Origin of the sequence: Pedobacter ghigonis (assembly GCF_903166585.1) — a bacterium.
In the GTDB taxonomy this organism is placed as follows: Bacteria; Bacteroidota; Bacteroidia; order Sphingobacteriales; family Sphingobacteriaceae; genus Pedobacter; species Pedobacter ghigonis.
The window spans coordinates 57,672-115,342 of sequence record NZ_CAESCM010000016.1 but is presented as its reverse complement, the minus strand read 5'-3'; the positions used below and the strand labels follow the sequence as shown (position 1 = coordinate 115,342).

The window sequence follows — 57,671 nt, the reverse complement described above, 5'->3', positions numbered from 1 at the left end:
GGATTTACCGATAGTATAACGCCTTTTTCGAGCGCATAACGGTGCCAACGCCAGTCTAAATCTAAACGTAAAGGGTTAGCATTGATTTCGATAACCACTTTGTTGGCCGCACAGGCATCGATAATTTTTTTATAATCAATCGGATATCCGGCCCTGCTCAGTAGTAACCGGCCTGTTGGGTGACCTAAAATAGTTGTATAAGGGTTTTCGATTGCTTTTAACAAGCGGGCGGTTGCCTTGGCTTCGTCCATGCGTAAATTGCTGTGTATTGAGGCTACAACAAAATCGAAAGTTTTTAAAATTTCATCCGGGTAATCTAAAGAACCATCGCTCAGGATATCGCTCTCAATACCTTTAAAAATTTTAAAAGGTGCCAGTTTTTTATTCAGTTCATCAATTTCCTGGTGTTGTGCAAAAACACGCTGTTCGTTTAAGCCCTTTGCATAAACGGCAGTTTTAGAGTGATCACAAATACCCAGATACTGCAGGTTTAGGTTATCTTTACAATAAACCGCCATTTGCTCCAGCGTATGTACGCCATCGCTCCAGGTAGAGTGGTTGTGCAAGCTGCCTTTTAAATCTTCGTACTGAATTAATGTTGGAAGCTGATTGGTTTTAGCCAGCTCAATTTCGTCGAAATCTTCACGCAGTTCGGGTACAATAAACGATAAGCCAGCTTTGCTGTAAATTTCTTCTTCGTTAGCAAATGGCCCTTCGCCAGCTAATTTTAAAACCTTTTCTACATGTTCGGCATTACCGGTTAATTTAAACCATTGTAAATAGAAAACTGATTTTTCCACTACATGGATTTTTATCCTGAAACCTGCTTCAGTAGTGCAAACGAAAGCATTTTTAGTTTCGATTAGGGTAAGTTGCTCAAAAGCTGGCAGGTTAAGTTTAACTGCCTCCAGATCATCTGCGCCGATTACAATTTCAAGTTCATCGATAATTTCGCAGGCGCGACGGTATTGACCGGCAAAGCCTAAAAGCGAGTCTTTATCTGTTCTTGCCAACCATTCTGATAGTTGTGTAAGCAGGGTTTGGGCAAATCCCTCCACCTGGGCATATAAAAACCGTCCGTTGGCTGCCAGTTTAAACTCAATGGCATTTTTAATTTCTTCCTGGGTTTTTAAGCCAAAACCTTTGGCTTCAATTAAGCGGTTTTCGTTGCAGGCATAATACAATTCACCAATGGTTTCGATGCCGAGGTCGCGCCAAATGATGAGGATCTTTTTCGGGCCAATGCCTTTAATGCCCAGCATTTCTACCACGCCCTCCGGCGTTTGCTGCACAATTTCATTCAACTCCCGCAGTTCGCCGGTTTCGAGCAATTCGATTATTTTGGAAGCCAGTCCTTTACCAATCCCGTCAATTTTATCAATTTCTGCAATGGGCTTATCTTTTAAGGCAAAGGGTAGTTTATCTACCTTGAAGTAAGCATTTGCTATAGATTTGATCTTGAAAGGATTCTCTTCATGCAGTTCCATTAACTGCGATAAAAGGCGTAAAGTACGGGCGATGGTTTTATTTTCCATAAGCTGTAAAATTAGAAAATAATGCCTCAAATTACGATCAAGCTACGCTAATTTTATAAACACAATTTAGCCCGGGTATTGTTTAATAGGGATGAAATTGATGAAAATTGCCCTTTTGGGCTTAAGTATAAGCGTAGTAGGCTGCCAATCGGCCAAGCGTAAACAGGCAGTTCATAACGATTCGCTCACCAATGTTTCTACGGTGGCGGGGCAAACTACCGATCAGCGGTTCCTGGTTGTGGCTGGCCATTCGGTTGGCGAAATTGCAATAGGAGCAGATATGGAACAGGTTAGCCAAAAACTGGGTAAGGCCGATGCCGGCGACGCGGCCATGGGGAAAGCTTGGGGAATTTGGTACGGAAACGATTCGACCGGTGGGCAAAGAAATGAAATTGCCGTCTACTCATCCTATCGAGATACCAGCATGCGCGTAAAAGATGTGAAACAAATCAGGGTTACTTCTGATAAATTTAAAACTGCTGATGGTTTTTCGCTGGGTACCACCCTAACTGCATTGCAATCAAAATTCCCTGATTTAAAGCAAGTTAGTCGCTACGTGGACACACAAAAAGATACCGTATTGGTTTACGATTCGAAAAAAAGCGGAATTAGTTTCGAGTTTTTAAAAGACAGAAGTATAGCCTTAACTGTTCATCCGGAAAATGTTGCTGTTAATGCAACTTATCTTACGTTGCATCCCGAATGGAAAAGCGTAGAATGATGGAAGATGTAGGATGGAAGAGGGAAGATGGGGGATGGAAGTGTGATGGTTTGTTAGATTATAGTTGATAGCCATTTTAGCATGAGCCATCAACTATTAACCTTTTTAAACCTTAGTCCATTTTACATTCCCCATCTTTAAATTATTATTTTATCACCGCTTCAAATGGCATCCTGGCCTGGATACCCGAACTTGCGATTACCTTTTTCATCTGCTGATAAAGGAAGTAGTTTTCACCAAGTTCTTGTTTGGTATAGTAAGTTTTAACTTTGTCGGTTCCTTCATCCATTAACGATTTCCATGGATCAATAACCTCAGGGTACTCTACAACCTTATAATCTTTAAGCTTAGCTTTTTTTGCTGCAGCTTTAATGGCATCGTTAAAGCTACCAATTCTATCAGCCAAACCAATTTGAACGGCATCTGTACCGATCCAAACATGGCCACCGCCAATGCTATCGATATAAGCCTTGCTTTTCTTACGGCCATCGGCAACCCGACTCACAAAACCACTGTAAATCCGGTTCAGCTCATTTTGGATAATAAAGCGTTCTCCTGCAGTCATTGGTCGGTTTGTAGCCATAATGTCGGCATATTTACCAGTTTTAACGCCATCAAAAGTAATCCCCAGTTTGTTGGTCATTAAGTTCTGGAAATTCGGAATGATACCAAACACACCAATAGAACCTGTAATGGTATTGGGTTGTACAAAAATGCTATCGGCAGCACAACCAATATAGTAACCACCCGATGCGGCAACATCGCCAAAGGATGCAATAACCGGTTTTTCTTTTTTGGTCAGTACAATTTCTCTCCAGATTACATCAGAAGCCAGGGCGCTGCCTCCCGGCGAGTTTACACGTATTACAACGGCTTTAATGTCATCATCTAAACGTGCTTTTCTAATGGCTCTCGAAATGCGTTCAGAACCAATCTGGTTGTCAGAGCCCTCGCCACCGTTAATTTCACCATTGGCATAAATTACAGCTACTTTATCTTTGCCTGTGTCTGTATCGGTATTGTTTTTAGCATAATCATTAATGGTAACCGTACGGATGTTTTCGCCGCGGGTACGTCCCGATAAGCCCTTTAACTCCTCTAAAATCTGATCTTTGTATTTTAAGGCATCGACCATTTTAAAATTAACTGCATCCTGAGGTTGTTGTACCTTATAATTATCGGCAATGCTGTAAAGGCTATCTTTCGGAATGTTTCTGCTTTGGGCAATGTCGGTTAAAAAAGTATTGTACAGGCCGCCTACATAAGCAGTAACCTGTTTGCGGTTGTAATCGCTCATTTTATCCAAAATAAACGGCTCTACTGCACTTTTATAGTTTCCAACTCGGATTACCTGCATTTCTACCCCAACTTTTTCTAAAGTTCCCTTAAAGAAAGTAAGTTCTGAGCTAAAGCCTTTAAATTCTAAAGCACCTTCTGGGTTTAAATATACCTTATCGGCCACCGAAGCCAGATAATAGGCACCCTGTGTATATACTTCGCTATATGCAATAATCTTTTTATGCGATTTTTTGAAATCGATCAGTGCATTTCTTACCTCACGAAGGGTGGCATAACCGGCATTCGGACTGCTTACATTCAGGTAAATACATTTAATGTTATCGTCGGTTTTGGCCCTTTGTACCGATTTTAGGAAATCGTTTAAACCAATGCCATCTTTTTCTTCGCCGCCAACAATAGGCAAATTGCCGAAAGGATTTTTAGGGGTACGTTCGGTAATGGTCTGATCTAAATTTAAGAACAGTACCGAATTGTTGGATACAATAACTGTTTTATCGTTATCGATTGATGAAATTACACCCACAACAATTACGAAGCAGATAATAAATATAATTACCATCGATAAGAAAAAGCCCAACATAGAGGCAAATAAATACTTAAAGAATTCTCTCATTTAAATGTTTTAGTTTTGTGCTGTAAAGATATAAAAATACATGATGCTTAATAAGGCTTTAGAGTGCAGCACGGCTTATTTGTTACTGGGCGGAAATTTGGGTAACAGAGAGGCAAATTTACAACTTGCAGTGGCACTTTTGAACGAAAAGGTAGGAGAGGTGGTATCGGTTTCTGGCCTGTACGAAACTGCTGCCTGGGGCAAAACAGATCAGCCTGCTTTTTTAAATCAGGCCGTGGCATTACGAACCAGTTTAACGGCTCTGGAGGTTTTAACGCAGGCATTGGCTATAGAACAGGATTTGGGGCGTGTTAGAAAAGATAAATGGGGCGAACGCCTGATTGATATCGATCTGATTCTTTTCGGCGATGAAATTATCGATATTCCAGATAAGCTTCAGGTGCCTCACCCACACATGCAAAACCGCAGGTTTGTGATGGAACCCCTTGCCGAAATTGCGCCGGAAGTAGTGCACCCTATACTCGGACAAACTATGTTAAGTATCAGTAAGCACATTAACGATCCCCTAACAGTTAAAAGGTTGTGACAACTTATTTATAATGGAGCAAAAACGCAGTTTAGATTTTTCGTACCTGATTGAAATGGTGGGTGATGAACCCGAATCATTAATTGAGATTTTTGATACTTTTTTAAGGCAAATGCCTAGATACATGACTGAACTGGACAATGCCTTAACTAATCAAAACTGGGATAAGCTGGTTAGCTGTGCACACAAAATTAAGCCAATATTTGGTTATGTTGGCTGTAACGATGTTAAAAAGCTTGTTTTGAAGTTAGAGCAAAACGCTAAAAATAAAACAGCTTTAGAAAACATAGCAGGCATTATCGGAGCGCTAAAAGAAGAAAGTGCCGATATCAATAAACTGATAGAAGCCGAAAAAATAAGACTGATTGCAAAAATGCGGAACAGCTGATTATTTATTAGCTAAAGTAGGTTTATCTTTAAAGTAGAATAGCGATAAAACAATATAGAGTACCAGTACAAAAGGAATTGCTGCAAATTTTAAGAAAGCAATTAATACTGTTGATAATATTAAAAAGATAAATTTGATTTTGTTTTTAGCCCAGCTCAGGTCGCTGAATTTTAAAGAAAATATCCTGATTTCACTTACCAATAGCAAACTGGTTATGGCTGTAATGGCAATCAGCAATATGCTCGAATAAATTACCTGCGGATAATCAGCAGAAATATAAGGTAACGAGCAGATAAACAAGGTATTCATTGGGGTGTTTAAACCAATAAAATCTTCAGTTTGGCGGGCATCGTTGTTAAACTTAGCCAGTCGCAATGCTGAAAAAATGGTAATTATGAAACCCAGATAGGGCAGGTATTCAGAAGGGTAATCGCTTAATTTTAACAACTGAAACATAATTACACCAGGTAAAAAGCCAAAACTAACCATATCGGCTAACGAATCGAGGTCTTTGCCAATTGCCGATTTAACGTTTAACAAGCGGGCCACCATGCCATCAAAAAAGTCGAAAATCCCCGAGAAAACAACGAAGTAAGCTGCGGTTTGTAAATCGCCTTTAAATGCAAAAACGATTCCAATGCAGCCCGAAAAAAGGTTAGCACAGGTAATCGCATTAGGGATATGCCTTTTCATAGGATGGAAGATGTAATATGGTAGATGGTATATGGAAAGTTACCTTATCCATTTACCATCTTACATTTTACCTTTTTTAGCTGTTCATCGAAATTAAGAATTCTTCGTTGCTTTTTGTACCTTTTATTTGAGATTGAACAAATTCCATGGCTTCCTGGCTGTTCATATCGGCAAGGTGGTTGCGTAAAATCCAAACACGTTGCAGGGTATCCCTGTCGTGTAATAAATCGTCGCGACGTGTGCTCGATGCAGTAATATCAATTGCAGGAAAAATACGTTTGTTAGATAATTTACGATCCAACTGAAGTTCCATATTACCAGTTCCTTTAAATTCTTCGAAGATCACCTCGTCCATTTTAGAACCTGTATCTGTTAAAGCTGTAGCCAAAATGGTTAAAGAACCTCCGTTTTCGATGTTACGTGCAGCACCGAAGAAACGTTTTGGTTTGTGTAAAGCATTCGCATCAACACCACCCGATAAAATTTTACCTGATGCCGGAGCAGTAGTATTATAAGCCCTTGCCAAACGTGTAATCGAATCTAACAGAATTACCACATCATGACCACTTTCTACCAAACGTTTCGATTTTTCCAATACAATATTGGCAATTTTAACGTGGCGTTCTGCCGGCTCATCAAATGTAGAAGCAATTACTTCTGCTCTTACACTTCGCGCCATATCAGTTACCTCTTCCGGACGTTCATCAATTAAAAGGATAATTAAATAAACTTCAGGGTGGTTTTTGGCAATTGCATTCGCAACCTCTTTCAATAAATTGGTTTTACCCGTTTTAGGCTGTGCTACAATTAAACCACGCTGACCTTTACCAATCGGGGTAAATAAATCCATAATACGGGTCGAGTAGTTATTCGTATCCGTAAACAGATTTAATCTTTCGGTTGGGAAAAGTGGCGTTAAGTAATCAAAAGGAACACGGTCACGCACATCGGCAGGGATTCTGCCATTAATGGTTTCTACGCGCACCAACGGGAAATATTTTTCGCCTTCTTTTGGCGGGCGGATGCTACCTTTTACAGTATCGCCGGTTTTTAAGCCAAAAAGTTTAATTTGCGATTGTGATACATAAATATCATCAGGAGAGGTAAGATAGTTGTAATCTGCCGAGCGCAGGAAACCGTAACCATCGGGCATAATTTCCAATACACCTTCGTTTGTAATTACGTTATCGAAATCCAGATTAGAGTAACTGTTTTCGTTTTTGTGGTGGCTACCTCCTCCTGGTTGTTTTTGAGGGCGGTTTTCATCACGTTGTTGTTTCTCTTGCTTTTCTTGTTTCTCTTTTGGCTCGTGCTTTGCCTTTGGAGCAACCGGAAGTACTTCTGCACTTTCTTCAATTAAAGCTGAAATTGGTTTAACACTTTCTTCTGCTTCAAAAATACGGTCAGGCTGACGTTCTGGTTGGTGCTGAGGCTCATCAAAAAGGGTTACAGATTCTCTTTTTCTGCTTACCGGAGCTACTGCAGCTTCCTCTTTAGGCAACCTTGCTCTCTTTTTTACCGGTTTTTCGGGGGTAACTGCTGCTGCTTCGGCGGCCGCGGCAGCAATTTTTGGTGCTTTTTCTGCTTTGGCAGCTTTAGCTTTTGGTGCAGGGCTTGCCGCTACCGGTTCGCTTTCACTATAAGGGTCGCCTCCAGCTGATTTAGCGGCGTTTATAATTTCTTGTTGGTGTAAAAGTACTTCAACAAGGTCTATTTTTCTAAGGGAGTCGGCACCTTCAATGCCATAGGTTTTTGCCAGCTCACGCAATTCTGTTGTGAGCTTATCATTTAATTCTGTTTTGCTGAACATTCTAAATATATATGTTTCAAGAAATTTTTCATTTGCTTATAACGCACATACGCCGTTATAAAATCTATGCAGGCCTAAAAATATTTCTGTTAAGGTAAGCCAAACTGTTTCATTGTATATAAATTCTTATGGCTATAAAACCGAATTGAGCTTATTTTAGAAAATACTCAAATTGTTTTATATTGTTTATAAGCTGAATAAAAAGCAAAATTTGCTTCTAAAAAATGGTAACAAAAAATAAATCTTGATAAATTTTTCTGGGATATTCAGATAAACGGTTGAGAAATTATGTTGCAATTGTATGTATTTGAAACGTAATCTGCAAGCAAAAGTTTAAAATGTTTAAAAAAATAATTCATGCAGGTATAATTTTGTTGTCCGGAAAACTTAAAAATCTTCATATTTGCAGCAAATAAGCCCATATATGACCAAGCAACAACTTTTCGAGCAAATTCAAAAAAAACGTTCATTTTTGTGTGTAGGATTAGATTCAGCCCTGGATAAGATCCCTAAACACCTGTTAAAATATGAAAATCCGATTTTAGAATTCAATAAGCAGATTATAGATGCAACCCAGGATTTATGTGTGGCCTACAAACCCAATACTGCCTTTTACGAGTGTTACGGTAAAAAAGGATGGGAAACCTTGATCGAAACCTGGAAATATATCCCTAAAGATACTTTCTCTATTGCGGATGCCAAACGAGGCGATATTGGAAATACCTCGGCCATGTACGCTGAAACATTTTTTAATGCAGCATCGTCTGAAATGAGTTTCGATTCGGTTACAGTTGCACCTTATATGGGAAGCGATTCGGTAACTCCTTTTTTAAAATTCGAAAATAAATGGGTTATTCTTTTGGCCTTAACTTCGAACACCGGTCATGCCGATTTTCAATTGCAGGAAATTGGTGAAGACAGACTTTTCGAAAAAGTACTTAAAACATCACAACAGTGGGCTACCGACGAGCAAATGATGTATGTTGTAGGGGCAACCCGCGGTGCAGCATTTGGCGATGTACGTAAACTGGCACCTAACCATTTTCTTTTGGTACCCGGTGTTGGTGCGCAGGGTGGCGATTTAAATGAAGTATGTAAATATGGCTTAAATGCACAGTGTGGTTTGCTGATTAACTCATCGAGAGGAATTATATATGCCAGCCAAGGCGAAGACTTTGCCGAAAGAGCCAGAGAAGAAGCCTTGAAACTGCAAAAAGAAATGGAGCAGATATTGGTTAAGGCTGGATTAGTATAAAGGATATATACAATTGAAAACTTTAGCGATAGTTGATGTTAAAGTTTTCAATTGTAGTTAAAGTTCTTATATTTAATAGCTTATACTTAACCTATGAGTAACCGTTTTGCCAATATGGATTTTAAATTATTGCTTGAGCACATAAAAAACTTATCTGCTGCTGAAAAAAAAGAGCTGATCAGGGTTTTAAATCAGAGCCAGCTTCCAATAGTTAATGAAGAAGATGTTGCTTATGTAAAAACGCCTAAAAAAAACACCTCTTTTGAGGAGAAGTGGGATGAAAGTTTATCTGCTTCCGAATTTAAAAAGGCAGCCATTAAACACATTGATACGTTGCCTTGGAAATAGTTGTACGCTTCCATCCTTCGGTTTTACTTTACCTTAATGAACTGGTAGATACGCTTTTTTATGAAAACTATTTCAGTATTCACGATAGTGCGGTAGATTATGTTACCCGATTGATTGATATTGTTGAGAACCAAATCGGGAAGAAACAACATTACAGCGTTCCACAAGCCTTTGTTCATTATGGAACCTGGATTATTCACATTAATATAAGTAAGAAAACAACGTGGTACTTTGTATTCGAAAAAAGCGAGAACCGTTATCTGGTTACATACGTTTTTAATAACTATGCTAAAGAAGCCCAAAATTTAAACTTATAAGTTAGTTATAGCAAAATAAATTCATTACCTTCCATAATGAATTTTCCAGAGGATTTTCTTCATTACGTATGGCAGTTCAGGTCGTTTGATTATAACGAACTGCAAACCTGCGATGGCGAAAAACTCGAAATTATCCATCCTGGGTTGCTCAACAGAAATGCAGGTCCGGATTTTAGCCATACCAAAATTAAGATTGGCGATACCCTCTGGGCAGGAAGTGTCGAAATCCACCTCAAATCTTCCGATTGGTTAAAACACAACCACCAGTTCGATCGCAGCTATGAAAATGTAATTCTCCATGTAGTTTATGAGCATGATACAGAGATTAAACGTATAGATGGTACGCTATTGCCGGTACTGGAACTTAAGAAACGGATTGCAGCCAGTTTAATCCGTAAATACGAAAACCTTTTTTTAACGCTCACCGATTTTCCCTGTGTGACGCAGATTGGGCATGTAGACCGGTTAATTGTCGATTCATTTTTATCCCGAACCCTGGTGGCGCGCTTTGAAGAAAAAACGCAGGCTGTTAATGAAACTTTAAGCGAATTGAAAGGTGATTGGGACGAAACATTTTATCGCTTTATGGCCCGTAATTTTGGCTTTAAGGTAAATGCTTTGCCCTTTGAGTTACTGGCCAAGGCCGTTCCACAGCATATTTATGCCAAACACAAAGATAATCCCTTGCAAATTGAGGCTTTGGTTTTTGGTGCTGCCGGATTTTTGAAAGACCAGTTTACCGAAACCTATCCGCAGAAATTAAGGGCCGAGTTTGAGTTTCTGCAAAAGAAATACAATATCAAACCGCTCGAGGTATCCATCTGGAAGTTTATGCGGATGCGGCCACAGAATTTTCCAACTATCAGGCTGGCACAATTTGCAGCCTTAATTATAAAATCCAACCACCTTTTTTCTAAAATTATCGAAATTAAAAAGGTAGCTGAGTTACATACTTTATTTGATGCATTGCCGGTAAACGATTACTGGAAAACGCATTACCATTTTAAAAAGGAAACCGATGGGGTAAAAACACAAATTGGCAAAACATCTGTAGATAATATTTTGTTAAATACCGTAGCCTTGTTTCTGTTTGCCTATGGTAAATACACCGATACCCAATTTTACCAAAGCAGGGCAATTAAATTATTGGAAAGTTTGCCCGCCGAAGAAAACGCCGTAACCTGGAAATTTTTAGCAGCCGGAGTTCAAATTGAAAGCGCATTTGCCTCGCAAGGTATTTTACAATTGAAAAAACAATATTGCGACCAGAAAAAATGTTTAACTTGTGGTATTGGTATTAAGATTTTAAAACAAGCTTAAACAAAAAGATTTACCCTAACCGTTTTGTAATTATGGAATTTCCGCACGAATTAAAAGAACTTTATCCCGATCAGATTATAGAAGTTAGGGGCAATGCTGATGCCTTAACGGTTATTCTGGATAAAGACGTTGACCTGCATAAATTTAAAGCCGAATTGGTTAAGAAATTTTCAGGACTGGAAGAACAGCAGATTCTTTTCATCAAACATGAAGATAAGCAGGACTTCGAAAAGCTGATTTTGGAATAATTCGAAACTGATTTTGCATGTTTAACCAATTATTATTTATAAATTAGAATAAGAAAACCAATGTTATAGCGTTGGTTATTTATTATTTTATCTGTTGATACAATAATTAAAGCGTGTTAAAATAAGCTTAAAATGTTTCAAAGAATTATAACCTATTTTGAGCAGCAGAGTTTTGGTGTTTCTACTTATCTGGCTAATAAGCTACACATGAGCACCGCAAAAGTCCGCCTGTTTTTTATTTACTCGTCTTTTTTGGCTGTAGGTTTCCCTATACTATTTTATTTTCTGGCTGCCGTGGTTTTGGATATTAGAACCTATATGAAGCGCATGAGGCTTAGGGTTTGGGAGTAGTTCAGTTCACAGTTGACAGTTCACAGTTTTCAGTTTCCAATACGAAGTTTGTAGTTTGCAATTTATAGTTAACAATTCTCAATTGTAGGTAACTGATAACTGAAAATTGAAAACTACCTAATCATCGTCTCTCAAAATTTCAGCAATTTCGTTAAAACCTTTTTCTGCAGCTAAATCGGCAGGTAATTTTCCGCCTTCCATACGCAACGAAACTTCTGCGCCGTGCTCCAGCAATAAAATAATCAACTCAATATTACCCAATTGTGCTGCGCTGTGTAAAGGCGCCAAACCAGCTTTCTGGCAAACGTTAGGGTAGGCCCCCGCTTCTAAAAGCATTTTGGTAATGTTAAAATTGTTTGCCGCAACAGCCGAGTGGATCGGGAAAACGTTGAACCCGTTTTTCGAAGCTAAATTTACATCAGCACCTTTCAATACTAAAAAGCGCGCTAAATCTTCGTGCCCGAAATAGCAGGCCAGGCCCAGCGGCGTAAAACCATCATCAGAGAACTCGTTAACACTCTCAGGTTTTTGGAAAATCAATAGGGTAGCGGCATCAAATTTACCAACGGCGCAGGCCTCGAACAGGGTAAGCTGATCAACAAACTCTGCAATTAAATCGGCAATCTCCTGCTTTTTATAATAACAGGCCAATAATAATGGCGAAATGTGGTGCGATGTATCGGTAACGGCCAATCGGGGATTTTGTACCAAAATTTCCTTTACCGCATTTAAGTTGCCGGCTTCAATTTGTTCTTCTAGCTGCGCTATACCCATAGTATTGTATGAAAATCGACTTAAATTAACAAAAATTAAGAAATTGTAAACTTTAATGCCTAAATATATATAGTGTAGGGCAGATTAGCAAAAATCAAAATCTGCAAATGCTGCAATAGGGCTATTGGCCAAAAAATGCCAGCTATTATGAATATGGGCGTTATCCTAATTCCGATAAAGTCGGGATTCATCTGGTTATAAAAAATCCCGTCTCACCTCTCCAGGTCAAACGGGATAAAACCTAAAACAAAATCCGTTTCATTTATGATAAAACGTAACAACTTGCGTGTTGTTGAAATAATAGACTGTATTTTTTGTTTAAGGTTTAATAGCCCAATGAATATTTTTATTTAATTTAATGGGGAATAGAAAACTCGTATCAGTTATTTTATATTTGTTGATCAAAAATATATTTAGGATAGAAAATGTCGGCAAGGGGTAATCAGTTTAAAACCAATACATTCAGAGATAAAGGTGCTGAAAATGCATCGGGCAGAGGGGCATCAAACCGCCAGCCAAAAGAAAAAAGGGAATTTCTGCCCCGTTTCGACCTGTCGGATGGCCGTGCAGTAAAGATTCTGGGCTTGTTCTTTGTAATCCTTTCCCTTTATTTTTTAATTGCCTTTACTTCTTATTTATTTACCTGGCAAGATGACCAGAGTTACGTAATAGATGCGAATGGCGGCTGGGGAAATTTGTTTAAAACAAGCGAAGAACTGAAAAATGCTGGCGTAACTACCCCGGTTGTACAAAACTGGCTGGGTAAATTTGGTGCCTTATTATCGCACCAGTTTATTTACGAGTGGTTTGGTATTGCTTCATTCTTATTTGTACTTGCCTTTTTTATTATTGGCTACCGCTTATTGTTTAAAGTAAAAATCCTTTCTATCTCAAAAACATTAGGCTATAGCTTTTTCTTTTTGTTATTTATTTCACTCACCTTAGGTTTTGCACATAGTTTCTGGTCAGAATCGCCGCATTACCTCGAAGGTGAATTTGGTTTCTGGACCAACAAATTACTAGCTGCCCAAATTGGTGCAGCAGGTGTTGCCGGTTTAATTGCCTTTGCCGGTTTAACCATTTTAATTATTGCCTATAACATCGATTTTAAATTCCCTGAACGTAAAGAAAAAGAAGTATATCTCGATACGGAAGTGCCCGATTTTGTAAACGAAGTGAGAACACAGCATGCCGGCAGGGAAAATGTTTATGAAGAGCCTTCAGAGCCAATCGAATTTCCGGTGCGCGATAAGCCTGTTGGCAATGAGCGTAAGCCACAAAATGTAACTTTACAACCTAGCCGTTTCGAAGAAAAAGAACCCGAAGAAGAAGCAACCCCACCTGTAGTTTTATCGCCTTTGGCTACCAATTTACCATTGGCAACCACTGCGGCTTCGGCCCTGCCATTGGTAGTAGAGCCACCGGTAAACGACGAAAAAGAACCCGCTTTTACCATCGAGAAAACTGAAGAAGAAATTAAATCGGATGATCTGGTAGAGCAGTTTGGTAATTACGATGAAAAACTCGATTTATCGGGCTACAAATACCCAACGGTTGATTTATTGGAAAACTATGGCACCAACAAAATTTCGGTAAATGCCGAGGAACTGGAAGCCAATAAAAATAAAATTGTAGAAACCCTTAACCATTACAATATCGAAATCGATAAGATTAAGGCTACAATTGGTCCAACGGTTACGCTTTACGAAATTATTCCGGCGCCGGGTGTAAGGATTTCGAAAATCAAAAACCTGGAAGATGATATCGCCCTTTCGCTTGCTGCTTTGGGGATTCGTATTATTGCGCCAATGCCAGGTAAAGGTACCATTGGTATCGAAGTACCCAACCAGCACCCCGAAATGGTGCCGATGCGCAGCATTTTAAATACCGAGAAATGGGTGCAAAATACCATGGATTTACCAATTGCTTTGGGTAAAACCATCAGCAACGAAGTTTTTATTGCCGATTTGGCCAAAATGCCGCACTTGCTGGTAGCAGGGGCAACGGGGCAAGGTAAATCGGTAGGTATTAACTCCATCCTGGTTTCGCTATTGTTTAAAAAACACCCGGCACAGTTAAAATTTGTATTGGTCGATCCGAAAAAGGTAGAGTTAACGCTATTTAATCGTATTGAAAGACACTTTTTGGCTAAACTACCGGGCGAGGCCGATGCCATTATTACCGATACTAAAAAAGTGGTAAACACTTTAAATTCGCTTTGTATTGAGATGGATCAGCGTTACGATTTGTTGAAAGATGCACAGGTGAGAAATTTAAAAGAGTACAACGATAAGTTTATCAAACGCAAGCTGAATCCGAATAATGGTCACCGTTTCTTACCATTTATTGTTTTGGTAGTAGATGAGTTTGCCGATTTAATGATGACGGCTGGTAAAGAGGTAGAAGCGCCGATTGCACGTTTGGCACAGCTGGCCCGTGCCATTGGTATTCACCTGGTGCTGGCTACGCAGCGTCCATCGGTAAATATTATTACCGGTACCATTAAAGCCAACTTCCCGGCAAGGTTAGCCTTTAGGGTTTTGTCAAAAATCGATTCGCGTACCATTCTGGATAGTGGTGGAGCCGATCAGCTGATTGGTCGCGGGGATATGCTTTTATCTACCGGTAGCGACTTAATCAGGCTACAGTGTGCTTTCGTTGATACACCTGAGGTAGATCGTATTTCAGAATATATAGGTAACCAGCGCGGTTATTCAGATGCTTACCAGTTGCCGGAATATATTGATGAGGCAGGCGAGGGGAGCAAAGCAGATTTCGATCCAAATGAGCGCGATAAGTTCTTCGAAGATGCAGCAAGGCTGATTGTAATGCACCAGCAGGGCTCAACTTCATTAATTCAGCGTAAACTGAAGTTAGGTTACAACCGTGCCGGCCGCATTATCGACCAGTTGGAAGCTGCCGGAATTGTTGGCCCGTTTGAAGGAAGTAAGGCCCGTGAAGTTTTATATCCCGACGAATATTCTTTGGAACAATTCTTGAATAGTATGGATGACAAAGATTAGATTAAACCAATACCAAAAAATCTACTCTAACGTTACAAAAGAAAATTAAAAAAGAAAAGATGAAGAAATTAATTTCAGCATTAATGGTTGTAGTTGCTTTTACAACATCAACTTATGCTCAAACTGATGCGAAAGCTAAAGCAATTTTAGCAGAAGTAAGCAAGAAATACAAGTCGTACAATGTAGTTAAAACAGATTTTACTTTTACACTGGATAATCCAAAAGCTAAAGTAAAAGAAACACAGCAAGGTACTTTATATGTTAAAGCCAATTCTAATAAGTATAAAGTGGCTATGACGAACCAGGAGTTGTTTAGCGATGGCAAAAGCCAGTGGACTTACCTTAAAAAAGATAAAGAAGTACAGGTAAGCAACGTAGATAACAGCGGCGATGCCATTAATCCGGCTAAAATTTTTACCGTTTACGAAAAAGGATTTAAATACGTGTACACAGGTGAGGAAAAGGCAGGTGCCAAAACTTACCAGATGATTGATTTAACACCTGTAGATGCTAAAAAAGCAATTTTTAAAGTGCGTTTAAGCATCGATAAAGCGGCTAAACAAATTGCCAATGTGGTATTGTTCGATAAAAACGGAAACAAATACACTTACAATGTGAAAACTTTTTCGCCAAATGTAAATGTACCGGAAACTACTTTCGCTTTCGACGCTAAAAAATACCCTGGTGTTGAAGTGGTAGACTTAAGATAATTGTTAATTCCGCAAATGCGGGATGAAACCTGGAAGGTTCAGCTGGCAACAGCTGAACCTTTTTTATGTCCGTCAACATAGAGGATTAATTTATTTCATAAAAATCATTTTAGTGGCAGTCCCTTCGGAGTCGTCATTGCGAAGTGCAACGAACTCGAGAACCACGCAGTGATCAGCGAAGCTAAATCTGTCTAAATAGATCTCTCCATTTCGCTGCGCTTCAGTCGATAGCTATCGGATCGAGATGACGGATCTTCTATGGGTGGGAAAGCGCATTACTTCAGTTTCAGCTAACGGTCGTTGTAAGATTGCTTTCCCGATTAAGCGGGAAAGGCTGTCGTTCCTCCTCGCAATGACGATAATTCTATGAGTTTATGTCAATGGTAACGGCTCAAAGGACCTTCACTATTCTCTTATCTAACACACTCCCACAATTAACCAATTAACCAGTTAAAACAGTTAATCTTTTATTTAGCACAGTTAACCCTTAATACTAGTCAAAACAATTAACCATTTATTCGCTGCAAAATATTCTTATTGTTTACTTTTGTTCCAATGTCATTACCACTTACCAACCATACTTTAGAAAAACTGGAAACCCTTCTTTTAGTGATGGGCTATAAGGTGCGTTACGAAAAGGGAAATTTTAAAACTGGTTCGTGCCTGCTCGAACACAATAAAGTAATTGTGGTAAACAAGTTCTCCAACCTCGAAGGTAAAATTGCTGCCCTGGTTACACTGGTAAAACAAACCAATGCCGACGAAAACCTGCTCGACGAAAAGCAACGCCAGTTTTACCTCTCGTTGCAACAAACCGAATTGTTTTAACGAATAGCCTGTACATAAGTTCGAATGTAAAAATATTATTCATTTGTTTAGTATATATAAATTTTGTTTACTTATTTGATTTCTAATCCTTAGTTTTGGTATTCATCAGAACAAGAAAAAATGAATCTCTTTAAACACACATTTTTAGCCGTTTTATTAATTGCTACGGTTGGCAGGGCTACTGCGCAACAAGCACAGCGTGTAGTTATTATTGGTTTTGATGGCTTTAGCGCCGAAGGTTTTAAGGCCATTAAACATCCCAATATCGATAAGCTTTTTGCCGATGGGGTGGTTTCGGTAACTACAAGGCCGGTAATGCCATCGGTAACCTTACCCAACTGGACCAGCCATTTAACAGGCTCAGGGCCCGAAGAGCATGGCGTAACCAATAACAGCTGGACGGTAGCCAAGCATGAACTGGAACCGATCGATAAAGATGCAGAAGGCTATTATCCTTCTATATTTAAGGTATTGAAAGAGCAGGTGCCCAATGTTAAAACAGCCTATTACTGGAACTGGCTGGAGCTGATTAACTCGATGAACAAAAAATATCTGGACGAATCGGCTTTTGAAGAAAAAGATGCCTATACGCAAAACTATGAGAAGGCCATTAATTTTATGGATGCGAACAGAAAAGACCCTACGCTGGTTTTCCTGTACAGTGTGCACACCGATCATGCCGGCCATGGTTTCGGCTGGATGGGTCCTGAATATGTTGCTGCGGTTGAAAAGGCCGATGTTGCGGTAGGTGATTTAATTAAGGCATTGCAGGAGAAAGACTTGTTTAAGAACATTCATTTTTTACTCATTACCGATCATGGCGGTATAAATAAAGGCCATGGCGGTACAAGCATGCGCGAAATGCAGGTGCCATGGGCTGCAGTAGGACCTAAAATAAAGAAATTGGGTTTAACAGATTTTTACAACAGCAATAAAAATACAGCGCTGGTTGTGGCCAGGTTGTTTAATGTTAAAGAAGATAAACTGCCAAAATCGTGGACAGGTGTTGCACCAAAAGTGATATTTAAATAAAAAGCTTTAAATTGCAGCAAAATAGCCCGTTCACTTTTATAACTGCAATTTGAAGATCACATTTTTAGGCACAGGTACATCTCAAGGCGTTCCCGTAATCGCTTGTAAATGCGACGTTTGTCGTTCTACAGATAAACGGGATAACCGTTTAAGAACATCTATTTTAATAGAAACGGCCGATAAAACCATAGTAGTAGATAGTGGCCCTGATTTTCGTTACCAGCTTTTACGCGAAAAAGTTGAAAACCTCGATGCAGTTTTATTTACGCACGAACATAAAGACCACATTGCGGGTTTAGACGATATCAGGCCCTTCAATTATTTATTGCACAAGATTATTGATGTGTATGCTACCGAAAGGGTGCAAACCGCATTAAAAAGGGAGTTTTATTACATCTTTGCCGAAAAAAAATACCATGGCCTGCCGCAGATTAACCTGCACACAGTAACCAATGGCGAAGATTTTAAGATAGGAGAGACCACCGTTACGCCTTTTGAAGTAATGCACCATTTGCTGCCCATTAGCGGTTACCGCATAGGCGACTTTACCTACATTACCGATGCTAAAACGGTTTCGGAAGAAAGCTTTGCGAAAATTAAAGGCACGAAAACATTAGTAATTAACGCTTTGCAAAACGAGGCACATATTTCGCACTTTACATTGGCCGAGGCGAGGGCTTTTGCAGAGAAAGTGGGCGCAGAGATCACTTACCTTACGCACATTAGCCATAACCTGGGCAAACATGCCGATGTGGAAAAAGACTTGCCCGATTCGATCCGTTTGGCGTATGATAGACTAAAAATAGAATTGTAAATCATTGTTTCGAAAATCCAAAATTAAATTATATTTGCAGCACAAACCTAGGTGGCGATCCCGATAGCTATCGGGATGGTAGACGAGATATTTAAATTCGGAAATGATTTAATAGTATAAACCCAGGTGGCGAAATTGGTAGACGCACCATCTTGAGGGGGTGGCGCTGGCAACGGCGTGGCAGTTCGAATCTGCTTCTGGGTACGCTTTTTGATGAAAAACCCCTGTAAATTAAATAGTTACAGGGGTTTGCTATTTGCTTACATACCGTTTTACATACTATACAACGATCCATTAACAATCATGTACAGAAAAATTCAAAGAAAACTACTAGAATTATTTTGTGTGATCTCGGTCGTAGCTATAATTCTAATTAACTTTGTTTGGGCTGATATTCCAGAGAAGATTGATAACAGATTTGAAATAGGTTCCTTGCTGAATAATTTAGCTTTAGCTTATCTATCTAGCTACATATTTTACCTGGTTGTCGTTGTTAGCAAAGAAAGGTTGGCGAAACGGAGTGTTTATTCATTTGTTTATTCAAATACCCAAAAGTTAGTTGAAAGTGGATTTGAAGTTTTCGAAATTATTCAAAGAGCTTAAAAGGGTGATAAGCTATCATTTGAGGTTCGCACTTTAACTTTTGATAATTTTGATTTACTATCTAGAAAAGTTAAGATTAATTCGACATCAAACACATTTTTTATTAGTAATGGGGGCTTATATCCGGGTATCACAGGAAAGCTAGTATATGATGCTGGGTTTGTAATGGTAAATAAAATTATTGATGAAATTTTAATTTTTAACTTTTATCTAGACCCCGCTTTTATAGCGATCTTGGCGAAAGTAAAAATGCATCCCTTTCAAACCACTGTAAAACAATTAAATAATATTGCGAATATGGGAACATTCAATTTTTATAAGGATCATATATACAGTTACTTACTATTGTTCCGGGAAATTGAGAAATATAACAATGAATTCAATTTCAAATATATCCGGTTGAGTAGATTTGAATAAACCACTCATATAAATATGAAGGGCTCCTGTTCTCGTGCAGTATTCCTTATGTTAGTGTGTGTTTTGGCTTACTAATAACCAGTCCGCAATGTTTTACCAGTATAGGAATTTGAAGATTATCTTCCATTTTCGCTCCCTCTCAACTTTGGATTGCTTTCCGGGTGTTCACACTGCTCCCCGCAATAATAGAAACCTTTTCAACCAGGTGAATTGATTTTATTTAGTCGAACCTTAGATGTTGATGTGGAAAGGTTTGTTTGTCCGCATTGTGAAACTTAAACTGAACTGGGTGAGGCTTTACATAATTAATGTACGCCACGAACGGATCATGCAAGAAGGGAATAACTACAAAATACTGGCCTTCAAGGTTTATCTCTTTTTGCACCCTTTCCATTGAACATTTAGACCGAAAAAGCTGGCCACTATGCGCGAAAACAGGTGGATACTATTGCCGAAATCCCCACTCCAACGGTTAAAAATGAAAATGCTGTGCTTGCAGTTGGACCCTCAGCGAGAGAAATAAAAAATACGGTTACAAAAACAGATAATAGTTTTTTCGCACGTCTAATGCGGATGTTTAAAAATTAGTCTGGTCTCAGTTGGTGCAAGCTTTTGAGATTTGGGTAAGTGAGAGCTTGAATAAATATTCTAATTGTTGGCCGGAATTAATCTATTGATTTAAAAAAGGCACAAGTCTGGCTACTACATAAACCCAGGTAGCCAAAACTTGCGGCAGTTTTGTTTTTTAGGTTGAAATATTAATTCAACACGGTTTCTACAATTTTATTCAAAAGGTTTTGTCTCATTTTCGAATCTCTTTTATTGATGAGGATAATTAAACCCCAATTTTTAACCCTGTTGTAAGCTATAATAGACGATTGACCCATAGAATCTCCTGTTTTTAAGTAAATGGTGTTTTTATCATCGGTTATAATGTTGGTTCCTAAACCCATTTCTCTTTTTTCGTCTTTGTAGTAAATTTTTTCGGTTAATAATGCAGCTGCCGAGATTGTGTTTCCTGCTGTTAAAACCGCTTTCAGGTAGCTTATCATATCAGTGGCGTTAGCTTTTATTAAGCCAGCAGGTGCAGTAATATTCCATTTAAAAAATTCCTGAGCACCCCCATCAGGGTTGTAACCTGTTGTGATGTTTTTTACATCAAAATCCTTTGTTAAGGTATTGTTCATTTTGGCGGGCTTTAATATTTTTTTCCTGATGATTTCGTCATAGCTTTTATGGTATACTTCTTCTAAAATTTGTCCCAGTAAAGTATAACCTATGGTCGAATAACGGTATTTACCATAGTCAATAAGCGCGCTGCAATTATTAATTATCGCACTCAATGAATCGGCTGTGATGCTGTTTACAGGCTGTTGCGGGTTTAAAGCTATTAATTTGCCGAAATCGATATCAGGTAAACCCGATTGATGCGAAGCCAGATCAGATATTTTGATTTTATGCTGCAGGTTTTGCTGTAAAACATACTGCTTAGGCAGGTAGCTATCGATATAATCATTGAGCTTCAATTTATTTTCAATAGCTGCCTGGGCAATCATATTTGAAGTTAATATTTTAGTAACAGAAGCAATTTCGAAGATCGAATTTCGATCAATATCAGTAGCGCTTTCTTTGCTCAGTTTACCATACGCTGTAAAAGATACTTTGCCATTGTTAATCAATCCAACACTAATGCCAATGGCCGGATTTTGTTCATAATTGCTTTTTATAATTGAATCGACTTGTTTAGCAACATCTTGTGCAAAAGTTGAATTGCCGATGAATAATAATGCTGCGAAAAATTTAAATGAAGTTTTCATTGTACCGTATTTTAGGTTAAAAATTTATTTCGTTACAAATATGTGGAGCAGGTTAAAACTGTGCGACCGAGTAAATGCAATCGAACGCTTTTGTTTTAAAAAAATGGTACGAATGGTTTAATCAATAAGTACGAGTAATTACAAACGGTTGTTTTAGAGGTTTTTGCGGTAGTTGGTTGGGGTGTATCCGGTATGCTTTTTAAAAGCCGTATTAAAAGAAGATTTTGAATTAAAACCAACTTCATAAAGGATTTCAAGAACGGTAAGTTTTGTTTTTGATGGATCTTTTAAAATTACCATTGCATTTTCGATCCGGTAAGTATTTACAAAATCATAAAAATGTTGTCCCAGCTGATGATTGATCAGTACTGATAATTCACGAACCGGAACATTGATTTCTTTAGCAATATCCTGAATGGTTAAAGCCGGATCGAGAAAGGGCTTTTCATCACTCATGTATTGCTTTAGCTTTAAAATATCTTCATTTAAAGCCTCGGGCGCCAGCAATTGCTGTTCTAAAACCAGATCCGATACCAGTTTTAATTTCGAATCGATTTTTCTAAATAAATCAGGATGATTTAAGGCTTTGAATAAATACCAGCAAATCATAAACAGGTTAAATACTGATATTCCAATCTTTATCCATTCAGAAATGTAGGGATAATCGGAAAACTTAAGCGCGTTTTTTAAAATGGCAATTAAATATAAAAAGCTGAGTACGCTTGTAAACTGAAATACCCAATGATAAGCATTAATACTGGCACCTGCATAATTTTCGAGATAGAGCTTTTTCGCTTTTTTTAGCAGCATAAAAATAGCTGCCAGATAGATTACGATTTGAAAGAGGAGCAGCACATGATTGAACTGAAGTTCGATCATATTTCGGCGGTGGGCAATAAAGTTGATTTTAGCAGCAGTATCTACCATATAAAAACGAGGTAGTAAAGTTGTGTTAACTACTAAAAACGGGATTAGATGAAGTAGATATTTGGGTTTAAGCTTAAAATCTGCATAACAAACAGATAAAACGTACAGATAAAAAACAGGAAGCTGTAAAAAGGCAAGTGTAGTTCTGAATATTCCCAGATTTGAAGGGCCATCAGTAAATAAAGGATGGCTAATATCTACTGCATTTAATAATAAAAAAGCAGCAAACAATACATTGCTTATTTTGTGTTTGGTTTTAACCGTAAGCACAAAAAATGTAAGCAATACCGAAACAAACAACGAAATGGTGGTTACAATAATTAATAAATTGATGTTATCCATTAATTATTTTCTTTGTTCATCATTTTTTATGAATTTTTAAGCTTCCGGGTAATGTTGCGCAACATGTTAAGCTTTACTATTATTATCCCTTTTGCCCTTGCGGCGAATTTAGCTAAATTTTTTGCAAAATAAATGCTACCTGAATTCCTTGCTATACGCCTAAAAGCTGGCAATTGTTTGGGCTGTGTTTAAGCAGTGTGATAAGATCATTTACGTTATTTGGTGCAAAGCCGGCTCATTGCGTAATATAAATAATGGGATAACCCTACCTGCTTGCGGCCTGGCACCTGTAATGGGGGAGTGTTAGTTACGATAACGAGCAGGACAGTTTCCAAAGCGTTTGGTTTTTACCAAACGCTTTGGAATGCTATGTTTAAGGATGTATAATGGCCCAGCCTTGTTGCTGACGGATGATGAGCTCTCCGTTTCCACTGGGAACAAAAGAAATAAAATCAAAGAGTTCGTCTTTTGAAATGTTTCGCTCCCTCAGCGTGTTTTCGCACTCTGCCAGTATTACGCCTGCCTTTTGCAACGCCAGCAGCTGCTGCTCGTATGCCGACCCTTTCTTAAATGCGGCTACGCCACCACCATGTACAACCAGTTCGAGCTCCAGTTTTCCTTTTAAACGTGGGTCTTCTAGTGCATTCGAAATATTCTTTAGTGTACCTATTATTTTTTTGTCATCATCAGTGTTGAGCTGATAAACCGCTTTATAATGTTTGGCTGTGGCCACTGCACCGTGGAAGCTTTTGGGGTCGGTTTGCTTTTGCTGGGCAGATAAATTTAAGCTTAAAAAGCTGAATACCACTATCGGGAGTAATTGGTAATTTTTCATGTTGTTGTTTATAAATTTTTAAGATGGGCATTTTTAATGGGATTAAAAGGGCCGTATTTATGTTGTACTTCAGTAAATTGATCGGTATAGGGCCCAAAGGGAAAGTCTATTGGCTTTTTCGAATTATCCGACCAGTCGCTGTGCTGATCTTTATGTGGCCGCGACTGGCTGTTTACGAAGGCCGCCAGGTCCCACGATTCTTCATCGTTGAGCAGCTGGTTTTTATAACTGGCTCCATAAGGCATATTATTTTTAATGTAACCCGCAAAATTTGAAAGCCTGTAAAGACCGGCTGCATCATTGTAACTATCTGGTCCCCATAAAGGCGGATAGGTGAATGTTTTTTTGTCTGCAGCGGGCAGACCTTCGCCATTGCGGCCGTGGCAGGAAACGCATTTAGCCTGATAGATTAATTTTCCTTTTAAGGGATCTGCTGCACGCATCATAAAAGTGAGTTTTTGGATACCACTACCCTGAGGCGAAATTCCTTTTTTCACATCACTTCCCAAAAAACTGATATAGGCAATCATGGCTTTCAGCTCCCTGCTTGTACTATCGGGCGCTGTACCATTCAGGCTTCTCTCAAAGCAATCTGAAATGCGTTTAACTATGGTTTCTTTTGTGCCCGACCTGGCCCTGAATTTGGGATAGGTAGAAAATACAGCTGCGTAATTGTTTCCAAATGGTTTAGTTCCCGCATCCAGGTGGCAGTTTTGACAGTTCATGCGGTTGCTGTGCTTACCTACTGTACCTTCGGGCCCGAGATATTTGGCTGTGTTGGCAATCAGTTCCCGGCCATAACTCACCAGTTCTTTCTCCTGCGGATCGTTAATGGCAGCTACATCAGGCGACTTCCAGATTGGCACCGGTTGGCTATCCTGCTTTTTTTCTTTCCGGTTAGTATTTCTTTCAATCAAAAACGAAGCATGTTGGTTTGTCCTTGTTAAAACTAAAGCTATAACAAGGCCTAAAAGTATCACCGTAAGGATGCTAACCGTAATTAAAATTTTGCTGATCTTTCGTGGTAATTCTTCCATTCGCTGCTAGCCGATATGATTGGGATACAAAATAATGGCTAATCTCTGCATCTTCGGTTAAAATTCCAATTTCTTATCTGCAATTACATTATTGGCTGTTTGTTTTCTTGGTTACCCGTAGAACTCCTGCTGAAGACTGCGGACAGTTCGGTGTCAGGCTTCTCTAAGAGAATCGCCATTTCGGGTGGATTGCAGCGCAGTCGGGAACAACGTAGTGTACATTTAAGCTACCATGCATCATGTCAACACTTTATTTACAAAATTTACAATATTATTTACAATCCAAATTCGTTGCGCCGATGCATATCAAGGTAGATTCGCTTTATCAATTCTAATCGGATCAATAAATAAAAAAATATGAAATACCTACACGTATATGTTTTGTGCTTAATGTTTGTTTTGCTCAGTTCCTGTGGACGAGATAAAACAGAGGCATCGGAGGATAGCACTAAGCCAACAGCGGCCAGTGCCGAAGTTAAAGACATAGGGCCTAACATCATGGTGCGCAACATCAAAAAGGGTAGTAATGGCACCATTTTAATTGCTGGCCCCAACAACTTATTGTATGGTGATGTTTTCAGATACGATGCCCGCCAGCCCGAAGGGAAGGAGAAATCTTTTATTAACCTTAGTAGTAAAATAGGTTCGCACCGGTTCTGGGATGTGCTGGAAGACCGAAAGGGAAATATCTGGTTCGCCACTACCGATTCGGGCGTTTATTACTACAACAATTCGGCTCCGCTCGGTGCAGGCGCTAAATCCATTCAGCATTTTACTACCAAAGATGGACTTGCTGATAACCGGGTGATGACTGTTTATGAAGATAAGGCCGGCAATATTTGGTTCGGCACCGGAGCTGGAATAAGTCGTTACGATGCCAGCCTGCAGAAAGCGCAGGGGAAATCATTTCAAAATTTTAAATCTCCAAACGTCCCGCTTTTTTATAAAGACGCGCGTTTGAATAATGATATTACCACAATCCTGGAAGATAAAACAGGGAAATTGTGGGTGGGCACAAGGGGCGATGCCTTTGTTTACGACGGGAAAAAGTTTACCACTTTAACGCATAACGGCCAGCCCTTTCTCGATGTTTGGAGTATCATAGAAGATAAAAAAGGCAATATCTGGCTCAGCGGTTTCAATGGTTTTAATGTAAGCCAAACCGGTGGCCTCTGGCGTTACGATCCAGCTACATCGCCCACCACAGGCGGCGGTACTTTTACCAAGGTATCGCAAAGAGCTGCCTATGCTATAATTCAGGATAGAAAAGGAAACATCTGGACTACGGGTGCTGTAAATCCTGCTAACTCGAGTGTGCAGGCGCTTTCGCGCTACGATGCAAATAGCTTGTATAGTAAGCAGCCCAGGGTAACCGAAATCATGTCGGGCAAGGCTTTCTTCGGGCTGTTGGAAGCTAACGATGGAAATATTTGGTTTGGAGATGCTACCGGCGTGTATCGTTACGATACGAGCCTGCCGGATGGACAGGGAAAAAACATCACCGACTTTTATAATAAAGGGGGTAAGAAAAAGTACAGCATCGATACGAAACAAAGTGCTATTGTATGGCAAGGATCGATGTATTTGGGTGGATGGGAAGGCACTAAGTTAATTAGTGATGGCTCCTGTACAGGCAAGGTAGATATCTTAAAAGGAGAATTGTCGATCGAAAACAGTCTGTTGACAGGCGGCGCTGTTGAGGTGGATATGAATACCATCGAGCAGATATTTGAAGATGAAGGCCCACACAATAAATTGCCTGATTTTTTTGATGTTAAAAAATTCCCTGTTTCTACCTTTGCCATTACGAAGGTTGAAAACGGTAAGCATGAAAATATAAAAGTTACAGGTAAGCTCAACATCGAAGGTATTACCAAGACCGTTACTTTTCCTGCCCAAATGCATTTTAAAGATGGTATGGACGGAACTGTAGAGGTAAATGGCGCATTGATCCTCGACCGGACAGATTGGGATATTTATTACAGATCGGAAAAGCGCTTTGATGAGTCCGGCGATTTAACCATTTCGAACGACGTTAAATTCTTTATCAAAATCGTAGCGAAAAAATAATAACCTAAAAACGCTTAACGCCAAGACTCAATCAATCGTCGGGATTGCTTCGGGCTAAGCAAAAGCCTTAACAAGAAATTGTTAAGGCTTTATTTTTTATCGACATTGCTAAATTGACAATGAAAACCTGCCGTTTATTTTCATGTTGATAAAGTAGCTATATGAGTTGGCCTTGAATACATTATTGATATCCAGTTGTTGTTTCTAATTATCCCAACGGTTGGATAAGCTTTTATGCCTATAGTTTTAAAAGTAAGCTTTTTAAATAAGGGCAGAAATAGTTACATTAGTAATAACCTGTAGTTTTACTAACGTTCAACAATAAACATTCGAGGTGAAATTAAAAGTCCAGGCCGATAAATGTTAAATATTCGCTCATCTATAGCCAAAATATCAAGGGTCATACCAACAGGAGGAAGTCTTCCGGTTGTAGTGATGGCAGATAACCTCGAGGATTATGTTTGCAAATATGATTTTGGTACGAAGTTGATTAACGAATACCTTGGACATCAGTTTCTACAACTATGGGAAATCGGGGTCTTTTCAGCTGCATTCGTAAATATTAAACGTGATCATGTACCTGCAGAAATCTTAAACGGTAGGATTCAGGGCCACCTTTTTGATAAGCCATGCTTTGGCTTGCAATATGAAAACAATGCCTTGAGTGTTAACGACATCATTATTGGTAGTTCGGGAGACCGCTATGAGCTGGATAAATTTGAAGACAGGTTTAGCCTTATGGATATTGGCCTTTTTGATTTATGGCTGGCTAATGATGACCGCAATCAGAACAACTCAAATTTGCTGTTATTGGAAAACAGATTGGTGCCAATAGATCATTCCAATTTGTTTGATGGCGACGGTTTGGGGAGAGAACTCTCGCCTTTAACCTGGGAAGACAGTATAATACATTCGGATATTGCGAAAGTGCTCCTGAACAGTAAATTAAAACGCGAAGCCAGGCATCAGCAGTTATTGGAACAATTTCCTATCTTTGTAAGCAGATGCAGGCAGGCGCTCCCTGATCTCATCGCAGGTATACCCAATCAATGGTGCAATGATAAAGCTTTACTTCGAGAACAGATAACTTCTAGTGTGATGGACAACCAGAAATGGTTGGATCAAACTATTTCTTCATTTTCCGAACTAATTCATAACTTTAATCGTTAAGCAATCAATGAAAACTTTTTATTCCATATTATACTGTACAATTCGTCCTAATTTGGATGAAAAGGTAAGTATTGGCCTTTTTATGGGAAATAGTGATGAATGCAGGTTTCAGTATTCATTAGAAAAGCTTCATGTTATTAAGGATCTTTTCTCTGATGCAGCCTTTAATACAATCAAGTTTAGCCTCAAATCACTCTCAAGTTTATCTTTAGAATGTGCATCAGATGCCATGGGCGCATTTAAAGGGCATAAGGTTTTAAGTGGTGATTATTTTGATTACCTCTCACGTTATTCTCAGAACCTGATCACTTATTCAAAGCCTGTTGAAATTGATGTAGAGGTTGATAATACAATATTCGATACGCTTTTCGAAAAATTTATATTTAATCTCCCTAAGAACATTCTCCATAAAACCAGGCCAATGGAGCAGGTAAAACGCATATTAAGTAAATCTATTGCCGATCACGTTAATTTTGATGTAGAGCTAAGCGGAGCTGATATTCCTGGGCTTATTGTGCCCGCTAAGTTGTGGTTTATCGGTAAAAACGATGTACAGGTAACCGGTGAGACAAAGGATTTTAATGGTCTTCCTCATATCATTCAACAGCAGGTAAATGCGCACCTGTATCTGATCGAGAAAATCAGAGATACCGCTGCCGGGAAGAACGGGCATTTCTTTTTTATTGCCGATGAACCAGGTAAAAACTTACCAGAAAATCATAAACTCTGGAAAGCTGTAAAAGAATCTAAGTTGCTTGATGTGGTACCTACTGGTGAGATCGGAAAGGTGGAGGAGTATATGAAAGTGCATGGTGTAGCTCCGTTATTTACACAAGAACCTGTATAAGCATATTATTAAAGCTGCTGCAAGGCTTTTTTCACCGTTTCCTTATTCGGCTTAGAAATGGGGATTTTTTCTCCGGAGCTTAACAGCAGGACCCCGCCATCTTCTTTTAGCCAGCTTTTTACATACCTGGGGTTAACCAAATGACTCTGGTGTGTTCTTAAAAAACCATTCGGACGCAATAAATCTGCATATTCTTTAAGCGATTTAGAAACCAGTATTTTTTCATTGCCCGCAAGGAAGAAGTGGGTGTAGGTATTATCTGCTTCGCAACGTACAATTTCTGATAAGGTAACATACCTGATTTCGCTTTGCATTTGCAGGGCAATTTTGCTCAGGTTAGTTTCGGGTTTTTTGAGTTGTTGCAACAAAAAATCGAGTTGCGCAGCAGTTTGTGTGGCCAGTTTGCGGTCGGCTTTAATTACCGCATCTTTCAATTCTTCAATATCAACAGGCTTTAAAAGATAATCGAGCGCTGCAAATTTTACCGCCTGTATGCCGTATTGATCGTAAGCAGTAACAAAAATAACTTCGAAATTACGCGTTGGGAGCTGTTTTAATACCTCAAAGCCAGTTTCATCGCCCATTTGAATATCCAGAAACACTAAATCGGGCAAATATTTTTGAATCGCATTAACCCCATCGCTTACATTTTGTGCCGTTGCAATTATGGTAACCTGCGGGCAGTGCTTTTGAAGCAATGCCTGCAGGTTTTCTAAGTTCGAAATTTCGTCGTCTATTAATACTGCTCTCATCATACTGTAGTGAATGTTGTTAAGGTAAGGGTTTTTAACCACACCTGCCCGGCCGTTCAGGCGGGGATGGACACAGATAAACACGGGTTTTGATGCGTCCTTTTTAGCTGTGGTTAAATTATTTTTGTTATCCCTGATGGTTTAAATTAAGCGCATGGTATTAGAGCCAGTCGCTTAGTGTTAAACTTATTTCAGTGCCGTTCTGGCTTGATTGTATGGCCAGGGTAAAGCGATTTTCTTTATAAATATCATTTAGGAGGGCTATTCTGTTATTACTAAGTTGAAGCCCTAAGCCATTGTTCTTTTTACTGGTATCAAATCCATTTCCATTATCGTTAACGGTTAATACCAGATCGTTCTTTTGCCGGGCAAAAGTGATGGTAATTTTTCCATCCGCCGCTCTTTTCGATATGCCATGTTTTACCGCATTTTCTACAAAAGGTTGCAGCAGCATGGCCGGTATTTCGGTAATGTCTAAATCGGGGCTTTCGCTATGCTTAATTTCGTACTTAAAGCCAAAGCGCAATTGCTCCATTTGCAGGTAATCGTTCAGCAAAGTTTTCTCTTGCGATAGGCTGACCAGCTCTTTATCATCCAGAACGTTGCGGGTTAAGCGGGCAAATTTAGCCAGGTATTGGTTGGCATTATCAATGTCGTTTTTGTTCATTAAGTTTTGAATACCAGAGAGCGCATTAAACATAAAATGCGGATTTAATTGCGAACGGATGGAGTTAAGCTGCAGTTTTGCGGTGTTTGTTTGCTGCTCATTTTCTAAAAGCTTTTTTTTGTTCCGTTTTTTAATGTAGTAGAGGATAACAAGAAAGACCAATCCGATTGAAAGGGCTACCACAACAGCGTATATTAAGAGTTCCTGTTTGCTGTAGTTCTCCTGATCTAAAGTGATGGCAAGAGTATATCTGACTGTATATTTTTCCATTTCCTTTGGCGACATGTTAAAACGGGAAAATGATGAGGGCTGAATGATAATTTCATAATCACCCGATTTTTTGAAAATATTTTTGTCGATTTTCAGGTACGGTGAAAATTCATTTGTTTCAGTTACGTAGCCGCCATATTGCCAGGCTGTTGATTCGAAAATGATTTTATTGCTTTGCTTGTCTTTAATTGAGGTATAGTAGAGATAATCAATATCAGATTTGTCTTTAACAATGGTTAGCTCATCGTCTTTTTCGGTGAAAGTAAGCTTTGTTCTTTCCTTGGGGTCGATTGTTGGGCTATAGCTAACCCCATTGTCAGTTGCGAAGCGCTTTAAGAAAGCTTTGATCTTTGCCTTTGGAATTGGCTTGCCGTAAAGAACTGATTTTTCAATATCTAGCGGTTTTTCGGTGCTGTAAACTAATACAGTAATGATTTTGCCTTTTACAGGAAAAACACCGAGTGTGGTAGACCGAAATATTTCTTCATCCCCTCCGGCATGGGTATCTTCTAGCTGTGCTTCGTTAATTGGTTGATTTACCAGCAATGGTTTATTATCGGATATTATGGAGTACCGGAAGTGTTGTATTTGGATATGCTTTCTAAAATTAATCGAGATACTTACCTGGTTTACTTCGGGTATATAACTAAAGTAAGTATTCGGTTGATTGGGAAATACATTGGCGTAATAGACATTTTTGGCCGAACTGTCTACAGACATGAGCAGTCTTCCACCGGCGGGGTATATGCGATTAGCGTTAATACCTTTTTGCGCATTTACCGTAGATAGTGCGATGATAAAACTGAGAAAAGCAAGTGTTATTTTTTTCATAATGTTAAGTTGATTTTCATCAAACTTGGGGCAATAATAGCAAAACTAAAACCATAAAACAGGAAACATCGTGTTTGAAATAGCAGGGGCCTTGTTTTGTGCAGTATTTGGAAAGGCTGCAGCAAAGCCCGCCTGTTGAAGCAGACGGATATAAAAAAAGCGCCTTGAACTTTTAGAAACAAGGCGCTGATGAGGCTATAACTTAGGCTGTTTATTGTGCCGAAACAGTTTCTGCTTCGAAAACATTTCCAAAATGCCTGAAAGTTTCGTTGGCTGCCTGTACCGCTTCGTTTTGCTGTTCGGTACCTGAGGCCGATTGGTTTAATACTTCGATAAAACGGCCCCACATCATGCCGGTTGCTTCGCCATAACCCGAGAAGAAAGAAACACCTTCGGTAATGCCACCTTTTGCCAGCATTTGAACAATAATGCTGCCACCCATAATCGAACCTTCGAGTACGTATAAGGCTCCAAGCGCCTGCACTGTGTTTTCGATTTGCGGAACGGTTGTAACAGGTAAGTTTTCCAGATCGCCGCCCAGGGCTAAAATATCGGCTTTAATGTGGTTCGAATTTCTTCTGTCGGCATAATCGGGTAATACCGGTGCGGTTATAAAAGGTTTAATACTGGCTTCGATATGGCTAAAGTAGGCATAAAAATGTCTCAGCAAATCGGCATAATCGGCATTGCTGCGGATAGATTTTAGTTTTAAAATTACTTTTTTCTCTAAGTTCTGGTGTTCGGCTTTGGTAGCCTCTTTAATTATTGTACTTAACATGTGCTTTAAATTTATGTTTTGAATTGATTTTTTTTGATTTTAATCCCGGTATAAACGATAGGTGAGGCCGAGCAAAAATACCCTTCCCGGTTGCCCGGGCATAAGCCGGTCGGTATAGTTGAGTATATTATCGGCAGTAAGCCTGATACTGAAATGTTGTTTCATCAGTTTCTTTTCTACAGCAGCATTAAAAAGGAAAAAACCATTTACAAAAGTATCATAACGATCAATAAACTGGTTGCCGTTTCGGTCGCCAAATGGATATTTACCCCTGTAATTTACGCGCAGGTTAATGCTGGCATCCCATGGGCGGTAATTGTAAAAGGCTTTTACGTTAAGCATATGCCACGATCGGTTTTCGATGCCCCAGTAATCGGCGGTGCCCGGTGGGTACGATTTGCCTGTAGCCGGATCGTGGATATTCTGGTTGTAAGGATAATGCCCGGTTTTAATGCTATCGATTACGCTGAGGTCTTTGGCAATAAGGTATTGGTAACCGGCCCCAATTTCTAAATCTTTTAACAAACTAACCGATAAAGAAATATCGACACCCTTGTTTACCGCTTTCGGCAAATTTTGGTAAGTGTAAATGTTCCGGTTGCCGCTACCGGTAGCAATTTGAATGGCATTGATCTGGTTGCGCAAACTGTGATGAAAAACACCGGCCTCGATTTTAATATTTTCTTTTGGATTCCAGGCCAGACTTAAATTAAGCGAAGTATTTTTTTCGGGCTGCAGGTTTTGATCGAGCTGGTTTAACAGGAACTGCCTCATTTCGCTAATCTGGCCTTGTGCCTGCAACTGTGCCAAAGTTTGTCGCAGTACTTCGTTGCCAATAACGAGGTAATTGGCTGTAGGGTTGTAAAATACAAGGTATCTCGATTTAAAATCGGGCGCTTTAAAACCAGTTCCTAAACCTGCTTTAAAAGTAAGTTTGGGCAATACTTTATATTGTAAACCAATGCTGGGGTTTAGCCTGCTGCCATAAGCATTGGTTAAATCGTAACGCAAGCCACCTACCAGGCCCGTTTTAGTACTTAGCTGCCAATCGCCCTGTAAAAAGGCAAAACCTGTGCTAATGGTACCCGGATTGGTTAAAGAAACATCGTTCATGGTTTCGAAACTTCCGCCCAAGCCGCCTGTAAATTTCAGTGTATTGCTAAAGCCATAGGCAAACTGCTGTTCAAAGCGGTGCAGGTTTTGTACAAATACATCCTGCGTAATGTTGCTGCTGCTTTGTTGCCAGGCCACACTTTGATCTGACCTGAAATTGGTAAAATAATAGCGGCTCATGCTGCGCAAACCCGATTGTGCCTGATGATCGAAGGTAAGCGAGAGGTTAAGGTCTTGTTCGTCCTGGCTATCGTTAGAGATGGCACCAAGGCCGAAATCTTTAGCCATAAACGATTTGCGTAAACCATAACGACCGCTGAAACCCGCCGTGCTGTTGGGTGTAAGGCGGTAACGCAAGCGACCCTGTAAAGCATAATTATCGTAGGGTGGGGCAGTGGTACCCAGCTGTATGTATTTGGGGTTGGTGTTAAAACCATCGGTGCGGTAGTAATTGGCAGATAGGTTGGCGCTTCCCCTTTGATGATCGAAAGGTGTTTCTCCCTCGAGTGTAATATCGGCAATATTTAAACTGCCGTAATTGGCAGCGATTAAGGCCTGTGGCTGCAAGGCACCGTAACGGGTAACAATGTTGATGGCACCGCCCAGCGCTTCGCTACCAAACAGGCAGGAAGATGCACCCTTAATAATTTCGATGCGCTCGATATTGGAAACACTGATGCGCGAAAGATCGAAATTACCGCTGTTACGCCCCACCATGGGTTGTCCGTCAATCAAAATCATGATGTACTCGCTGCTAAAACCCTGCATTTGCACACCTACCGAGCGGGCACCACCGCCAATGTTGTTAACTATGGCCATCCCGGTTTGTTCTTTCAATACTTCATCCAGTCTTCTGCTGCCCATCAGCTCAATGGTACGCCGGTCGATTACGGTTACAGGCATGGCACTGCGTTCCATTTTAATCAGGTTATCGGGTGCCGCACGACTGCCGGCCACTGCCACCTCGTTCAGGTATTGCAGATCGTCGGTTAAAGTAATTTTCAGGTTTGTATCTGTGCCGTTAAGCTTAATTTGCTCCTGGTGGTTAATTTTGCCCACCATACTTACGGTTAGCTGGTAGCTGCCCGCAAAAATTTTGTTAAATGAAAAGTTACCCTTAGCATCTGTCTGCGCCGTGTGTCCATCGGGAGCCAGGCGCACGGTTGCGCCTTGTAAAGCTTTACCGCCAGCATCGGTAATGGTGCCTTTCAGGTTAGCATAATCCTGCGCAAACAGGTTGCTTTGGCAAATGATGAGCAGGTATAATATCGAAAAGTATTTTAACATGTTGTTTTGTTGCCGGGCCTAAGCCAGGTTATTTATGGCTTTAGTTTTAATCGTTGTACCTGCATATCGAAAAGGATCGGCGCTGTTGCTGCTGTGTTACCAGCGGCTTGGTTGGGGGCAGATGTAGCAGCCAGTTTAGTTACTGCCAGTTTCCGGTTTCCGTTAATTAACTGGATGGCCGCGTTCAGGCAGGTTTCGGCCGGGTTGCCCAAATCGGGCTGAGCATCGCCTTTCAGGGTAACATCGGGCTGCATGCCGTTGAAATAATCAGACCAGCCCGCGGCATTTTTGATCACAAAACTACTGAGGTAAACACTGTACTGATCGATATTGACGGCGAAGAAACCCACAGGTTTACCGTAAGTGCGCTCGCCAATCAGTTTTACATTTAAATAGGGCTTAAAACAGCTGATGAGCATTTCGCTCGCTGATGCGGTATTGCCCGAAACAATAAAATAAAGGTTCTGAATCCCCTGCAGTGTTCCTTTTTTATCGAAACGATAGGTATTGGCGGCTTCCGTAAAATCAACATCAGCCATGTTGGCGGCACGCCCCTTGTAAATTACGGTTTTGCCAGCTGCATCTAAATAGGGCTGGTGCTTTAATATACTGGCTTTGCTGTTTTGCATTTGTGCGTTAAACTGCTCGCTGTACATTATTTTGCCATTTAAGGTATTTGGCGCGATTAAACTGGCTACATAAGCCGATGTTGCTAAATAGCCACCTCCATTGCTGCGGAGATCGACCACCAGGTTTTTAGGATTGCCTGTTGCCAGCCGGGCGAATGCTTCATCTAAACTGGCTTTACAACTACTTAAGGCGGGGAAAGAACCGAGTGCAATATAACCTATGTTTTCGCTGCCCGATGCAATTAGCTGGGTGGCCAGAACAGCAGTGGTTGGATTGGCCACTGCTGCGGTAGTACCCGGCGTACTGCGGCCAGATTGAAGATAGGAATACTTCGGATTTTCGAAATAAACCGGTGCTTCGTAAGCCTTGCCCGTAACAGGATTTATTTTGAGCTGGCTAATATCGAATAGTTCTTGCTTAAATGCGGTGATATCGGAAGCGATACCTGCATATTTTTGCCGCGGATTAAAAGTGCTATAAGCAGGCAGTACGTCGTTCCATAGGTAGATTTGTTTGGCATACAAAAAAATAGAATCGAGCGTAAACTGGTTGCGCGTACCCGTAGCAGGCGAAACAAGCTCCTCCACTTCATCAACAGAAACCGCTGCTTTTTTACAGGCAGCGGCTTCTATTAAAATGAGCAAGAGGAGCGTAATATATACTTTAGCTTGATGTTGCACTTTATGGTGTTATAAAGGGGAAACTAGTTGGTAATGGTAATGATATCATCAAAAGCGCGTTGCGTTGGGCCAGCAGCGTAATATTCTCCTGCGGGATAATCGTAGCTGTATAAATCATATTTGCCAACCGGAAGATTATCCGGGATTTTTAAGGTTAACTGTCCGGTTTTGGTTTCTTTAATAATCAAATCGTACAATTGTTTGCTGGTGGCATTGCGGATAGAAAATTTATTTAGCAGTTCGATCCTGTTGGTCCCTTTCAGTATAAATTCTTCTCCTAATTTAAAGGTAAGTTTGATTACACTCATTTCTACAGGTGTAATGCTGGGGCGACCATAAGATACGCCAAATGTGTTTTCGAATGTTACGCTTCTTACTCCCGATACGATCTTTAGCTTGTAAATACCGTCGCTCACTGTTGCATCAACTTCTGCGCTAAGGGCAATAGGCGTTATGGTGTTTATGGTAAGCTCTTTTTCGGCATTGGTACTGGTGTTTACCAGATAAGCTTTAGTTTGTTCTTTGCTGGCAATAATATTATCGCCGGTAACATTAATGAAACCACCTCTGGTTACAAAATTTTTGGTGTTATATACCGAAATGCCCGAACTGATATTGATTTTAAGCAACGGCTGATTGATTATTTTTTTTATCAGGTATTCTTTTGTGGTACCATTCTGGGCGGTTACCACAAATTTGGTTGTTTCTTTAAAGGCAACAGTGCTACCCGAAGCCGGACTTACAGTTGCACGCTCGGAAACCGTAATTGCCGGTGCAATATTATCTGGTATGGCCTGGTTGGATGGCCAGTAAAGTATAATTTGCTTACCATCTATTACAGCCTTAAGCGGATTCCCATCAGCATCTTTAACCGTAAAACTTACAATATCAGTGTAAGGAAATTCTTCGTATTCTTTTTTGCACGAAGTAAACAGGCTCAGTAAGCAAAAAAGCAAAACACAGGTGCTGGTAGAGAAGCGTTTATATATTGTATTCATAATCAATAATTGTTAGATTTGCAATTTAGAGCCCGCAAATATTGGTCTTACCCAAGGCTAATATTTTTAAAACGATTCGGGATTATTCCCTTATTTGGGTTTATGATTTTTTAGGGGCGGCTAGTAGTGTTTTCGCCCCTTTTTAAAATCTTTTCAATTCAGGATATCCCTTAATTAGTTAATCCTTATTTTAATCTCTTGGTGTGGAAATTAACAGTAGTGTTGTAAGTACCAGAAGTAGTTACACCATCAAGCTGAACCACGTAAAGTCTGGTAGAACCAGCAATTGTGCTGTCGTTACCAACTATAGCATATCTTTTGGCTACAGGCGTAATGGTGCGGAGAATTCTGTCGTAATTGTACCAGCCAACAACGGTTGCAGTGTTACTGCCTAAAGTAGCCACATTCAGTGCCACAGCAGAAACATCAGTTAAAGTGATACCGGTTACGTTGGTTACTGATGGAGAATCGTAATAGCCTAAATAGAAACCGCTTGCAGGGGTAATGTTACCGTTAAAGTTGCTGTCGAAATTAACCTGGTTGCCGGCACTGGCTACCACATTATTGTGTAAATCGTAACCAACTGCTGTCCACGAAGTAGGTGAAGTTGAAGAATTGCTTACCACACCTGCTTCGGTCGAATCTACTGCAATAACAGCGGTAGTATTTTGTAAGGCAAGTTTGTTTTCTGGTTGAGCGGTTTCTTTTTTACAAGCGGTACCTAATATGGCTAAAGTTGCAACGGCGAACGTAAGTTTTAAAAATTTCATTTTCATTGTTTTTTAGATTTATGATTTTTTATGTAAGTGGGGAATAATTCCCGAATCGTTTTTCAAGATTGAATAAATAGGTTTTTATTTTGCGGTTACGGTAACACCCCAGTTTAAAGTGAGCAAAGGCCAGGTACCAAAGGCAGCTGTTGGTGTATATACCCCCGGCGGCACGGTGTCGGGAATGCGGATAATGGCTTCGGTGCGCGTGTAGGAAACAATTGGCAACAGTGTTTTTTGCCCGTTAACCATAATGTAAAACTCGTTGAATTCGTTAAACACGGCCGTTGTGGTAACCACTTTAAAGGTTTCGCCCTGTTTGGCAGTTACCGGGCCATAGTTAATACCTGGCCGGCCATAAACTACATTAACCGGGTATTTCATCTCTGCTGTTAAAGCCTGAACTTTAACCCTGATTTTATAAGTTCCGGTTGCTAAAGTTTGCGGGGCCATTAAGCGGCCATAGGTATAGGTTTTATTCGTACCTACCATGCTAACCGTTACTGCCGGTGCCCCAAAAGATGGTGATGCCAAAAATTCGAATTCATTATTGCGCTCATCTACCAGAAAGGCTTTAATCTTTTTAATATCTGATACATTAAAATTGCCCTGTAAGTTAATATCAGCAGCGCCAATGCCTATGGTTGCTGTCGTGGTAGCGGTCGATAATTCATTTAGTACCAAAGGTGCAACCTGATTCAGTTTAATAATCAGCTTATAGGTTGATGTAGTTTGGTCGGCAGCTACAACGGTATAGGTTTTTTGGGTGTTCAGCACCTCAACCGGCGCAATGGCTTCGCTAAGTTTGGCACCTTCAGAAAGTTTAATTACTGGTTCTATTACATCCAGTTCGTAGTAATAGGGCAGGTAAAGGGTAATGGTTTTATCGGTTTCGTCAATCGCGCCGAAAATGTTTCCATCCGATACCGCTACCTTAAATTCGGTAATTTTATTGGCTGGAAGGGGATCGAGCCCGATTGTTTTTTTACAGGCGGTAAGCGTAGCAACTGTTAATAGTAAACAAAGCAGTTGCGTTAATTTATTTTTCATTTTTATTGTATTGAAATGTATAGTGGTTTATTTAATTTCGAATTTGGTACTTCCTTTAGGTACAATTACGTACTCGAAAGTGAAGTACATGTGCGGGGTGTTTCTGAACCATTTATCGGCTGTAAAGGCATCTTTATAACAGCTTATCATTTTAATTTTGGCGTAATCGCCCTTAGCCGTGCGGATGATGACGGTGCGTTTTTCGGGCATGGCATAAGCCACATGCTGTTTATCGTAGCTGCCATCGCCTCTTTTGGTGCCGCCAAAATCATAGAGGTACCAGCCAATGCCTTCGCCAAAATCGCCTTCATCGTCGGTGCCAATCGTTTTACTAATATTAAGCGTAGCATCGGCAGGTACATCTGCTACCTGATCAAAAGGTTTTTGCTGAATAGCTATGGCTCCGGTGCCTGTACTGCCCGAACCTAAACTGGTATTGGATTGGCCGTTGTTGCTGCTCAAAAAGCTATTGTATAAACCGTTAAAGCAAATGTCCCAGCGGCTGGTTTTGGCATAGAGCAGGGGTACTATGGCTTTGGTTTCGAGACTAAATAAAACAGCTGTTGGCGGTACCGTTGGGTTAGCGTCGTCTGTTTCTACAGCTAAATTCTCAACCCGCTGTAATTTATAGTATGGAATGCCGCCTTCGGTATGGGTGGGTACTTCCTTTGTGGGTTCAGGCGTAATTACCTCGTCTTTTTTGCAAGCGGTAAAAAGCAGCGGCAGCACTAAACAGGCCAGTGCCCATTTGGAAAATTGATGATTTATGGTGGTTATTGTTTTCATTTCAGTTATTTGGTTTGCAGGTTTTTGCTTCCATCGGCCTGTACATAGTATTTAAAAGTATAGTAAGGTGCCGGCCAGTTTAAGTCGGTAACACTCGGCGGATTGCCCTTGTAAGCATTAATGAGCTGCAGTTTGGCGTATTTTCCGTTGGGCAACCTGATGGCATAAGTACGGTTGGGGATAGCCTGCATAATGTGTGTATTGAGGCTGTAAAAAAACCAGCCATTAGAAGCTGCCGACGATGCCCAGCCTATTTTGGTGACTTCGCTATTGGCAAAAGCCTGATCGGATGGTGCCTGGTTAACGGTATCGTAGGCCTGCTCTAACATTACCACCGCACTTTTTGCAGTACCCCCGTAGCCGGGGTTGTAGGTATAGTCTTTATCGTTTACATAAACTTCGCTGTTGTATGGCCCGGTAAAGGCGAGGTCCCAGTTGCTGGTTTTTAGCCATTGTGCCGAATCAGCAGCATTGCGGATCCAGATTTGTTTTTGATCGCTAAAGCGAAAAAGGAAAGTATAAAAGGAACGTACCTCTTTACCTGGTGTGCCACTTCCCATCGCTGCCTGTGTATCGCCGGCCAGATCGGTAATTACGGTACTTTTGCCATCCTGTAAAATTTCATTCGGGTCTGGCTCATCCTTTTTACACGAAGTGAAAGCAATAACCAACAGCATTAAGCCGGCAGCTACTGATTTGCGATTGAGTTGATTCCTGTATTTTACGATATTCATGCGGGATATTATTTTTAATCATTCTAAATAAGAACACTGCAAACATCCATATTAAGCGCCGTAAATGGTTTGTTCAATCCGTATTTTCTTTTGTTCAATCCGTATTTTAATTTGTTGTATCTGTATTTTTTTAGCACAAAATAGCAGGGCAACCCAGGCATGCTTTATGTTTTTTTATTTTTAACTATTTGTTTATCAGATTGTTATTTTGTGTTTGTTTTGATTGTGATTCTTCCTGCTTCATCAGCTAAGGCTAGGTTGCTTGCCTGGTATTTCTTGTATTTCGGTTAATTAAAAGCTTTTTTTGTTCCATAATCAATCGTAAATGAGTTTAAAAAAGTGTGTGTTTTGGTTTTGTATTCCCTGCTTCTTTTTATCAAATGAAGTGGCCGCGCAAGCCAAACGGATTATTAGCCTGCACAGTGCCATTAGTGAAACAGTATATGCCCTGGGTTATGGCAAAAGCATGGTGGCTACCGATGTTACCAGTGTTTCGCCCGAAGAGGTGAAGCGTTTGCCAAAAGTGAGCCGCAACCGTTCGCTTTCGGTAGAAAGTATTACCGCTTACAGGCCCGATCTTATTCTGGTTCCCGAAGGCGATCTTTCTAAAGAAACTTTGTTCCAGTTCAAATCATTGGGCATCAGGGTGGTGAGTGTGCGCCAGGAGTTTTCGGTTGCAGGTTCGTTAAAGTTTATCAGGCAGATTGCCCAGGCCATAGGCGATAGGAATAGGGGCGAGCAACTGGCCAAAAAAACCGAAAGCAGTATTAACGACGTTTCGGCACAGCTAAAAAGAGGCAATAAAGTACCTAAGGTATTGTTTATTTATGCCCGCGGTGTAGGCACCATGAATGTAGCCGGTAAAGGCAGCAGCATAGATGCGATGATTAAACTTGCGGGAGGCAAAAATGCCATTCAGGAGTTTAGCGATTTTAAACCTTATACCACAGAGGCATTGATTAAAAGTAATCCGGATGTGATTCTGATGTTCGATTTTGGCTTAACCAGTATAGGCGGTAAAGAGGCCTTTTTAGATATGCCCGGTGTGAAATATACCACAGCAGGTAAAAACAAACGCATTATTGAAATGGACGGGCCCTTGCTGATTAATTTCAGTAACCGCCTGCCCGAAGCAATAAAGGCACTTAATAACCGCATTTTATAATGAAAAGGACTTTAATTTACTGCTTCCTGGGCATTGGACTTTTTGTTGCGGCTTGTTTTTCTTTAAGTCTTGGGGCGATGCGCATTCCTTTGGACGAAGTAATTGGCACATTGGCCAAAAGCCTCGGCTTTTCGGGTTTAACAGCGGGCGAAGGTAGTTTAAACGAAGGCGTAATTATGGTAATCAGGCTGCCCAGGGTTTTGCTGGGCATTTTGGTTGGGGCAGCGCTGGGTATTTCAGGGGCGGCTATTCAAGGTATTTTCAGAAACCCTTTGGCCGAGCCTGGTTTAATTGGTATTTCGGCCGGTGCCTCGTTAATGGCAGTAATTATTATTGCCTTCGAAACTTTTCTATTTGTGGGATTAAGCGAGGTTTTAGGCTATTATCTGCTGGCTTTCGGGGCTTTTGCAGGGGCGGGTATAACGGCTATGCTGGTGTATAACATTGCTAAAATAAATGGTCAGGCCAATGTTTCGACCATGCTGCTGGCCGGTATAGCCATTAATGCACTGGCCGGCGCATTAACCGGACTGGTTACCTACCTGGCCGATGAACAGAAACTCAGGAGCATTACCTTTTGGATGATGGGGAGTTTGGGCGGTGCCACCTGGCAAAATGTAATGTGTTTAGCACCGTTTGTTATAATTCCCTTAATCGGCTTGCCACTTTTAGCCCGCGGACTTAACCTTTTTGCCATTGGCGAAAACCAGGTAGCCTTAATCGGCCTCGATCCTAACCGCATTAAAATATGGGTGGTGGTATTTTCAACAATGGCGGTAGGCGCTTCGGTTGCCGTTTCGGGCATTATTGGTTTTATTGGTTTGCTAATTCCACACATGACAAGGCTTTTAGGTGGGGTAGATCACCGTTTTGTACTTCCGGTATCGGCCTTAATGGGAGCGCTGGTACTTACCATTGCCGATATGATTTCGCGCCTCATTGTTCAACCTATTGAATTGCCTATTGGGGTAGTAACAGCCTTAATGGGTACCCCTATATTTTTATATATCTTAATTAGAGACAAAAAACTAATTAACTAACAAACAATTTATGCTTAGAGTAGAATCCATAAGCTACAGTTTAAAAAACAGGCCTTTGTTAAAGCAGATATCGTTCAGTATCCGACCGGGCGAAATGGTTGCCCTGTTGGGCGCTAACGGTGCAGGAAAATCTACGTTGATGAAATTGCTTTCGGGCGAAAATAAGCCAGATAGTGGCCGGATAATGCTTTATGGAGAGGATTTACAAACCTTCGACCGCAAAGTGCTTGCCCGGAAACGTGCTTACCTGCAACAGCATAACCCGATGAGTATGGCTTTTAACGTAAAGGAAATTGTGATGATGGGTCGTTACGGGCTAAAAGGAATATCGACCCTGGCAGCCGATGAAACAGCATTGGCCGAATGCATGGAAATATGCGGGCTTACCGATCTTGCCGAACGTTCTATGTTGAGCCTTTCGGGAGGCGAGCAGCAGCGTGTGCATCTGGCCCGGGTGCTTTGCCAGCTTTGGGACGATAAAAACGCCGTATTGCTGCTTGATGAACCGATCAACAACATGGATTTGCAGTTTCAGCACCAAACACTGGCAATTGCTGCTGCGCTGGCTAAAAAAGGTTACATGGTAATTGTGGTACTGCACGATGTAAACCTCGCCGCACAATACGCCAGCCGGGTAATGATATTAAAAGACGGACGTAAATGGTGGGATGGAACGCCGGTACAGGTACTTACCGAACAGCACATGTTTACCGCATTTGGCATTCACGCGCAAGCGTACACCGATCAACGCAGTTTAAAAACTGTTATTGTACCTAAAGAAATCATGCTTGATGGTGCCACATTCAACTCTAACTTAGCTAAGCATGCAGTACAGCCAAATATAAAAACTGCAAACAGCTTTAGCCTGAACCACAACAATACCGATGAAAAACTAATTTTTAACCTCTAAATACCTAATCTGCTATGAAAAACATGCCGTTAACTACTTTTAACCCAACTAACCAATGGGTAAAAACTGCCCCAACCGAATGCTTTAAGCAAAAGCTTATTATGGCCATTAAAAATTATTGCCGCTCAAATAATATGGCCTTTTCTGAAAAAAGACAGGTTATTGCCCTTAAACTTTTAGAAATCGGCGAATTTATTAGTCCGGAGGTATTGTGGCTCATGCTCAAAAAAGAAAGCAATCCTATAAGCATTGGCTGTGTATATGCCAACCTTAAAGTAATGAAAGGTGCAGATTTAGCTGTTACCACAACCGAAGGAGGGCGGATTACGCTTTACAAAATCAAATCTTCACATCACTAGGCAAAATGCCGTAATACTTTTTAAAGGCGTTGGTAAAGCTGGCCTGGTGTTTAAAACCTACATCAATACCAACTTCGTACATGTTCTTTCCTTCTTCTAAAATCAGTTTTTTGGCTTGTTCCATTCTCAACTTGGTTACAAAATCGTAAATGGTACTCCCGAAATACTTTTTAAAACCGGTGCGTAGTTTAAATTCGTTTAACAGAATCATTTTACTGAGCTGCTTATGCGTGGGCGGATCGATGTAAGTGCTTTCCAGAATTTCGCGGGCTTCTTCCAGCTTGGGGATATCGCGGTCCTGCAGTACATCTTTGCCACCTTCAAGGTGCTGGCTAAATTGCTCTAACTGGTACATAATCAGCTCGGTAATGCGCGCGTCGGTAAAAATGCGTTTCAGCTCGCCATCCTGCCTGCAAGTGATAATGGCATCAATAGAGCGGCGCATTTCGGGGGTCATCAGTAAATCTTCCTCAGCAAAGGAAACCGAATTTCCTTCGGCCATTTGTTGCACAAACTGCTCATGCAACGGTGAATAAAGATCGACCAGGCGCAGGTAATAGTCTTTAGAAAGAACAATCAGAAAATAAACAAATTCTATATTGGGCTTAACATCGTACGATTCTTTGGCGGATGGGATATAGCGGATATTGTGCCTGCTGCGGCCGTAACTGGCCCTTTCGCCGGCGCTCTTTTTACTAAAAATGAACTGACTGGTAACGGCTTCTCCCTGAACTTCGGTCATGATCCGGGCGGGGCCATCAAATTTCATTTCAGAATATACCAGGAAAAGCCCGTTGGTAGATAACTGATAATTTTTAATTCCTACGGGAGCATCTTTAATGGTCATCGATTTTTCTGATAACCTTTTGTTTGGCGTGTACTTATCCGGGATCTCTTCCATGAACAGAAAATCCTTTTGATGCTCTATTCTCGCTTTTACAATCATGCCGTTAATTAATGTTTTTTAGAGGAGGTAATGACAAATATACATTATTATTTGTATTCATTCTAAATAAGATTAGATTAATCTGATTCAATCCGGAAAGTATTTAGTATTTGTATACAAAAATATTTTTATACTTAACAAATTGTTAATACGCAGAGAATTGTATATTTAACATCTAAATGGTTTTTTTGCATTGAAATTTAGGCAGGGTAATGGGTGATTATAATCTGAATACTGATAATGAGCTTTTACTACTTCTGAAGGAGCGTAACCACCGCGCCTATGCAGAAATTTACCAGCGCTATTGGGCAATTTTGTTCCGTTATTCGCGTAAAATCCTTCAGAACGACGAAGAATCGAGAGATGTGGTGCAGGATGTTTTTGTGATGCTATGGTCGAAATCTGAAGAACTCGAAATCCACACTTCATTATCATGCTTTCTATATGCCGCTGTGCGCAACAGCATCCTTAAACTGTTTCAGCGCGGAAAAGTAAAAACCAACTATTTAAACTCGCTCGAGAAATTTATCGAGGCAGACAATGATACCACCGATCATTTGGTGCGTAACCGCGAACTGGCCAAACGGATCGAGCTTGAAGTTGCCCAGCTGCCCGCAAAAATGCGCGAGGTTTTTGAACTAAGCCGGAATGCACATTTATCACATCGTGAAATTGCACTGCGCATGGATATTTCTGATAAAACCGTTAAAAAACAAATGAATAATGCCTTAAAAATACTCCGTTTAAAACTGGGTAGCTTATTCGTTTTGATCTTCTGATTTTACTGCTTTAATTTTTTTTTATTTTTTTCTACGCCCTGGCCCCGGGCAAATGTTCATAACCATACATCAACCTATAAGTGTTAGTTATGGAGCATAAAAGAGCTGAAGCATTACTGGAAAAATATCTGGCTGGGAATTGTACACCCACGGAAGTGGCTATTGTAGAGTCGTGGTACCTGCAAGTAACCGAAAATCCTGAGGCTTTAGCTTCCGAACCGGATTATGTTTCGCTTGAGCATACGATGTGGGCAAATATACAAGCGCGCAACAATCCATCTAAAAAAGTAAAACTGCAATGGGGCTGGGCAGCAGCGGCTGTTATTTTGCTGGCACTGGGTTTTGGCTTATACCAATTCAAAAATACCAGCAAGCCCGAAATACCAAATGTTGAGACTTTAGCCAACAACGACATTAAGCCAGGTGGAAATAAGGCTTTTCTTACGCTCGCCAATGGAACTAAAATTTCGCTCGATGATACACAGAATGGTAAGATAGCCGAACAGCAAGGTGTTAGTATTACCAAAACAGCTAAGGGCGAGCTGGTGTATACCGCTAAAAATGCCACAGCTCAATTTGTTGCAGGGAAACAGCAATTTAATAGCATCGAAACACCAAAAGGTGGCCAGTACCAGATCAATCTGCCCGATGGCACCAAAGTATGGCTAAATGCTGCTTCTTCTTTAAAATATCCAACATCTTTTGCTAATACAGGTCGCGAGGTACAGCTTACCGGCGAGGCCTATTTTGAAGTGGCCAAAAAAACTGCCCATGGACAAAGGGTTCCATTTAGTGTAAAAAACGAAAAGCAGGTAGTAGAAGTTTTGGGTACCCACTTTAACATCAACAGTTACGATAATGAAGATAATACCAAAACCACACTTGTTGAAGGATCGGTAAGGGTTACACCGGTTTCCGGAACCGGAAATTTAGCAGTATTGGCCAAAGTTTTAAAACCTGGCGAGCAATCGGTGTTAAAAGGCGCATCGGTTAAAGTAAGCGAGGTAGATACCGAAGAAGCCATGGCCTGGAAAGAAGGTCTTTTTATGTTTGATGATGAAGACCTTGAGAGCATCATGCGCAAAGTATCGCGCTGGTATAATGTAGAGGTGGTGTTTAAAGATAAAAGTTTGTTAACCAAAGGTTTTAGCGGTACCGTTTCCAGGTTTGGAAATGCATCGCAGGTGCTTAGAAAGATAGAAGAAACAGGATCCGTTCATTTTAAAATCGAAGGAAGGAGGATTGTAGTAATGAAATAAACCTTAAAACTGCAATCCAAAAAAAGTCAGCAATGCTACCAACATTACTGACCCTGAACCGGCGTAAACCGGCGAATGTTTGGATCAGTTCAAAATAAACTATGCGATAGAATAATAGAAACCAAAACAAACAAACAAATGTATATAAATTCTGCTAATAATTTTTGCAGGTATAGCTCCTGCATGACCAAATTTTTGCGAGTGATGAAACTCTTTATAGTTTTAATGGTAACTGCTTTACTTCAAGCAAGTGCTGCAACAAGCAATGCCCAGAGCCTTTCTTTAGTCAATAAGCGCATTACGATTAAGCAGGTTTTCAAAGAAATTAGAAAACAAACCGGCTATAATGTATTGTGGGAAGCCGATAAACTACAAAGCAACGAGATTATAAATGCCACTTTTAAAAATACCCCTTTGGATGAGGTATTGAAAAAATGCCTGGCAGGTAAACCCTTAACCTACACCATTGATGAAAAAACAGTGATTATCAAAACTGCCGAAATTTCGGTATTTGAAAAGTTGCTGAACCTGTTTAAGAACATCGAGGTAAGTGGTAAAGTGGTAGATGAAAAGGGGGGCGCTATGCCCAACACCTCTATACTGATTAAAGGAACCAAAATTTTTCATAAGACAGACGATAACGGAAACTTTAAATTTACCATAGCAGGAGAGGGTGCGGTTTTAGTCGTATCGTACCTGGGCTATAAAACGCAGGAAGTATCGGTTAACAAAAGCGGAAATCTAACCATTTCGCTGCAACCCGATATGGCCGATCTGGAAGATGTAGTAGTAGTGGGTTACGGAACACAGAAGCGCGCCAACTTAACCGGTGCTGTTGATGCCATAGGAGCCAAACAGTTAGAAAACAGGCCAATTGCCAATGTTGGGCAGGGCTTACAGGGCTTAATTCCGAATTTAAACATTTCTATTGCCAATGGCAGGCCCAATACCGCACCGGAGTTTAACATTAGGGGTTTTACTTCCATTAACGGTGGTTCGCCTTTAATATTGGTAGATAACGTACCGTTTAGCAGCTCCGATTTGTTAACACTTAATCCGGCCGATATAGAAAGTGTATCGGTATTAAAAGATGCAGCCTCATCGGCCATTTACGGTGCAAGAGCCCCGTTTGGTGTGGTTTTAATTGTTACCCGCTCTGCAAAAAGCAGCAAATTAAATGTAAGTGTAAACAGTTATACGGCCTACCGTACAGTGGGTAAACTGCCCGAAGTAGTGACCGATCCTTATCAGGTATTAAAAGCAAAAAACGAAGCTGCTTTTCCTTTATATAATCCGGCATACAGCGCTGCATTGGTAGAAGCAGCCAGGTTACGCTCATTAGATCCTTCTTTACCAGAGGTGATTACCGATCCAACCGATCCCAATAAATGGTTCTATATCGGATCTACAGACTGGCTTAGAGAAGCTTATAACCAATCGGCACCAACTTACAATGTGGGTGTAACAGTAGCTAAAAAAGCCGAGCAGGTGAGCTATTACCTTTCTGCAAATTATTATAAACAGAAGGGGATGATTAAAAATGCCGATGAAAACAACAACATTTACAACTTACGTGGAAAGGTTGATTTGAATGTAACCAAATGGCTTACGCTTTCTAATAACACCATGTTAACCTCTACCTATTACGAGGCTCCAACCTTTATTGATGGAAACTATTTCTGGAATATCAACCGGACCAATGTAACCGATATTCCGCGCAACCCCGACGGTTCGTGGACTTCAGCAGGTGCATCTTTATTAGGAGCAGTGCAGGAAGGTGGCCGGAAAACTTTAAGCTCCAACACGGTGCAAACCACTTTCTCTTTCGATGCTTCGCTGGTTAAAAATATCTGGAGTTTAAAGGGCGATGCAACTTTAAGGCGGGTAAATAACCTGAACAAATCATACGAAATTCCGGTGCCGTATAAAACCGGACCTAATTTATCGCCGCCTTTATCTACTTCCACTTCGGCAGCCGATCAGCATGGAAATATTAAATACAACATTATTAACCTTTATACCGAGGCACATAAAAAGCTAGGCAACCATTTTGTATCGGGTTTGGTAGGTTACAACCAGGAGGAATTGCGCAACAATACTTTCACGGCTTCGCGCAAATTGCTAATTTCCAATAGCCTTCCTTCTATTAATCTGGCTACCGGCGATCAAACCGTAACCGAAAGCATTTCTGAATGGGCTGTACAAGGACTTTTTTACCGTGTAAACTATAATTTTAAAGAACGTTACCTGTTAGAGTTAAACGGCCGTTACGATGGTTCATCGCGTTTTGCACCAGGTAAAAGATGGGTTTTTGTTCCTTCAGGTTCTGCAGGCTGGTTGCTATCTGACGAAAAGTTTTTTGCTCCGGTAAAAAATCTTTTATCGATTGATATGTTTAAAATCAGAGGTTCTTACGGTGTGTTGGGCAACCAGGCTGCGGTAGGAGAATACGATTACCTGTCGAAACTAAGCAGTGGTAAAACCTCGCAAATTTTGGGCGGTGCCCAACCAACTTATGTTAGTCCGCCGGCAGCTATCTCAAGCAATTTTACCTGGGAAAAGGTATCATCTGTAAACCTCGGTATCGATGCAGCTTTCTTTAAAAACAGATTAGAGGTAAATTTTGACCGTTACACCCGTTTTACTAAAAATATGCTCGTACCCGGTAAACCATTACCTGGAGTTTTTGGAACAACATCGCCAACTACCAATGCTGCCGATTTAAAAACCAAAGGCTGGGAGTTAAAACTGGGCTGGAAAGATCAGGCTACTTTAGGCGGTTCGCCATTTAGTTACAATGTGGTGCTTGCCTTAAGTGATAGCAGAACTTACATTACCCGTTTCGATAACCCAAATAAATTGCTGACTGGTGTTTCATTTTATGAGGGAATGGAAATTGGTGAAATATGGGGATTGGAGGCCGAAGGCTTTTTCCAGAATGCTGATGAGTTGAAAAACCATGCCAACCAGACTGCGGTAGGTACCGATGATCAGCGTTATCAGTATTTTGTGGGCGATATTAAATTTAAAGACCGCAACAACGATGGTAAAATAGACTTTGGTAATAAAACAGTAGATAACTCTGGCGATTACTACAAATTGGGTAACAACAGAAACCGCCTTCCGTACAGTATTGATTTATCTGGTGCCTGGAAAGGTTTCGATTTACGCGTGTACATTCAGGGCGTGGCCAAAAGAGATTGGTATGCCGATGGCAGCAATATTTATTTCTGGGGAATTTATGCACAACCCTGGACCAACGTTACCGTACAAAACCTCGATCACTGGAGCCCTGAAACCCCAAATGCTTATTTCCCAAGGATAAAAGCCTATGCTGCTGAAGATACCGGAGAGGAATTGGGTATCCCGAACACCAGATACCTGCAAGATGCTTCGTACATGCGTGTTAAAAATATTACCCTGGGTTATACTTTGCCTAAAAGCTGGTTAAAACGTGCTAAAATCGAAAATGTACACTTTTATGTAAGTGGCGAAAATTTATTCGAACATTCTAACCTGAAAGTGAAACTAGATCCTGAAGGCCTGGGCGGAAGTATCTATCCATTTCAACGTACTTATTCATTTGGTCTGAACTTTAATTTCTAATACTAAACAGATGAAAACAAAATATTACATCAATATATTAGTGGTTATCCTCGCCATCGGCTCTTTGGCCGGATGTAAGAAGGATTTTTTAGACCGGATTCCGGAAACCACCATTACCCCGAACGAGTTTTTTAAAACCACCGCCGATTTGGAAACCTACAGCAATGGTTTTTACGGCATGTTTGGTGCCGGTACCGACGATGTTTTTTCAGACAATATATCGGTTTATCTGGGCGGACATGAAATGGATAACATGATTAGGGGCAAAATTACGCCTGCTAACGTTGGTGGCTGGAGCTGGGGCAACCTGCGTACCATCAATTACATGCTTAATAATCTTCAAAATGTAAAAGGCGACGCTGCTACCGTTAAGCACTTTGTTGGTATTGCCCGTTTTTACAGGGGGATATTTTATTATAACATGATCCGCAGATACGGCGACGTACCTTACTATAATACGGTTTTGGGCACCAATGATGAAACACAGCTCTACAAAGCCAAAGACCCGCGAACGCTGGTAGCCGATTCGGTTGTTGCCGACCTTGAATATGCTGCGGCCAATGTGCTGCCAGGTGGAACCAATACCCGCGTAACCAAATGGGCCGCACTAACGGTTTTATCGAGGTTTTGCCTATACGAAGGTACTTTCAGGAAATACCACGATGAACTGGGCTTGCAAAGTTCGGCCAATACCTTTTTGCAAAGGGCTGCATCTGCTTCTAAATCGGTAATGACTGATGGCGGTTTCAGCATTTACAATACCGGTAAAAAAGGAGAAGATTACCAGAAACTGTTTACCAGCGAAGATTTAAGCGGTAACAAAGAAATGATCTTTTACGATGATTACAACCGGGCTTTAAATCGGTCTAACAGCACACATTATGTGTTCGACTGGCAATGGTCGTTAAGCAAAAGTTTAATCGATACCTATTTAATGACCGATGGAACGGCTTTCACCTCAACAACCGATTGGGACAAGAAGCCTTATGCAGAGATCTTCAAAAACCGCGATGCAAGGATGGCGGTAACGGTTGCGCCTCCCGGATTTTCGACTACTTTGGGTGGGGCGCCAAATAAAACCCGGCCAACTTTTGGCGGTTATCCTCAAATTAAGTTTTATGCTATCGATCCTGTCAGCAAATCATATACTGAGTTTACCGACCTGCCAATATTACGTTATGCAGAGGTATTGTTAATTAATGCCGAAGCAAAAGCAGAACTGGGTACCTTAAGCCAAACTGATGTAGACCTGACCATTAATGTATTGCGCAACCGCGCCGGTGTAGCAGCATTGAATATGGTTACTGCAAATGCAACGCCCGATAACGTTTTGGCAGCCATGTACCCTGCGGTTAATGGCGTTAACAAAGGTGTGCTTTTAGAAATACGCCGCGAACGCAATGTAGAGCTTGCCTGCGAAGGTTTCAGGTTTGCAGATTTGTTGCGTTGGAAAGCTGGCAAATTGTTAGAAAAACCTACTCAGGGCATGTATGTGGCAAAACTGGGTGCTTATGATGTCACCGGCGATGGGGTAGAAGATGTTGCCATTTTGCAGGCTACAGGTCAGGAAGCACCACTTGATGGACTACCTGCTGATGTTAAAGCTAAGCTGGTAAAATATTATTTAAGCGATAATAGTTTTTATCTGAGCAATGGTACTTCGGGTTTCATTATGTTCCCCGAAAACCAAACCAGCCCAAGATCGTTTATCGAGCCGAAGTATTATTATTACCCAATACCAATGCAACAGATTTTACTAAATCCGCAACTTAAACAACCAACAGGTTGGTAACACCGTAACTGGGATCGTCATTTCGACTGAAGCGCAGTCCCGACATTAAGTCGGGAGAGAGATCTATTATTAGATTTCTCCGTTTCGCCGCAGGCAAAAACCGGCTGGCTTCAGTCGAAATGACGATTTTCTTGAGGTTGAAATAACGATCTCTTTAACACAAAACACAAATGAACATGAAAAGAAGAAGTTTATTAAAAGCGCTTCCATTGGCTACAGCTGCCTTGGCCCTTGGCGATTTAAATGCGGTGGCATCGGCACCCGCTGAAAAAGATAAAAAGAAAAAACTGGTTTTAACCGTTGCGCACATCACCGATGTACACATCCGCCAGGGCGATAATGCGCCGGCAAGATTTGAGAAATGTTTGCAAAAGATTAAAAACCTTAAGGTAGATTTTTTTCTAAACGGAGGCGATAGCATCCACGCAGCCGACTATAACGATATTAAACGTGAAAGTGTGGTAGAGCAATGGGGAATCTGGGATAAGTGCATCAAACAGCTTGATGGCTACGAACTGCACAGCTGTATTGGTAACCATGATATCTGGTGGGCAGCTCCCTCAAAAGAGGATGAAATGTATGGTAAAGATTACGTGGTTAAAAGGCTCAAAATTCCTAACCGCTATTACAGTTTCAGTAAAAATGGCTGGCATTTTATCATTTTGGATGGGAACAATAAAAATACCGCATTAGATCCTGAACAATACAAGTGGCTGGAAACTGAATTAGAGAAACTACCGGCAAACACACCGGTATTGCTCATGTCGCATTATCCCATTCTTACGGTAACCGGTACCTGGGAGGGAGGCCAGCACGGCGACCATAAAGAATTAAAACAGCTCTTTTATAAGCATAAAGATAAGGTGAAGGTTTGTCTCAGTGGTCACCAGCATTTATTGGATAGGGCATGGTACAATGGTGTAGAGTATTATTGCAACGGCGCAATGAGTGGTTTTTGGTGGGGTAAAGGCGATAAACGTTCTGCTCAGCCTTATTACTACCAGGAAACGCCTCCGGGTTATGCAATTTTAAAGCTGTATAGTGATGGTACGCTCGAAAACAAATATATCGTAGAAACAGAAAGTTAAGCTTAATTGAGATTTAGTTTCTACTTTGATAAAGTGCCGCCGAAAGGTGGCACTTTGTTTTTGATCCCTCCCTGATCGTCATTTCGAGCGGAGTGCAAGGGAGTCGAGAAATCTTATTATATAGATCTCTCCGCTCCACTGCGTTCCGGTCGAGATGACGTTTCCCAAAAAAAGGATTACCCGTTTGTTCAGGTAATCCTTTTTATTACTTTATAATGAAGTGCATCGGTTACAAAAGCGCCCGGTCTAAATGCACATAACCACCATCAACATGAATAAGCTGACCTGTAGTATGACTCGATTTATCTGACAGTAGAAACACCGCTGTATTGGCGATTTCCTCTACGGTGGTCATCCGGTTCTCAAAAGGGATTTTATCGGTAATGCTTTTCAGTTTTTCTTCCGGCTGATCGAATGTGCTGATCCATTTTTGGTAAAGCGGAGTCCAGGCCTCGGCCACAATAATGGCGTTAACGCGGATTCCGTATTGCAATAATTCAACGGCCCACTCGCGGGTTAGCGCATTTCGCGCACCGTTTGCTGCCGCATAACCCGAGGTACCACCCTGGCCGGTTTCAGCAGTTTTACTGCCGATGTTCAAAATAGAACCCTTATTCTTTTTAAGCTCAGGCAAAACATGCTGCGCCAATAAATAATAATGTACTACGTTTTTGTGTAACGATTCCATAAAGGCATCGTAAGTGCCATTTTCGAGGCCTACGCCATCATTAACTCCGGCATTGTTAACCAGACCATCAATGTGGTTGTATTTGGCTAATATGGCATCTATAATGTTTTTGCAGCCCTCTGGCGAAGTTAGTTCGGCAGTAAAATAATCACCTTGCAGGCCAAGGTCTGTAATTTCCTGCAACATGCTCTGGTTATCGGCTTCGTTACGGCCAATAATGATAGGAAAGGCATTCTCGATAGCCAAAGCTTTAACAATTGCTGCGCCAATGCCCTTTGCACCACCACTAACCAGGATTATTTTTTCTTTTAAATTTAAATCCATATTCGGAATATTTTTATTTTTTTAATTTAACCACAGGTGATGGAGTGTAAGTTTATAATTAAGGTATAAATGCATTAAGATTAGTTTCGCTGAGCACTCCTTGGTTCCCACCTGCGTGGGAATGACGATTTACTTACGGAAGCTTTGCCGCCAGATCATCCATTTTACATCTAACCTGAAACATTATCCCTCTTACCTCATTCCATCTTCCATTTTACATCATACCTCACCCATCTTCCATTTTACGTCTTCCCTCATCTACAGGCTAACCCCTCTTTTCCATGGAATAAAATCATCCTGGTTAAGTTGTACAGCTTTTGGTATTTCCTGACCGCTTGCTACTTTAATACAGTATTCCAAAATGTCTTCGCCCATTTCGTTAATGGTTTTTTCGCCACTGATAACCGGTCCGGTATCAATATCGATAATATCGCTCATGCGTTTTGCCAAAACGGCGTTTGTGGCTACTTTAATGGTTGGACAAACCGGATTACCCGTTGGGGTACCCAAACCTGTAGTAAATAAAATCAGTGTGGCACCCGCGGCAGCCTTACCTGTGGTGGCTTCAACATCGTTACCGGGGGTACATACCAAACTCAAGCCTGGTTTTGTTGCCGGCTCGGTATAATCGAGTACATCTACCACGGGCGAAGCGCCAGCCTTGCGTGCAGCACCGGCCGATTTAATGGCATCGGTAATCAATCCATCTTTAATATTGCCTGGCGAAGGGTTCATGTAAAAACCCGAACCTACTTTATGCGCAAGGTCATCGTATTCTGTCATTAAGCGGATAAACTTTTCTGCAGTTTCACGGTCAACCGATCTGTCGATCATTTCCTGCTCAACACCACAAAGTTCAGGGAACTCGGCTAACAGTACTTTAGCACCAAGTGCTACCAGTAAATCGGCGCAGTAACCCACGGCAGGGTTTGCCGAAATGCCGCTGAAACCATCGCTGCCACCACATTTTACGCCTACACACAATTTATCTAAAGGTGCGGCCTCGCGTTCGTGCTTGTTAATGAACATTAAACCTTCAAAGGTACTTCTAATCGCATCCTGAATCAGTTGCTCTTCACTTTGTGTTTTCTGTTGCTCAAAAATCAACAATGGTTTGTCAAACTCCGGATCAAGTGCAAGCAAATCGCGTTTAAAATCGGCTACCTGTAAATGCTGGCAGCCTAAACTTAAAACCGTAATACCTGCAACGTTGGGGTGATTGGCATAAGCCGCCAATAGTTTGCTTAAGGTATCCGAATCTTGCCTGGTGCCTCCACAACCGCCATTATGGGTCAGGAATTTGATGCCATCAACATTTTTAAAGGTACGGGTAGTACGGTCGGCCTTAGGTTCGAAGCTTATATTGTGGATATCTTCTCCGTTTTCGAAAGCCTGAACCAGCTTATGGGTGTACGATTTGTATTTGTCGCCCACAGCATAGCCCAGTTCACTGTACAACGATTCGCGGATGATATCTAAATTACGGTTTTCGCAAAATACTGTTGGTATAAACAACCAGTAATTGGCAGTACCTACAGTACCATTTTTGCGGTGGTAACCATAAAATTTGCGGTCGGCATATTTTTGCACATCGGGTGCTTCCCATTTATAGTCTACATCGCGATAAGCAAATGGCTCGGCGGCATGTTTGGTATTTTCTACATTCATGCGCATGCCGGCTTTAACGTCGAACTGCACTTTGCCAACCAAAACACCATACATCATAACCTCATCACCCGCCTGCATATCCTGCATAAAAAACTTGTGCTTCGCCGGAATTTCTTCCTGCGTAACATAAGTATTTCCTTCATGTGCTATTGTGGTGCCCTGTGGTAAATCCTGCAAGGCAACCAAAACGTTATCGGCATGGTTAATTTTGATGACTAATTTTTTCATCTATAAATAGTATTTGTTATTTTTTTATCTGATTAAGCTGCTAAAGTCACTTCTTTTTCAACATGATTGGGTTTCCATCCTTTCCAACCGAAATAAAATACCACTAAAAAGCATACAAAAGGTACTATGTAGCCATATTGGATATTGTGTGTGGCATCAGAAATTAATCCCAATATAGGAGGCAGGAATGCACCACCCACAATCGACATTACAATAAGTGATGAACCCAGTTTGGTATCTTTGCCTAAACCGGCAATACCCAGCGAAAATATGGTTGGAAACATAATCGACATAAAGAATGCAACCCCAATTAAGGCGTAAACGGTAATCATGCCTGTGGCAAAAATAGACACTAAAGTTAGTACTGCACTGATTAAGGCATAAAGCATTAACAGTTTATGCGGAGCCACAAATTTCATGAAAAAGGTGCCGGCAAATCTGCCTAGCATAAACGCAAGACCAGCAGCACCAGCATACCATGCAGCTTGCTCCTGGGTAAGCCCGGCAGATGAGGTGATGAAACTGATAAACAGGCTTAACACACAAACCTGGGCACCTACGTAAAAAAACTGGCCGATAACTGCCCAGCGCAAATGGCTATGGCCCAGTACATGGCCAAATGTGCTTTTTTCATCAACATGTTCTTCTTCCTTAATGTCGGGTAGTTTGGTGAAAATAAACAGAATGGCTACTACAATAATTAGGATGCCTAAAATTAAATAAGGCGCTTTTACAGTCGATGCTTCCTGTAGTACATAAGCTTGTTTGGCTGCTGGTAGCATTTTTGCCAGTTGCTCATCGGTATAGGTAGATTCGGTAAAAATCAGCTTACCACCTACAATCGGAGCTAAAAATGCAGCTAAACCGTTAAAAGATTGCGAGAAATTTAAACGCTGTGTAGCTGTTTCAGGCGGACCCAATACCGTTACATAAGGGTTTGCTGCAGTTTCTAAAAAGGTTAATCCACAGGCGATGATAAAAAGTGCACCCAGGAAAAAGATATATTTGGCTGTATTGGCAGCTGGTATAAACAATAAGCAACCAACAGCGAATAATATCAGCCCTAAAATGATACCGCTTTTATAGCCGTATTTGCGCATAATGTAACCCGCCGGAAGTGCCAATAAGAAATAGGCAATAAAAACCGACGAATCGACCAGAGTAGACTCGAAAACACTGAGTTGAAAAGCTTTGCGCAGGTGTGGAATCAATACCGGATCGAGATTGTGAACAAAGCCCCAGAAAAAGAACAGGCTGGTAACTAAAATTAAGGGGAAAAGATATCCTTTACCGCTCTTCTGCGTATCGGATGTTGTGAAATTCGTTGATGTACTGTGGCTCATATTTGGTTTTTATATTGGTTATGGGTTTGCTCTAAAATAAAGATTATTTACAATAGCTCGTTGTTATAGAAGTAAAATGGCTATAACCTGAATTGGCCAAAGATTGGCCACAACAAGTTGTTTAATAGAAAAATGAACCTCTATGCCTGTTTTTTTCAACTGTTTTAAGCTAACCATGGCAACTTTGCTGTATAGTTGGTTTATGTAACAAGGAATAAATAATCCCACCTTCATGTGCATGTTTGTTTAGTTGAAACTTTACAAATTAAGTCCTTAAGTGCTAATAAAAATTTAACTTTATCATCCAATTATTAAATGATATTGTCTTAATTTTATACATTGCGAAATATTACTGCATATTAGATTGATTTTTTAAGATTCTATGAAACCGCATTTACTTAATGTATCTACTAATTCGGTAGATTCTTTTAGTGCCCGA

51 protein-coding genes and 1 tRNA gene (2 of these 52 cut by a window edge) are annotated in these 57,671 nt (G+C 40.7%); 29 read left to right on the top strand and 23 right to left on the bottom strand.

The window, feature by feature from the left end; all coding sequences use genetic code 11:
* On the bottom strand, positions 1–1,535 hold the 5' portion of the coding sequence (locus HWV58_RS20455) for a helix-hairpin-helix domain-containing protein (protein WP_175635869.1). It extends 142 nt beyond the left edge of the window; the window shows 1,535 of its 1,677 coding nt (coding positions 1–1,535); the start codon lies at positions 1,533–1,535; the stop codon falls past the left edge of the window.
* Between the two features lie 100 nt (positions 1,536–1,635).
* Between HWV58_RS20455 and HWV58_RS20450 the strand changes: the two genes are divergently transcribed.
* A complete protein-coding gene (locus HWV58_RS20450; protein WP_175635868.1) occupies positions 1,636–2,256 on the top strand; it encodes a hypothetical protein in 621 nt (206 codons plus the stop codon).
* Between the two features lie 145 nt (positions 2,257–2,401).
* Here the strand turns inward: HWV58_RS20450 and sppA are convergent, their stop codons facing one another.
* Complete coding sequence (sppA, locus tag HWV58_RS20445) at positions 2,402–4,168, bottom strand: signal peptide peptidase SppA (RefSeq protein WP_175635867.1); 1,767 nt, start codon at positions 4,166–4,168, stop codon at positions 2,402–2,404.
* A gap of 40 nt (positions 4,169–4,208) precedes the next feature.
* On the opposite strand from sppA, the gene folK reads away from it, so the two are divergent.
* A complete protein-coding gene (gene folK, locus HWV58_RS20440) occupies positions 4,209–4,715 on the top strand; it encodes a 2-amino-4-hydroxy-6-hydroxymethyldihydropteridine diphosphokinase (RefSeq protein WP_175635866.1) in 507 nt (168 codons plus the stop codon).
* Between the two features lie 13 nt (positions 4,716–4,728).
* Positions 4,729–5,103, top strand: a complete 375-nt coding sequence (locus HWV58_RS20435) for an Hpt domain-containing protein (RefSeq protein ID WP_175635865.1) — start codon at positions 4,729–4,731, stop codon at positions 5,101–5,103.
* On the opposite strand, the gene pssA is transcribed toward HWV58_RS20435, so the two are convergent.
* Both pssA and rho read right to left on the bottom strand, forming a co-directional pair.
* Positions 5,104–5,796: a CDP-diacylglycerol--serine O-phosphatidyltransferase gene (gene pssA, locus HWV58_RS20430; RefSeq protein WP_175635864.1), complete on the bottom strand. Its 693-nt coding sequence runs from the start codon at positions 5,794–5,796 to the stop codon at positions 5,104–5,106.
* Positions 5,797–5,872: 76 nt separating this feature from the next.
* Complete coding sequence (gene rho / locus HWV58_RS20425) at positions 5,873–7,606, bottom strand: transcription termination factor Rho (protein ID WP_175635863.1); 1,734 nt, start codon at positions 7,604–7,606, stop codon at positions 5,873–5,875.
* A gap of 424 nt (positions 7,607–8,030) precedes the next feature.
* Between rho and pyrF the strand changes: the two genes are divergently transcribed.
* From pyrF to HWV58_RS20395, 6 genes are all read left to right on the top strand, one after another.
* Positions 8,031–8,861 carry an orotidine-5'-phosphate decarboxylase gene (gene pyrF / locus HWV58_RS20420; protein WP_175635862.1) on the top strand — a complete coding sequence of 277 codons (831 nt, stop codon included), beginning with the start codon at positions 8,031–8,033 and terminating at the stop codon, positions 8,859–8,861.
* A 114-nt stretch (positions 8,862–8,975) separates the two neighbouring features.
* Positions 8,976–9,209: a hypothetical protein gene (locus HWV58_RS20415; RefSeq protein WP_175635861.1), complete on the top strand. Its 234-nt coding sequence runs from the start codon at positions 8,976–8,978 to the stop codon at positions 9,207–9,209.
* Positions 9,200–9,526 carry a hypothetical protein gene (locus HWV58_RS20410; protein ID WP_175635860.1) on the top strand — a complete coding sequence of 109 codons (327 nt, stop codon included), beginning with the start codon at positions 9,200–9,202 and terminating at the stop codon, positions 9,524–9,526. Before HWV58_RS20415 ends, HWV58_RS20410 begins: the two co-directional genes overlap by 10 nt.
* A gap of 36 nt (positions 9,527–9,562) precedes the next feature.
* Positions 9,563–10,846, top strand: a complete 1,284-nt coding sequence (locus HWV58_RS20405; protein WP_175635859.1) for a DUF2851 family protein — start codon at positions 9,563–9,565, stop codon at positions 10,844–10,846.
* Positions 10,847–10,878: 32 nt separating this feature from the next.
* On the top strand, positions 10,879–11,094 hold the full coding sequence (locus HWV58_RS20400; protein ID WP_175635858.1) for a hypothetical protein: 216 nt from the start codon (positions 10,879–10,881) through the stop codon (positions 11,092–11,094).
* Between the two features lie 132 nt (positions 11,095–11,226).
* The gene (locus HWV58_RS20395) at positions 11,227–11,445 is read left to right on the top strand and encodes a PspC family transcriptional regulator (protein WP_124559631.1); all 219 of its coding nucleotides are present in this window, start codon (positions 11,227–11,229) and stop codon (positions 11,443–11,445) included.
* Positions 11,446–11,562: 117 nt separating this feature from the next.
* On the opposite strand, the gene HWV58_RS20390 is transcribed toward HWV58_RS20395, so the two are convergent.
* A complete protein-coding gene (locus HWV58_RS20390; protein ID WP_175635857.1) occupies positions 11,563–12,219 on the bottom strand; it encodes an ankyrin repeat domain-containing protein in 657 nt (218 codons plus the stop codon).
* 425 nt (positions 12,220–12,644) lie between these two features.
* On the opposite strand from HWV58_RS20390, the gene HWV58_RS20385 reads away from it, so the two are divergent.
* The 7 genes from HWV58_RS20385 to HWV58_RS20355 all read left to right on the top strand — a co-directional run bounded on the left by HWV58_RS20385 (position 12,645) and on the right by HWV58_RS20355 (position 19,229).
* Positions 12,645–15,242: an FtsK/SpoIIIE family DNA translocase gene (locus tag HWV58_RS20385; protein ID WP_175635856.1), complete on the top strand. Its 2,598-nt coding sequence runs from the start codon at positions 12,645–12,647 to the stop codon at positions 15,240–15,242.
* Positions 15,243–15,301: 59 nt separating this feature from the next.
* Positions 15,302–15,952, top strand: a complete 651-nt coding sequence (locus tag HWV58_RS20380) for a LolA family protein (protein ID WP_175635855.1) — start codon at positions 15,302–15,304, stop codon at positions 15,950–15,952.
* Between the two features lie 555 nt (positions 15,953–16,507).
* The gene (locus HWV58_RS20375) at positions 16,508–16,780 is read left to right on the top strand and encodes a hypothetical protein (RefSeq protein ID WP_175635854.1); all 273 of its coding nucleotides are present in this window, start codon (positions 16,508–16,510) and stop codon (positions 16,778–16,780) included.
* Positions 16,781–16,900: 120 nt separating this feature from the next.
* Positions 16,901–17,812, top strand: coding sequence for an alkaline phosphatase family protein (locus HWV58_RS20370; RefSeq protein ID WP_175635853.1), 912 nt, complete (start codon positions 16,901–16,903; stop codon positions 17,810–17,812).
* Between the two features lie 49 nt (positions 17,813–17,861).
* On the top strand, positions 17,862–18,626 hold the full coding sequence (locus tag HWV58_RS20365; protein ID WP_175635852.1) for an MBL fold metallo-hydrolase: 765 nt from the start codon (positions 17,862–17,864) through the stop codon (positions 18,624–18,626).
* A 120-nt stretch (positions 18,627–18,746) separates the two neighbouring features.
* Positions 18,747–18,830, top strand: a tRNA-Leu gene (locus HWV58_RS20360).
* Positions 18,831–18,929: 99 nt separating this feature from the next.
* Positions 18,930–19,229, top strand: a complete 300-nt coding sequence (locus HWV58_RS20355) for a hypothetical protein (protein WP_175635851.1) — start codon at positions 18,930–18,932, stop codon at positions 19,227–19,229.
* Between the two features lie 1,175 nt (positions 19,230–20,404).
* Here the strand turns inward: HWV58_RS20355 and HWV58_RS20350 are convergent.
* The 4 genes from HWV58_RS20350 to HWV58_RS20335 form a co-directional block, all read right to left on the bottom strand.
* Positions 20,405–21,463 (bottom strand): serine hydrolase domain-containing protein, encoded by a 1,059-nt coding sequence (locus HWV58_RS20350; RefSeq protein WP_175635850.1) that lies wholly within the window; start codon positions 21,461–21,463, stop codon positions 20,405–20,407.
* A gap of 153 nt (positions 21,464–21,616) precedes the next feature.
* Positions 21,617–22,732 (bottom strand): helix-turn-helix domain-containing protein, encoded by a 1,116-nt coding sequence (locus tag HWV58_RS20345; protein WP_175635849.1) that lies wholly within the window; start codon positions 22,730–22,732, stop codon positions 21,617–21,619.
* 373 nt (positions 22,733–23,105) lie between these two features.
* Positions 23,106–23,567: a DsrE family protein gene (locus HWV58_RS20340; RefSeq protein WP_175635848.1), complete on the bottom strand. Its 462-nt coding sequence runs from the start codon at positions 23,565–23,567 to the stop codon at positions 23,106–23,108.
* A gap of 8 nt (positions 23,568–23,575) precedes the next feature.
* Complete coding sequence (locus tag HWV58_RS20335) at positions 23,576–24,484, bottom strand: c-type cytochrome (RefSeq protein WP_217707036.1); 909 nt, start codon at positions 24,482–24,484, stop codon at positions 23,576–23,578.
* Between the two features lie 477 nt (positions 24,485–24,961).
* Between HWV58_RS20335 and HWV58_RS20330 the strand changes: the two genes are divergently transcribed.
* From HWV58_RS20330 to HWV58_RS20320, 3 genes are all read left to right on the top strand, one after another.
* Complete coding sequence (locus tag HWV58_RS20330; protein ID WP_175635846.1) at positions 24,962–26,674, top strand: two-component regulator propeller domain-containing protein; 1,713 nt, start codon at positions 24,962–24,964, stop codon at positions 26,672–26,674.
* A gap of 360 nt (positions 26,675–27,034) precedes the next feature.
* Entirely contained in the window at positions 27,035–27,844 is an 810-nt protein-coding gene (locus HWV58_RS20325) for a HipA family kinase (protein WP_175635845.1), read from the top strand.
* A gap of 7 nt (positions 27,845–27,851) precedes the next feature.
* The gene (locus HWV58_RS20320) at positions 27,852–28,691 is read left to right on the top strand and encodes a hypothetical protein (protein ID WP_175635844.1); all 840 of its coding nucleotides are present in this window, start codon (positions 27,852–27,854) and stop codon (positions 28,689–28,691) included.
* An 8-nt stretch (positions 28,692–28,699) separates the two neighbouring features.
* On the opposite strand, the gene HWV58_RS20315 is transcribed toward HWV58_RS20320, so the two are convergent.
* From HWV58_RS20315 to HWV58_RS20270, 10 genes are all read right to left on the bottom strand, one after another.
* Entirely contained in the window at positions 28,700–29,446 is a 747-nt protein-coding gene (locus HWV58_RS20315) for a LytR/AlgR family response regulator transcription factor (RefSeq protein WP_235972783.1), read from the bottom strand.
* 157 nt (positions 29,447–29,603) lie between these two features.
* The gene (locus HWV58_RS20310; protein WP_175635843.1) at positions 29,604–31,211 is read right to left on the bottom strand and encodes a sensor histidine kinase; all 1,608 of its coding nucleotides are present in this window, start codon (positions 31,209–31,211) and stop codon (positions 29,604–29,606) included.
* Positions 31,212–31,422: 211 nt separating this feature from the next.
* Positions 31,423–31,989: a biliverdin-producing heme oxygenase gene (locus HWV58_RS20305; RefSeq protein WP_175635842.1), complete on the bottom strand. Its 567-nt coding sequence runs from the start codon at positions 31,987–31,989 to the stop codon at positions 31,423–31,425.
* A 39-nt stretch (positions 31,990–32,028) separates the two neighbouring features.
* Complete coding sequence (locus tag HWV58_RS20300; RefSeq protein ID WP_175635841.1) at positions 32,029–34,389, bottom strand: TonB-dependent receptor; 2,361 nt, start codon at positions 34,387–34,389, stop codon at positions 32,029–32,031.
* Between the two features lie 32 nt (positions 34,390–34,421).
* The gene (locus HWV58_RS20295) at positions 34,422–35,699 is read right to left on the bottom strand and encodes a S41 family peptidase (protein WP_175635840.1); all 1,278 of its coding nucleotides are present in this window, start codon (positions 35,697–35,699) and stop codon (positions 34,422–34,424) included.
* Positions 35,700–35,722: 23 nt separating this feature from the next.
* Positions 35,723–36,697, bottom strand: a complete 975-nt coding sequence (locus HWV58_RS20290) for a DUF5018 domain-containing protein (RefSeq protein ID WP_175635839.1) — start codon at positions 36,695–36,697, stop codon at positions 35,723–35,725.
* A 185-nt stretch (positions 36,698–36,882) separates the two neighbouring features.
* Positions 36,883–37,467, bottom strand: coding sequence for a hypothetical protein (locus tag HWV58_RS20285; RefSeq protein ID WP_175635838.1), 585 nt, complete (start codon positions 37,465–37,467; stop codon positions 36,883–36,885).
* Positions 37,468–37,551: 84 nt separating this feature from the next.
* Positions 37,552–38,517, bottom strand: a complete 966-nt coding sequence (locus HWV58_RS20280; protein WP_175635837.1) for a hypothetical protein — start codon at positions 38,515–38,517, stop codon at positions 37,552–37,554.
* Positions 38,518–38,544: 27 nt separating this feature from the next.
* Entirely contained in the window at positions 38,545–39,303 is a 759-nt protein-coding gene (locus HWV58_RS20275; protein ID WP_175635836.1) for an HmuY family protein, read from the bottom strand.
* 5 nt (positions 39,304–39,308) lie between these two features.
* On the bottom strand, positions 39,309–40,037 hold the full coding sequence (locus HWV58_RS20270; RefSeq protein ID WP_175635835.1) for an HmuY family protein: 729 nt from the start codon (positions 40,035–40,037) through the stop codon (positions 39,309–39,311).
* A gap of 325 nt (positions 40,038–40,362) precedes the next feature.
* Here HWV58_RS20270 and HWV58_RS20265 point away from each other — a divergent pair, with 325 nt between their 5' ends.
* From HWV58_RS20265 to HWV58_RS20250, 4 genes are read left to right on the top strand one after another with little or no spacing between them, the layout of a single operon-like run.
* On the top strand, positions 40,363–41,202 hold the full coding sequence (locus tag HWV58_RS20265; RefSeq protein WP_175635834.1) for a heme/hemin ABC transporter substrate-binding protein: 840 nt from the start codon (positions 40,363–40,365) through the stop codon (positions 41,200–41,202).
* Complete coding sequence (locus tag HWV58_RS20260; protein WP_175635833.1) at positions 41,202–42,242, top strand: FecCD family ABC transporter permease; 1,041 nt, start codon at positions 41,202–41,204, stop codon at positions 42,240–42,242. The genes HWV58_RS20265 and HWV58_RS20260 overlap by 1 nt, the downstream gene beginning before the upstream one ends.
* 10 nt (positions 42,243–42,252) lie before the next feature.
* The gene (locus tag HWV58_RS20255; protein WP_175635832.1) at positions 42,253–43,152 is read left to right on the top strand and encodes a heme ABC transporter ATP-binding protein; all 900 of its coding nucleotides are present in this window, start codon (positions 42,253–42,255) and stop codon (positions 43,150–43,152) included.
* Between the two features lie 14 nt (positions 43,153–43,166).
* Positions 43,167–43,511 carry a transcriptional repressor gene (locus HWV58_RS20250; RefSeq protein ID WP_175635831.1) on the top strand — a complete coding sequence of 115 codons (345 nt, stop codon included), beginning with the start codon at positions 43,167–43,169 and terminating at the stop codon, positions 43,509–43,511.
* On the opposite strand, the gene HWV58_RS20245 is transcribed toward HWV58_RS20250, so the two are convergent.
* Positions 43,492–44,412 carry a helix-turn-helix transcriptional regulator gene (locus HWV58_RS20245; RefSeq protein ID WP_235972782.1) on the bottom strand — a complete coding sequence of 307 codons (921 nt, stop codon included), beginning with the start codon at positions 44,410–44,412 and terminating at the stop codon, positions 43,492–43,494. The genes HWV58_RS20250 and HWV58_RS20245 overlap by 20 nt on opposite strands.
* 257 nt (positions 44,413–44,669) lie before the next feature.
* Here HWV58_RS20245 and HWV58_RS20240 point away from each other — a divergent pair, with 257 nt between their 5' ends.
* The 5 genes from HWV58_RS20240 to HWV58_RS20220 all read left to right on the top strand — a co-directional run bounded on the left by HWV58_RS20240 (position 44,670) and on the right by HWV58_RS20220 (position 52,981).
* A complete protein-coding gene (locus HWV58_RS20240; RefSeq protein ID WP_175635829.1) occupies positions 44,670–45,236 on the top strand; it encodes an RNA polymerase sigma factor in 567 nt (188 codons plus the stop codon).
* Between the two features lie 89 nt (positions 45,237–45,325).
* Positions 45,326–46,495, top strand: a complete 1,170-nt coding sequence (locus HWV58_RS20235; protein WP_175635828.1) for a FecR family protein — start codon at positions 45,326–45,328, stop codon at positions 46,493–46,495.
* A 204-nt stretch (positions 46,496–46,699) separates the two neighbouring features.
* Positions 46,700–50,101, top strand: a complete 3,402-nt coding sequence (locus HWV58_RS20230) for a TonB-dependent receptor (protein ID WP_175635827.1) — start codon at positions 46,700–46,702, stop codon at positions 50,099–50,101.
* A gap of 10 nt (positions 50,102–50,111) precedes the next feature.
* The gene (locus tag HWV58_RS20225) at positions 50,112–51,893 is read left to right on the top strand and encodes a RagB/SusD family nutrient uptake outer membrane protein (protein WP_175635826.1); all 1,782 of its coding nucleotides are present in this window, start codon (positions 50,112–50,114) and stop codon (positions 51,891–51,893) included.
* 176 nt (positions 51,894–52,069) lie between these two features.
* Positions 52,070–52,981, top strand: coding sequence for a metallophosphoesterase family protein (locus HWV58_RS20220; protein ID WP_175635825.1), 912 nt, complete (start codon positions 52,070–52,072; stop codon positions 52,979–52,981).
* Positions 52,982–53,210: 229 nt separating this feature from the next.
* Here HWV58_RS20220 and HWV58_RS20215 read toward each other — a convergent pair whose 3' ends face one another.
* From HWV58_RS20215 to fucP, 3 genes are all read right to left on the bottom strand, one after another.
* Positions 53,211–53,993 (bottom strand): L-fucose dehydrogenase, encoded by a 783-nt coding sequence (locus tag HWV58_RS20215; protein ID WP_175635824.1) that lies wholly within the window; start codon positions 53,991–53,993, stop codon positions 53,211–53,213.
* Between the two features lie 258 nt (positions 53,994–54,251).
* Positions 54,252–55,889: a UxaA family hydrolase gene (locus tag HWV58_RS20210; protein ID WP_175635823.1), complete on the bottom strand. Its 1,638-nt coding sequence runs from the start codon at positions 55,887–55,889 to the stop codon at positions 54,252–54,254.
* A 32-nt stretch (positions 55,890–55,921) separates the two neighbouring features.
* Positions 55,922–57,232 carry an L-fucose:H+ symporter permease gene (gene fucP / locus HWV58_RS20205; protein WP_175635822.1) on the bottom strand — a complete coding sequence of 437 codons (1,311 nt, stop codon included), beginning with the start codon at positions 57,230–57,232 and terminating at the stop codon, positions 55,922–55,924.
* A 382-nt stretch (positions 57,233–57,614) separates the two neighbouring features.
* Between fucP and HWV58_RS20200 the strand changes: the two genes are divergently transcribed.
* On the top strand, positions 57,615–57,671 hold the 5' end (the start) of the coding sequence (locus HWV58_RS20200; RefSeq protein WP_175635821.1) for an AraC family transcriptional regulator. It continues 813 nt past the right edge of the window; the window shows 57 of its 870 coding nt (coding positions 1–57); its start codon is at positions 57,615–57,617; its stop codon lies off the right edge, out of view.

What these genes read in the sequence shown, in the direction of transcription:
- HWV58_RS20450 (WP_175635868.1), top strand. Translation starts at nt 1,636, where the DNA reads ATGAAAATTGCCCTTTTGGGCTTAAGTATAAGCGTAGTAGGCTGCCAA.
- sppA (WP_175635867.1), bottom strand. Translation starts at nt 4,168, where the DNA reads ATGAGAGAATTCTTTAAGTATTTATTTGCCTCTATGTTGGGCTTTTTC.
- folK (WP_175635866.1), top strand. Translation starts at nt 4,209, where the DNA reads ATGATGCTTAATAAGGCTTTAGAGTGCAGCACGGCTTATTTGTTACTG.
- HWV58_RS20435 (WP_175635865.1), top strand. Translation starts at nt 4,729, where the DNA reads ATGGAGCAAAAACGCAGTTTAGATTTTTCGTACCTGATTGAAATGGTG.
- pssA (WP_175635864.1), bottom strand. Translation starts at nt 5,796, where the DNA reads ATGAAAAGGCATATCCCTAATGCGATTACCTGTGCTAACCTTTTTTCG.
- rho (WP_175635863.1), bottom strand. Translation starts at nt 7,606, where the DNA reads ATGTTCAGCAAAACAGAATTAAATGATAAGCTCACAACAGAATTGCGT.
- pyrF (WP_175635862.1), top strand. Translation starts at nt 8,031, where the DNA reads ATGACCAAGCAACAACTTTTCGAGCAAATTCAAAAAAAACGTTCATTT.
- HWV58_RS20415 (WP_175635861.1), top strand. Translation starts at nt 8,976, where the DNA reads ATGGATTTTAAATTATTGCTTGAGCACATAAAAAACTTATCTGCTGCT.
- HWV58_RS20405 (WP_175635859.1), top strand. Translation starts at nt 9,563, where the DNA reads ATGAATTTTCCAGAGGATTTTCTTCATTACGTATGGCAGTTCAGGTCG.
- HWV58_RS20400 (WP_175635858.1), top strand. Translation starts at nt 10,879, where the DNA reads ATGGAATTTCCGCACGAATTAAAAGAACTTTATCCCGATCAGATTATA.
- HWV58_RS20395 (WP_124559631.1), top strand. Translation starts at nt 11,227, where the DNA reads ATGTTTCAAAGAATTATAACCTATTTTGAGCAGCAGAGTTTTGGTGTT.
- HWV58_RS20390 (WP_175635857.1), bottom strand. Translation starts at nt 12,219, where the DNA reads ATGGGTATAGCGCAGCTAGAAGAACAAATTGAAGCCGGCAACTTAAAT.
- HWV58_RS20385 (WP_175635856.1), top strand. Translation starts at nt 12,645, where the DNA reads ATGTCGGCAAGGGGTAATCAGTTTAAAACCAATACATTCAGAGATAAA.
- HWV58_RS20380 (WP_175635855.1), top strand. Translation starts at nt 15,302, where the DNA reads ATGAAGAAATTAATTTCAGCATTAATGGTTGTAGTTGCTTTTACAACA.
- HWV58_RS20375 (WP_175635854.1), top strand. Translation starts at nt 16,508, where the DNA reads ATGTCATTACCACTTACCAACCATACTTTAGAAAAACTGGAAACCCTT.
- HWV58_RS20370 (WP_175635853.1), top strand. Translation starts at nt 16,901, where the DNA reads ATGAATCTCTTTAAACACACATTTTTAGCCGTTTTATTAATTGCTACG.
- HWV58_RS20355 (WP_175635851.1), top strand. Translation starts at nt 18,930, where the DNA reads ATGTACAGAAAAATTCAAAGAAAACTACTAGAATTATTTTGTGTGATC.
- HWV58_RS20350 (WP_175635850.1), bottom strand. Translation starts at nt 21,463, where the DNA reads ATGAAAACTTCATTTAAATTTTTCGCAGCATTATTATTCATCGGCAAT.
- HWV58_RS20345 (WP_175635849.1), bottom strand. Translation starts at nt 22,732, where the DNA reads ATGGATAACATCAATTTATTAATTATTGTAACCACCATTTCGTTGTTT.
- HWV58_RS20340 (WP_175635848.1), bottom strand. Translation starts at nt 23,567, where the DNA reads ATGAAAAATTACCAATTACTCCCGATAGTGGTATTCAGCTTTTTAAGC.
- HWV58_RS20330 (WP_175635846.1), top strand. Translation starts at nt 24,962, where the DNA reads ATGAAATACCTACACGTATATGTTTTGTGCTTAATGTTTGTTTTGCTC.
- HWV58_RS20325 (WP_175635845.1), top strand. Translation starts at nt 27,035, where the DNA reads ATGTTAAATATTCGCTCATCTATAGCCAAAATATCAAGGGTCATACCA.
- HWV58_RS20320 (WP_175635844.1), top strand. Translation starts at nt 27,852, where the DNA reads ATGAAAACTTTTTATTCCATATTATACTGTACAATTCGTCCTAATTTG.
- HWV58_RS20315 (WP_235972783.1), bottom strand. Translation starts at nt 29,446, where the DNA reads ATGATGAGAGCAGTATTAATAGACGACGAAATTTCGAACTTAGAAAAC.
- HWV58_RS20310 (WP_175635843.1), bottom strand. Translation starts at nt 31,211, where the DNA reads ATGAAAAAAATAACACTTGCTTTTCTCAGTTTTATCATCGCACTATCT.
- HWV58_RS20305 (WP_175635842.1), bottom strand. Translation starts at nt 31,989, where the DNA reads ATGTTAAGTACAATAATTAAAGAGGCTACCAAAGCCGAACACCAGAAC.
- HWV58_RS20300 (WP_175635841.1), bottom strand. Translation starts at nt 34,389, where the DNA reads ATGTTAAAATACTTTTCGATATTATACCTGCTCATCATTTGCCAAAGC.
- HWV58_RS20290 (WP_175635839.1), bottom strand. Translation starts at nt 36,697, where the DNA reads ATGAATACAATATATAAACGCTTCTCTACCAGCACCTGTGTTTTGCTT.
- HWV58_RS20285 (WP_175635838.1), bottom strand. Translation starts at nt 37,467, where the DNA reads ATGAAATTTTTAAAACTTACGTTCGCCGTTGCAACTTTAGCCATATTA.
- HWV58_RS20280 (WP_175635837.1), bottom strand. Translation starts at nt 38,517, where the DNA reads ATGAAAAATAAATTAACGCAACTGCTTTGTTTACTATTAACAGTTGCT.
- HWV58_RS20275 (WP_175635836.1), bottom strand. Translation starts at nt 39,303, where the DNA reads ATGAAAACAATAACCACCATAAATCATCAATTTTCCAAATGGGCACTG.
- HWV58_RS20270 (WP_175635835.1), bottom strand. Translation starts at nt 40,037, where the DNA reads ATGAATATCGTAAAATACAGGAATCAACTCAATCGCAAATCAGTAGCT.
- HWV58_RS20265 (WP_175635834.1), top strand. Translation starts at nt 40,363, where the DNA reads ATGAGTTTAAAAAAGTGTGTGTTTTGGTTTTGTATTCCCTGCTTCTTT.
- HWV58_RS20260 (WP_175635833.1), top strand. Translation starts at nt 41,202, where the DNA reads ATGAAAAGGACTTTAATTTACTGCTTCCTGGGCATTGGACTTTTTGTT.
- HWV58_RS20255 (WP_175635832.1), top strand. Translation starts at nt 42,253, where the DNA reads ATGCTTAGAGTAGAATCCATAAGCTACAGTTTAAAAAACAGGCCTTTG.
- HWV58_RS20250 (WP_175635831.1), top strand. Translation starts at nt 43,167, where the DNA reads ATGAAAAACATGCCGTTAACTACTTTTAACCCAACTAACCAATGGGTA.
- HWV58_RS20245 (WP_235972782.1), bottom strand. Translation starts at nt 44,412, where the DNA reads ATGGAAGAGATCCCGGATAAGTACACGCCAAACAAAAGGTTATCAGAA.
- HWV58_RS20240 (WP_175635829.1), top strand. Translation starts at nt 44,670, where the DNA reads ATGGGTGATTATAATCTGAATACTGATAATGAGCTTTTACTACTTCTG.
- HWV58_RS20235 (WP_175635828.1), top strand. Translation starts at nt 45,326, where the DNA reads ATGGAGCATAAAAGAGCTGAAGCATTACTGGAAAAATATCTGGCTGGG.
- HWV58_RS20230 (WP_175635827.1), top strand. Translation starts at nt 46,700, where the DNA reads ATGAAACTCTTTATAGTTTTAATGGTAACTGCTTTACTTCAAGCAAGT.
- HWV58_RS20225 (WP_175635826.1), top strand. Translation starts at nt 50,112, where the DNA reads ATGAAAACAAAATATTACATCAATATATTAGTGGTTATCCTCGCCATC.
- HWV58_RS20220 (WP_175635825.1), top strand. Translation starts at nt 52,070, where the DNA reads ATGAAAAGAAGAAGTTTATTAAAAGCGCTTCCATTGGCTACAGCTGCC.
- HWV58_RS20215 (WP_175635824.1), bottom strand. Translation starts at nt 53,993, where the DNA reads ATGGATTTAAATTTAAAAGAAAAAATAATCCTGGTTAGTGGTGGTGCA.
- HWV58_RS20210 (WP_175635823.1), bottom strand. Translation starts at nt 55,889, where the DNA reads ATGAAAAAATTAGTCATCAAAATTAACCATGCCGATAACGTTTTGGTT.
- fucP (WP_175635822.1), bottom strand. Translation starts at nt 57,232, where the DNA reads ATGAGCCACAGTACATCAACGAATTTCACAACATCCGATACGCAGAAG.